56 protein-coding genes and 1 riboswitch (1 of these 57 running past the window's edge) are annotated in these 57671 nt (G+C 47.6%); of the genes, 53 read left to right on the forward strand and 3 right to left on the reverse strand.

Features of this window, described 5'->3' with window-relative positions:
• Positions 1 to 340: 340 nt before the first annotated feature.
• On the forward strand, positions 341 to 778 hold the full coding sequence (locus ACFVQB_RS32675; RefSeq protein WP_379449277.1) for a hypothetical protein: 438 nt from the start codon (positions 341 to 343) through the stop codon (positions 776 to 778).
• 634 nt (positions 779 to 1412) lie between these two features.
• On the opposite strand, the gene ACFVQB_RS32680 is transcribed toward ACFVQB_RS32675, so the two are convergent.
• The gene (locus ACFVQB_RS32680; RefSeq protein ID WP_379449279.1) at positions 1413 to 1937 is read right to left on the reverse strand and encodes a hypothetical protein; all 525 of its coding nucleotides are present in this window, start codon (positions 1935 to 1937) and stop codon (positions 1413 to 1415) included.
• 595 nt (positions 1938 to 2532) lie between these two features.
• Here ACFVQB_RS32680 and ACFVQB_RS32685 point away from each other — a divergent pair.
• The 12 genes from ACFVQB_RS32685 to rsmI all read left to right on the forward strand — a co-directional run bounded on the left by ACFVQB_RS32685 (position 2533) and on the right by rsmI (position 12130).
• Positions 2533 to 2718, forward strand: a complete 186-nt coding sequence (locus tag ACFVQB_RS32685) for a sigma factor G inhibitor Gin (RefSeq protein WP_024633689.1) — start codon at positions 2533 to 2535, stop codon at positions 2716 to 2718.
• Between the two features lie 345 nt (positions 2719 to 3063).
• Positions 3064 to 4923, forward strand: a complete 1860-nt coding sequence (locus tag ACFVQB_RS32690; RefSeq protein WP_379449283.1) for an aminotransferase class I/II-fold pyridoxal phosphate-dependent enzyme — start codon at positions 3064 to 3066, stop codon at positions 4921 to 4923.
• A 95-nt stretch (positions 4924 to 5018) separates the two neighbouring features.
• The gene (locus tag ACFVQB_RS32695; RefSeq protein ID WP_379449285.1) at positions 5019 to 5447 is read left to right on the forward strand and encodes a CidA/LrgA family protein; all 429 of its coding nucleotides are present in this window, start codon (positions 5019 to 5021) and stop codon (positions 5445 to 5447) included.
• Positions 5417 to 6097, forward strand: coding sequence for an LrgB family protein (locus ACFVQB_RS32700; protein ID WP_379449288.1), 681 nt, complete (start codon positions 5417 to 5419; stop codon positions 6095 to 6097). The genes ACFVQB_RS32695 and ACFVQB_RS32700 overlap by 31 nt, the downstream gene beginning before the upstream one ends.
• A gap of 242 nt (positions 6098 to 6339) precedes the next feature.
• On the forward strand, positions 6340 to 6987 hold the full coding sequence (gene tmk, locus ACFVQB_RS32705; protein ID WP_379449291.1) for a dTMP kinase: 648 nt from the start codon (positions 6340 to 6342) through the stop codon (positions 6985 to 6987).
• Between the two features lie 62 nt (positions 6988 to 7049).
• On the forward strand, positions 7050 to 7379 hold the full coding sequence (locus ACFVQB_RS32710) for a cyclic-di-AMP receptor (RefSeq protein ID WP_379449294.1): 330 nt from the start codon (positions 7050 to 7052) through the stop codon (positions 7377 to 7379).
• A 264-nt stretch (positions 7380 to 7643) separates the two neighbouring features.
• Positions 7644 to 8087 (forward strand): YaaR family protein, encoded by a 444-nt coding sequence (locus ACFVQB_RS32715; RefSeq protein ID WP_379449297.1) that lies wholly within the window; start codon positions 7644 to 7646, stop codon positions 8085 to 8087.
• Between the two features lie 9 nt (positions 8088 to 8096).
• Positions 8097 to 9068, forward strand: coding sequence for a DNA polymerase III subunit delta' (gene holB, locus ACFVQB_RS32720; protein WP_379449301.1), 972 nt, complete (start codon positions 8097 to 8099; stop codon positions 9066 to 9068).
• Positions 9069 to 9185: 117 nt separating this feature from the next.
• The gene (locus ACFVQB_RS32725) at positions 9186 to 9986 is read left to right on the forward strand and encodes a PSP1 domain-containing protein (RefSeq protein WP_024633696.1); all 801 of its coding nucleotides are present in this window, start codon (positions 9186 to 9188) and stop codon (positions 9984 to 9986) included.
• A gap of 28 nt (positions 9987 to 10014) precedes the next feature.
• Positions 10015 to 10383 (forward strand): DNA replication initiation control protein YabA, encoded by a 369-nt coding sequence (yabA, locus tag ACFVQB_RS32730; RefSeq protein WP_024633697.1) that lies wholly within the window; start codon positions 10015 to 10017, stop codon positions 10381 to 10383.
• A gap of 85 nt (positions 10384 to 10468) precedes the next feature.
• Entirely contained in the window at positions 10469 to 11248 is a 780-nt protein-coding gene (locus ACFVQB_RS32735; protein ID WP_379449307.1) for a tRNA1(Val) (adenine(37)-N6)-methyltransferase, read from the forward strand.
• Complete coding sequence (rsmI, locus tag ACFVQB_RS32740) at positions 11249 to 12130, forward strand: 16S rRNA (cytidine(1402)-2'-O)-methyltransferase (protein ID WP_379449310.1); 882 nt, start codon at positions 11249 to 11251, stop codon at positions 12128 to 12130.
• A gap of 293 nt (positions 12131 to 12423) precedes the next feature.
• Here the strand turns inward: rsmI and ACFVQB_RS32745 are convergent, their stop codons facing one another.
• On the reverse strand, positions 12424 to 12678 hold the full coding sequence (locus ACFVQB_RS32745) for an AbrB/MazE/SpoVT family DNA-binding domain-containing protein (RefSeq protein ID WP_024633700.1): 255 nt from the start codon (positions 12676 to 12678) through the stop codon (positions 12424 to 12426).
• 318 nt (positions 12679 to 12996) lie between these two features.
• On the opposite strand from ACFVQB_RS32745, the gene ACFVQB_RS32750 reads away from it, so the two are divergent.
• The 13 genes from ACFVQB_RS32750 (at position 12997) to ACFVQB_RS32810 (ending at position 25982) form a co-directional block, all read left to right on the forward strand.
• Complete coding sequence (locus ACFVQB_RS32750; RefSeq protein ID WP_379449311.1) at positions 12997 to 14277, forward strand: HD domain-containing protein; 1281 nt, start codon at positions 12997 to 12999, stop codon at positions 14275 to 14277.
• Between the two features lie 332 nt (positions 14278 to 14609).
• Complete coding sequence (locus tag ACFVQB_RS32755; RefSeq protein WP_379449313.1) at positions 14610 to 15380, forward strand: TatD family hydrolase; 771 nt, start codon at positions 14610 to 14612, stop codon at positions 15378 to 15380.
• A gap of 241 nt (positions 15381 to 15621) precedes the next feature.
• Positions 15622 to 15875, forward strand: a riboswitch (cyclic di-AMP (ydaO/yuaA leader).
• A gap of 273 nt (positions 15876 to 16148) precedes the next feature.
• Positions 16149 to 17333 carry a resuscitation-promoting factor gene (locus tag ACFVQB_RS32760; RefSeq protein ID WP_379449316.1) on the forward strand — a complete coding sequence of 395 codons (1185 nt, stop codon included), beginning with the start codon at positions 16149 to 16151 and terminating at the stop codon, positions 17331 to 17333.
• 155 nt (positions 17334 to 17488) lie between these two features.
• Complete coding sequence (gene rnmV / locus ACFVQB_RS32765) at positions 17489 to 18034, forward strand: ribonuclease M5 (protein ID WP_379449319.1); 546 nt, start codon at positions 17489 to 17491, stop codon at positions 18032 to 18034.
• 4 nt (positions 18035 to 18038) lie between these two features.
• A complete protein-coding gene (rsmA, locus tag ACFVQB_RS32770; RefSeq protein ID WP_379449323.1) occupies positions 18039 to 18941 on the forward strand; it encodes a 16S rRNA (adenine(1518)-N(6)/adenine(1519)-N(6))-dimethyltransferase RsmA in 903 nt (300 codons plus the stop codon).
• A gap of 59 nt (positions 18942 to 19000) precedes the next feature.
• Positions 19001 to 19897, forward strand: a complete 897-nt coding sequence (yabG, locus tag ACFVQB_RS32775; RefSeq protein ID WP_379449325.1) for a sporulation peptidase YabG — start codon at positions 19001 to 19003, stop codon at positions 19895 to 19897.
• A 153-nt stretch (positions 19898 to 20050) separates the two neighbouring features.
• Positions 20051 to 20326: a biofilm formation stimulator Veg gene (veg, locus tag ACFVQB_RS32780; protein ID WP_053778931.1), complete on the forward strand. Its 276-nt coding sequence runs from the start codon at positions 20051 to 20053 to the stop codon at positions 20324 to 20326.
• A 236-nt stretch (positions 20327 to 20562) separates the two neighbouring features.
• Positions 20563 to 20739, forward strand: coding sequence for a small, acid-soluble spore protein, alpha/beta type (locus ACFVQB_RS32785; protein WP_053778930.1), 177 nt, complete (start codon positions 20563 to 20565; stop codon positions 20737 to 20739).
• 149 nt (positions 20740 to 20888) lie between these two features.
• Positions 20889 to 21743, forward strand: coding sequence for a 4-(cytidine 5'-diphospho)-2-C-methyl-D-erythritol kinase (gene ispE, locus ACFVQB_RS32790; RefSeq protein ID WP_379449330.1), 855 nt, complete (start codon positions 20889 to 20891; stop codon positions 21741 to 21743).
• Between the two features lie 98 nt (positions 21744 to 21841).
• Positions 21842 to 22669 carry a pur operon repressor gene (gene purR, locus ACFVQB_RS32795; RefSeq protein WP_053778929.1) on the forward strand — a complete coding sequence of 276 codons (828 nt, stop codon included), beginning with the start codon at positions 21842 to 21844 and terminating at the stop codon, positions 22667 to 22669.
• 188 nt (positions 22670 to 22857) lie between these two features.
• Complete coding sequence (spoVG, locus tag ACFVQB_RS32800) at positions 22858 to 23142, forward strand: septation regulator SpoVG (protein WP_017691372.1); 285 nt, start codon at positions 22858 to 22860, stop codon at positions 23140 to 23142.
• A 393-nt stretch (positions 23143 to 23535) separates the two neighbouring features.
• Positions 23536 to 24927: a bifunctional UDP-N-acetylglucosamine diphosphorylase/glucosamine-1-phosphate N-acetyltransferase GlmU gene (gene glmU, locus ACFVQB_RS32805; protein ID WP_379449404.1), complete on the forward strand. Its 1392-nt coding sequence runs from the start codon at positions 23536 to 23538 to the stop codon at positions 24925 to 24927.
• 101 nt (positions 24928 to 25028) lie between these two features.
• Positions 25029 to 25982, forward strand: a complete 954-nt coding sequence (locus ACFVQB_RS32810) for a ribose-phosphate diphosphokinase (protein WP_017691370.1) — start codon at positions 25029 to 25031, stop codon at positions 25980 to 25982.
• Between the two features lie 336 nt (positions 25983 to 26318).
• On the opposite strand, the gene ACFVQB_RS32815 is transcribed toward ACFVQB_RS32810, so the two are convergent.
• Positions 26319 to 26519, reverse strand: a complete 201-nt coding sequence (locus ACFVQB_RS32815) for a hypothetical protein (RefSeq protein WP_024633712.1) — start codon at positions 26517 to 26519, stop codon at positions 26319 to 26321.
• Positions 26520 to 26846: 327 nt separating this feature from the next.
• On the opposite strand from ACFVQB_RS32815, the gene pth reads away from it, so the two are divergent.
• From pth to ACFVQB_RS32950, 27 genes are all read left to right on the forward strand, one after another.
• Positions 26847 to 27407, forward strand: a complete 561-nt coding sequence (gene pth / locus ACFVQB_RS32820) for an aminoacyl-tRNA hydrolase (protein WP_063567548.1) — start codon at positions 26847 to 26849, stop codon at positions 27405 to 27407.
• Between the two features lie 98 nt (positions 27408 to 27505).
• Positions 27506 to 27736: an anti-sigma-F factor Fin gene (gene fin, locus ACFVQB_RS32825; RefSeq protein WP_024633714.1), complete on the forward strand. Its 231-nt coding sequence runs from the start codon at positions 27506 to 27508 to the stop codon at positions 27734 to 27736.
• A gap of 283 nt (positions 27737 to 28019) precedes the next feature.
• Complete coding sequence (gene mfd / locus ACFVQB_RS32830) at positions 28020 to 31547, forward strand: transcription-repair coupling factor (RefSeq protein WP_379449336.1); 3528 nt, start codon at positions 28020 to 28022, stop codon at positions 31545 to 31547.
• A complete protein-coding gene (locus tag ACFVQB_RS32835; protein WP_379449338.1) occupies positions 31531 to 32676 on the forward strand; it encodes a peptidylprolyl isomerase in 1146 nt (381 codons plus the stop codon). Before mfd ends, ACFVQB_RS32835 begins: the two co-directional genes overlap by 17 nt.
• 317 nt (positions 32677 to 32993) lie before the next feature.
• On the forward strand, positions 32994 to 33536 hold the full coding sequence (spoVT, locus tag ACFVQB_RS32840) for a stage V sporulation protein T (protein ID WP_024633717.1): 543 nt from the start codon (positions 32994 to 32996) through the stop codon (positions 33534 to 33536).
• 191 nt (positions 33537 to 33727) lie between these two features.
• Entirely contained in the window at positions 33728 to 35428 is a 1701-nt protein-coding gene (locus ACFVQB_RS32845; RefSeq protein WP_379449342.1) for a putative polysaccharide biosynthesis protein, read from the forward strand.
• 253 nt (positions 35429 to 35681) lie between these two features.
• Positions 35682 to 37175 carry a bifunctional methyltransferase/pyrophosphohydrolase YabN gene (yabN, locus tag ACFVQB_RS32850; RefSeq protein ID WP_379449344.1) on the forward strand — a complete coding sequence of 498 codons (1494 nt, stop codon included), beginning with the start codon at positions 35682 to 35684 and terminating at the stop codon, positions 37173 to 37175.
• A 303-nt stretch (positions 37176 to 37478) separates the two neighbouring features.
• Positions 37479 to 37751, forward strand: a complete 273-nt coding sequence (locus ACFVQB_RS32855) for an HU family DNA-binding protein (RefSeq protein ID WP_017691362.1) — start codon at positions 37479 to 37481, stop codon at positions 37749 to 37751.
• Entirely contained in the window at positions 37751 to 38029 is a 279-nt protein-coding gene (locus ACFVQB_RS32860) for an RNA-binding S4 domain-containing protein (RefSeq protein ID WP_024633720.1), read from the forward strand. Before ACFVQB_RS32855 ends, ACFVQB_RS32860 begins: the two co-directional genes overlap by 1 nt.
• Positions 38030 to 38209: 180 nt before the next feature.
• A complete protein-coding gene (gene yabP / locus ACFVQB_RS32865; protein WP_379449347.1) occupies positions 38210 to 38494 on the forward strand; it encodes a sporulation protein YabP in 285 nt (94 codons plus the stop codon).
• Positions 38491 to 39060, forward strand: a complete 570-nt coding sequence (gene yabQ, locus ACFVQB_RS32870; RefSeq protein WP_379449349.1) for a spore cortex biosynthesis protein YabQ — start codon at positions 38491 to 38493, stop codon at positions 39058 to 39060. The genes yabP and yabQ overlap by 4 nt, the downstream gene beginning before the upstream one ends.
• A gap of 12 nt (positions 39061 to 39072) precedes the next feature.
• Positions 39073 to 39408, forward strand: a complete 336-nt coding sequence (locus ACFVQB_RS32875) for an FtsB family cell division protein (RefSeq protein WP_379449351.1) — start codon at positions 39073 to 39075, stop codon at positions 39406 to 39408.
• A gap of 198 nt (positions 39409 to 39606) precedes the next feature.
• A complete protein-coding gene (locus tag ACFVQB_RS32880; protein ID WP_024633724.1) occupies positions 39607 to 40134 on the forward strand; it encodes a S1 domain-containing RNA-binding protein in 528 nt (175 codons plus the stop codon).
• A 502-nt stretch (positions 40135 to 40636) separates the two neighbouring features.
• Positions 40637 to 43144 (forward strand): stage II sporulation protein E, encoded by a 2508-nt coding sequence (gene spoIIE / locus ACFVQB_RS32885; protein ID WP_379449353.1) that lies wholly within the window; start codon positions 40637 to 40639, stop codon positions 43142 to 43144.
• Between the two features lie 85 nt (positions 43145 to 43229).
• The gene (locus tag ACFVQB_RS32890) at positions 43230 to 43982 is read left to right on the forward strand and encodes a vWA domain-containing protein (RefSeq protein WP_379449355.1); all 753 of its coding nucleotides are present in this window, start codon (positions 43230 to 43232) and stop codon (positions 43980 to 43982) included.
• Entirely contained in the window at positions 43966 to 44913 is a 948-nt protein-coding gene (locus tag ACFVQB_RS32895) for a serine/threonine protein kinase (protein ID WP_379449357.1), read from the forward strand. Before ACFVQB_RS32890 ends, ACFVQB_RS32895 begins: the two co-directional genes overlap by 17 nt.
• Before the next feature lie 44 nt (positions 44914 to 44957).
• Positions 44958 to 46397 carry a tRNA lysidine(34) synthetase TilS gene (gene tilS / locus ACFVQB_RS32900; RefSeq protein ID WP_379449359.1) on the forward strand — a complete coding sequence of 480 codons (1440 nt, stop codon included), beginning with the start codon at positions 44958 to 44960 and terminating at the stop codon, positions 46395 to 46397.
• A 53-nt stretch (positions 46398 to 46450) separates the two neighbouring features.
• The gene (hpt, locus tag ACFVQB_RS32905) at positions 46451 to 46990 is read left to right on the forward strand and encodes a hypoxanthine phosphoribosyltransferase (protein WP_024633729.1); all 540 of its coding nucleotides are present in this window, start codon (positions 46451 to 46453) and stop codon (positions 46988 to 46990) included.
• A gap of 101 nt (positions 46991 to 47091) precedes the next feature.
• Positions 47092 to 49137 (forward strand): ATP-dependent zinc metalloprotease FtsH, encoded by a 2046-nt coding sequence (ftsH, locus tag ACFVQB_RS32910; RefSeq protein ID WP_379449362.1) that lies wholly within the window; start codon positions 47092 to 47094, stop codon positions 49135 to 49137.
• A gap of 295 nt (positions 49138 to 49432) precedes the next feature.
• The gene (gene nadA, locus ACFVQB_RS32915) at positions 49433 to 50371 is read left to right on the forward strand and encodes a quinolinate synthase NadA (protein WP_024633731.1); all 939 of its coding nucleotides are present in this window, start codon (positions 49433 to 49435) and stop codon (positions 50369 to 50371) included.
• A gap of 36 nt (positions 50372 to 50407) precedes the next feature.
• Entirely contained in the window at positions 50408 to 52027 is a 1620-nt protein-coding gene (nadB, locus tag ACFVQB_RS32920; protein WP_379449365.1) for an L-aspartate oxidase, read from the forward strand.
• Positions 52024 to 52890: a carboxylating nicotinate-nucleotide diphosphorylase gene (nadC, locus tag ACFVQB_RS32925; protein WP_379449367.1), complete on the forward strand. Its 867-nt coding sequence runs from the start codon at positions 52024 to 52026 to the stop codon at positions 52888 to 52890. The genes nadB and nadC overlap by 4 nt, the downstream gene beginning before the upstream one ends.
• A 6-nt stretch (positions 52891 to 52896) precedes the next feature.
• The gene (locus ACFVQB_RS32930) at positions 52897 to 53667 is read left to right on the forward strand and encodes a type III pantothenate kinase (protein ID WP_024633734.1); all 771 of its coding nucleotides are present in this window, start codon (positions 52897 to 52899) and stop codon (positions 53665 to 53667) included.
• Between the two features lie 95 nt (positions 53668 to 53762).
• Positions 53763 to 54653: an Hsp33 family molecular chaperone HslO gene (gene hslO / locus ACFVQB_RS32935; protein ID WP_379449369.1), complete on the forward strand. Its 891-nt coding sequence runs from the start codon at positions 53763 to 53765 to the stop codon at positions 54651 to 54653.
• Positions 54654 to 54677: 24 nt separating this feature from the next.
• Positions 54678 to 55628: a peptidyl-prolyl cis-trans isomerase gene (locus ACFVQB_RS32940; protein WP_379449371.1), complete on the forward strand. Its 951-nt coding sequence runs from the start codon at positions 54678 to 54680 to the stop codon at positions 55626 to 55628.
• Between the two features lie 338 nt (positions 55629 to 55966).
• On the forward strand, positions 55967 to 56905 hold the full coding sequence (cysK, locus tag ACFVQB_RS32945) for a cysteine synthase A (RefSeq protein WP_062329357.1): 939 nt from the start codon (positions 55967 to 55969) through the stop codon (positions 56903 to 56905).
• A 141-nt stretch (positions 56906 to 57046) separates the two neighbouring features.
• Positions 57047 to 57671: the 5' portion of an anthranilate synthase component I family protein gene (locus ACFVQB_RS32950; protein WP_379449406.1), read on the forward strand. It continues 947 nt past the right edge of the window; only the first 625 of its 1572 coding nucleotides appear in the window; its start codon is at positions 57047 to 57049; its stop codon lies off the right edge, out of view.

The raw sequence follows: 57671 nt of genomic DNA on the forward strand, positions 1-57671 counted from the left end.
CGATGGTACTTGGACCGCAGGGTCCTGGGAGAGTAGGACGCCGCCAAGCAAAGAACCACTGCCGATGTTATTCGGTGGTGGTTTTTATTTGTTTATAAGCAAAAATGCAGGAATAGCTAGTTGAAGATGGATTGAATTCTGGCTTTGGAAGCTGATATAAATAGAAGGTGAATTGGCTTTCAAAAGAGGGCAAATGAATACCTTAAAAAAGCCTTGAAATGAAGGTAACATTTTTGTTACGGAAAACGCATTCGAAATCAGTATAATAGGACTATGTTAAATATGCTAAAAGTACCTGACCACAGAGCTGGAATGTGCAGCTGTGAAAAGGAGGGTGTGTGTGATAAGTTGGCGAAGACTAGTTCTTCATTCGTTTCTCTTGCTCGGCCTGTTAGGCGTGCTTGTAGGATGCGGTGAAGCAGGATCTGCATGGACTTCTTATGAAGGAGCGGTAAACGAGAAGGGTTTCCCGGTTCCTAAAGTGGCGAATAAATCTGACCAGTCTGAAAACAATTCGGATATGGATTATGTTCGATATACGCTATCTGGTATTAGTGAGAGTACGAGTATACCTGAGGTGTATCTAGACGAGATTAAAAGCTGGGGCTGGACAGAAAAGCAAGCCAAGAGTACATCCAATGATTCAAGTTCCCTACGTGTATTTGCTAAAGAAGGGCATACTGTACATCTAGCTGTACATGATGGGTTCTTCACGGTAATGGTTCCGAAAAGTGAAGCTGCCCAGACGACAGTAAAATCACTTGATGATGATGACTGAATGAGTTGTGCTTTGGTTACTGATATGACAATTAACGGTGTAATGGTCCGTATGATAGTAAAGCTCCCGACAGTGATTGGGGGCTTTTTTGTGTTTATTTTGTTGTCATGATCCATAGTAGATGAGTAATGGAGCGTTTGGCGATCTCTTTTGGTGGTGGCTTGATCAGGAGCTATAGAGAGGCAGGCTTATATCACTCACACAGGAGACATGAGGCAAGGATAGTATGGTGCTGTAGAGGCTGGTTTCATTCGTCTATAGAGCATCTAAACATACAAGAGGGGAGAAGACACCGAAAGGAGTTCGATTATGAGCCTAATACATACTCAATATCAGAAACGGTATTCAACAAGCTAGGACGTGGCTGAACGGAAATGGATGTACTGCGTTGGGGATAACCATTTTAACTATACCCATGCTGTGGATAAGGGAGAAAGGGAGGGGAAATAAATAAAGGTTATCCACTGTGGATAACCTTTAAGGTTTGGAAGCATGACGCAGTAATTATGGAAGAATGCCAAAGGAGTGTTTGCGTCAGTTTGGCTAGAAGGTATGGATGAGCTTTAGTGATTATGTATTACTGGGTTCAACTATACTTTGCGTTAGGCAATGTTATAGATGAAGGATAGAACAATTATTGCAGGTAGTAGGAGACATCTTGTTCATTTAATTTGATAAGCCCGTCCTTACGTTCGCGTGAAAGAACCAAAACAACATATAGACGCGGCACAAGCAGCCACAGATGCCAGAAAATCAACGATAGGGTGAAGGGCAAGGGTGACCAGATTAAACAGACGGTAATAATACATAGCCCAATCCAGCTCATATTGAGATGGACCCGGACGAACATACGGTAGCTGAAATGTTGGTCTGGAATATAACCAAACCAAGGCATTTTGAGATTCCATCGCCAACGACGTGCATAGGAGGTACGGACCAGCAGTAATATGGTTCTGGCGATGACATAATGAATCCAAAGTGTGATCGGGCCTGCCAGGATAAAGTAGAAGAGGCCGGTCCAGGAGAATGCCAATAGATTAAACAAAAGCATAATTACGGGCAAAGACAGATAGCTGAAGATTACGCTGCGGGCAATGGCCTTTTTTTTCAGAAGCCGGTATTGATAAAAGGTTGCTTTATTCTCCGGTTCGGCGATCATACGATTACAAATCCTCCTTCTGGGATCACGTTCATTTGTAAAAGGTATTCGTTTTCATTCATAAGCAAATGGATGATACAAAGTTGCATATATGAACCTTGTATGGACTCCAGATTGATGTACAAGATATGGAAGTAGATTAATCATATACAAGTATACCTTTGAACGACCTGGCTGTCAGGCTCTGAATGGTGATGTATTATATATCGGCTGAAAATCCAAGTTTTTTTAAGATTATAGAATATAAGTTTTTCATAGCTGTAGGAGGAGGAGATAATCACATAAGAAATACAATGACGTGCGGGGATGTTTCTTGTAATGGCTGTCCATTCATGCTTTTCATATAATAGAATAAATTTCAGGTCTGCGAGGTTTTAGATACGTTATAAGGTAAGGAGAATAGCTAACAAATGCAGGCTGTCTCGCTGAAGTATAGAACGAATGGCATTTTTCTTATGTTTGTTTTCGGTACAGACACCCATAGAGGGGCAGGCGAATATATATATTTTATAGAAAGAAAGCACTATGAAAAGGTTTAAAATAATAGAAACTGTGCAATACTGATAGTAATACGTAAAACAAGGTGGGATGGTTGATGGAAGGACACGCCGAACACACATGCATTATCTGCGAACAGACAAAAAGAGAAGGCATTTTTATTGTATCTGAATTTATATGTGACGCTTGCGAAGCAGAAATGGTTCATACGGATGCACAGGATGCCAAGTACAATTATTTTATACATCAAATGAAGCAGATTTGGGTGCAAAAGAACGCATAAAGAGCGTTAAATCATATTAATGAAACATCACATTGATTTGTATTGATGTGCATAGAGGCCCTAGAGGCCTTTTTCTGTTTCAGTCAGGAAATAAGAAGGGGAATGTGGCACGATGAGCACCCATATGGTGACTGGATATATTATGATGCATCGGTGGAAACTGCTGATTTGCACGGGGGCTGGACAATTCCTGATATAATGAAAGGAGAAGTGCTTCACTTACACGTTTTGAATGCAGCAGATCGTAGGAGAGAAACATGAGTGGAAAGGTCTCTGTTGTTATAACAAGAGCGTTGGTAAAGTACGGACCTTATTAAAATTATGAATGTACAGGATGATTATTCAATGGAGTATAAATCAAATACCGCACCTTTATATGAGGCGTTGCTTGCGTATCGTGATTCAGGGCAGCGTTCTTTTCATGTACCTGGGCACAAGAATGGACAAGTCTATCGAAGTTTACTGGAGCAAGCGGACCAGAAGCAGTCAGATGTAAAAGTCGGTAACAATCACCGGAATGAGGGTGAGGCAGAGGCAGAGGCAGAGGCAGAGGCAGAGGCAGAGGTAAAACGAAGTTTGGGACGGTCAGTACCTGATGGCGAAGAGAGCTTCAGACAAGCTGAGGGACGAGGGCATAGTAATGAAATTCGCGGGCTGACGGTTCATGATGGGAATGGCACTGACGGATCTGCAGCAGATGTTGTACCGGTGAGTGCGTTTCTGGAGATGATGCGGCTGGATGTAACGGAAATTTCGGGTACGGACGACTTGCATCATCCAGAAGGGGTTATATTGGAGGCGCAGCAGCTGGCAGCGGATTGTTTTGGAGCAGAGGAGAGCTTCTTCCTTGTCGGAGGTAGTACGGCTGGTAATTTGTCTTTGCTGCTGACCGTATGTAATGAACCTGATAGTCTTGTACTGGTACAGCGTAATGTGCACAAGTCTGTCATTCACGGGTTGATGCTGGCAGGCGCAAGGGCTGTATTCCTGGAGCCATGGGTTGACCCTGCGAGTAGACTTGCGGTGATGCCGTCGCTTGAGACGGTGCAGGCCGCTGTCCAGGCATATCCTGAGGCAAAGGCAGTACTTGTGACTTTGCCCAATTATTACGGTATGGGCGCTGATCTGAAGCCCATTGCTGAGGTGTGCCATGAGGCAGGCATGCCGCTGCTCGTGGATGAAGCGCATGGCGCGCATTATGGGCAGCATCCGGAGCTGCCAGCCTCAGCACTGTCCTGCGGAGCAGACGGTGTGGTGCAGTCGACCCACAAGATGCTGTCTGCTTTCACCATGGGAGCCATGCTGCACGTTCAGGGACCACGGTTAAACCGGTCCCTGCTGCGTCAGCGTCTGGCCATGGTGCAGAGCTCAAGCCCATCGTACCCGGTGATGGCTTCGCTTGATCTGGCGCGCCGCCTGCTGCATGTGCAGGGCGCGAATGCCTTCACGGCGGGACTTGCCGCCGTGGACGCCTTTAAGCGTGGCCTCACGGAGCTGCCGCGCTTTCGGTTGCTGCAGCCGGAGCAGCTGCTGCAGCAAGAGCCGCCAGCCGGGGCGAGGCCGGCAGCTGGCGGTAAGTCCGAGGCCGCCGTTGCACCGGGGCGGCCTGAAGCAGTGCCCGCGGCGGCGTTGGCTTCAGCCGCGGGGTACACCGCTCAGGACCCGTTCAAGGCCGTCATCTATGACGGCACAGGGGTGCTGAGCGGTTATGGGCTGCAACAGCAGCTGGAAGCGCGCGGCTGCGTGCCCGAAATGAGCGACGAACGATACGTCGTCCTGCTCTTCACCTTGGGCTCGACGCTGCGCGATGCCGAGCACCTGTTGCAGGCTTTACAGCAAATCAGTCTTGAACAGGAGCAGAGTCAATCTCTTGGTGAGCTATCACAGCGTTTTACAAAAGAGGCTGCAAATTATATTTCCACGTGGAACAATTTTCAAGAAGGAACTCCTTTTTCGGAGCCTATTCCGTTCTCACTGCAGCCGATTATAGAGGAGGATACAACAGAGGTTTCCATCGAAAACTGTATTGGTCTTCGCTCTGCGGAGATGGTCATTCCATATCCCCCCGGTATACCTCTTGTGTACGCTGGTGAGCGAATAAGCGCGTCTGTGGCAGCACGAATTAAGCTGCTGAGAGATGAAGGAGCAAGGTTCCATGGCGTATCGGATACTTCGCTGCAATCGTTGAGAATCATTAGGGAATAATTGAGTTTAGAAGACACGCTTTGGATTTATGCAAAATGCTCAAACAAGTTAGGACATCATTGTTGTCTGGACATAAAGAAAGAAGGGAACAAACCTTGGATATTCCGCTAAAAAAATATACGGGAATAGTCCTGCAAGTCATACTGATGTACGGTTTTTATTGGATAGGAAACCTGATTCAGGCTGTATTGCATCTGCCGTTAACAGGAAGTATTGTTGGGATGCTGCTTCTATTCATCGTCATTCAACTGGGATGGATCAGAATAAGGTGGGGCGAAGAAGGATCATCCTGGCTTCAATCGAACTTGCAATTATTATTTATCCCTCCCACGGTGGGCATTATCAATCATTTTGATTTTTTTAGAGCCAATACGATGCTGCTTGTTCTGGGGTTGATCGTTAGTACATTGGTTACCTGTCTGTTGTCTGCGAAAATCAGTGAATGGCTCATGGCGTGGAGATCGACGCATCAAGGCAAGAAGGAGGCGATCTCATGCTCGCATTCATCCTCGGAATCGGAATGATTGCCTTGACCGTGGCTATATATATTCCGGCGACTCATTTATATAGAAGGTTGAAGTGGCCGATTCTTATGCCCGTATTGACGGCAACGACTGTAATCGTACTGATTCTGCTCATTTCCGGTATTAAGCTCGATACGTATATGCTTGGTGGCAAATGGATACAGGAGTTATTGGGGCCGGCTGTAGTTTCCCTGGCATTCCCTTTGGCGAAACACCTTGATGTACTGAAACGGAATATTATCCCGATCTTGGGTGGGAGCATCGTTGGCATGTCCACAGGAGCAGCCATATCACTGCTGCTGGGTTATCCGCAAGATATCGTTACCGCTTTATTGCCCAAATCTATTACGACACCCGTTGCCATTCAACTGGCTGATCAGGTGGGAGGAAATTCATCCTTCACTTCGTTATTTGTGATGATAGCCGGATTTTCGGGGATATTATTGGGACCCATGATTTTGAAGTGGGCCAGAGTAAGCAGCAAAAATGCGTATGGGATCGGACTTGGCTCCGCTTCGCATGCACTGGGTATGGCAAGATCCTTTGAGTATGGAGAAAATGCGGTAGCGCTGAGTTCCGTATCCATGATTGTCAGTGCTATTGCCGGCTCTGTTATGCTCCCTCTATGGGTATGGATGATATACGGCTGAGTAGGACAGGCCCGCCGTATCGGAAATATTGGAGAATAGCTGACCGTTAACGCGGGATCATGTATAGTATTATAGTAAGAAGCTTGTACCAAACTCGAACCACTCTCGAACCAATCTATGGAGTAGTCATGAACATACACCTCTGGGCGGGTTCATTCATAGTCTGGAGTATGAGAGGATCGAGGTTGTAGTTATCACAGCACAATTAGGAGCAATTATCGATATAGAAAGCAGGGAAGCATATGCAGGGCAGAGGTAAATTCATTACGTTGGAAGGGGGAGAAGGGTCCGGCAAAACAACGATGATCAGTAAGCTAGGTTCTTACTTTGAAGAACAGGGTATACCATATGTAGTTACTCGGGAACCTGGCGGGATTGAAATTGCGGAGAAAATACGTGCTATCATCCTCAATCCTCTTCATACGGCAATGGATGCACGAACCGAAGCGCTGCTCTATGCAGCTGCACGCAGCCAGCATTTGGTGGAGAAGGTGGAGCCTGCATTGAAGGCAGGGAAAACAGTTATCTGTGACCGATTTGTCGACAGCAGCCTGGCCTATCAAGGATATGCTCGTGATCTTGGCGTGGACAATGTATGGGCCATCAATCGGTTTGCAATAGGTGAACTGATGCCTGATGTCACACTCTATCTGGATATCGAGCCGGAAGCAGGCCTCGCCCGCATTGATGCCCACGATGGACGTGAAGTTAACCGTCTGGATCTCGAAAGTCTGGAGTTCCACCGCAAAGTACGTGAAGGCTATTTTTTGCTGAAGGAACAGTTTCCGGACAGGATCAAGGTCATCGATGCTTCTCAAAAGCAAGAAGAGGTCTTGGCAGCAATGATTTTGTCGCTTGAGACAGGGATTTTGAAGGATTTTGACGAGTAATTGTCTAATATATAGACAGGGCATTTCACAAGGTGCTTATTATCTGAAGGAGGTTATGCAGGATGAAACTGATTGTTGCGATTATACAGGATAAAGACAGCAACCGATTATCCAGCGCATTGGTCAAAGCAAATTTTCGGGCTACGAAATTGGCCAGTACCGGTGGATTTTTGAAGGCAGGCAACACGACGTTTATAATCGGTGTCGATGATGGTCAGGTCGAGTCCGTAATGAACGTCATTCGCAGCAGCTGTAAGGTTCGTGAACAGCTCGTGACTCCAGTCACTCCGATGAGCGGGACAACCGACTCTTACCTGCCGCTACCTGTCGAAGTTCAAGTAGGCGGAGCTACCGTGTTTGTTCTTCCGGTAGATCGTTTTGAACACTTCTAATGATACATTTTGATAAATTCAATTGAGCGTCCTTCTTGTAATCAAGAATCGCGTTCTCTGTCCGGAAAAAACTTTTCTATCAGGGGAAAGACCTTATTTCGGACAGAGGTTGACTAACAACGAATAGCTCCATGTGGTGATATTTAACTACTATTGTATATAGAGTATGATGAAGCACATATATAAGGTCTCCTCCACGCACAGGCGCAGCGCGCACTGTGCTGATGGGCGATTGGCCTACTAAGATAGAAAGCAGGCGTTTCCATGAAAATCAACCCTGGATTCCGACCGATTCAGAGTGGACTCAGTTCTTCCGATTCCGGCTCCAAACCGGTTCAATCCAAAAATTTCTCTGATATGATGAATCACCAGGGTGAACGGGCATCACAGGCTGAACTTACCCGCCGATTAAGTGAGATCCAGATGCAGGGTGACCGTTTGTCTCGTTCCATGACCATTCGTGAATTGAAAGCATACAAGCAGCTTGTAAAAAGATTTCTGGAGGAAACAGTCCGTCGCGGAGTTTCTATGAAAGAGACTCGGGGATGGGATCGTCGTGGAAGAGGGAAGCGCTACAAGTTGATTGATGAGATTGACTCTGCCTTGTTATCTATGGCTGACGAGCTTTTGGAAACAGAGGAAGGCAAGATTACGTTATTACAGCAAGTAGGAGAAATTCGGGGAATGCTTATTAACTTAAGCTTCTGAGGAGGAAGTATGTCCTTTCAACAAATTATGGGTCAGCAGGCAGCCAAGCAGATGTTACAGAACAGTTTGAGGCGTCAGGCCATAAGTCATGCCTATTTATTTAGCGGACCATCCGGCAGTGGACAATTGCAGACGGCGATTACATTTGCGAAAGCGATATTCTGTACAGAGCTTGAGGATGATGCCTGCGGACATTGTCTTGAATGTCGCAAGGTGGAACATGGAAATCATCCGGATCTAACCATGCTTGCACCGGATGGGAATAACATTAAAATTGATCAAATTCGGGATCTGCAGCGCATCTTTTCATATCGTTCAGAGGCGGGACATCCCAAAGTATACATTATCGAACAGGCCGAGAAAATGACTGTCCAAGCGGCCAACAGCTTGCTGAAATTTCTGGAAGAACCACAGGTGCCCGCGGTAGGCATTTTAATTACGGATAATGGACAGGCGATGCTGCCCACCATTCGATCACGCTCTCAATTGGTTCCTTTCAGTGCACTGAATCCGGAAGAGATGCTGCAATCGCTGATTGCGGAAGGGCACCCTGCCAATCTGGCTCGCTCTGCCGTCCATTTAGCGTCTGGACTGGAAGCATGTAGAGAAATTCTCCAGCAGAATTGGTTTGCAGAAATTAGAAACGTAATGTTACAATTGGGGAAGGAGTCCCTGGGTAGAGGAAGTACATCATTAATCTCTGCACAGCAGAAGCTTTTTAAAACCGGACTCTCAGAACACCTGGATACGATGCTTAGCCTGTTCCATTTATGGTTCAGGGATATGCTGTATGTCCAGTATGGTAGGCATGAACATATCGTTTTTATAGATCAGTTGGACATGCTGTCTCAGTTGGCCCATACCCGCAGCACCGAGCAGTGGGTTTCCTATATGGATATGGCCGCAGCATGCAGAAAAAAATTGCGTTTCAATGTCAATGGCCAGCTTTGTCTGGAGCAATTTTTGATCGGTTTGGCATAAGACTGGGAGAGGACAGATTTTGTTCCAATCATATGCAAACGGTTATAACTTCGGCGGGTTCCCTAAGAAGACAGGGCTTCAGACGAAGTGGGATTGGCTTACGAGGGGGTTAATTTTTTGTACAGTGTAGTGGGTGTCCGTTTCAAAAAAGCGGGCAAAATTTATTACTTCGATCCCCTGGACCTTCCCATTGAAAAAGAAAACTGCGTTATCGTGGAGACAGCGCGGGGGGTAGAGTACGGTAAGGTTGTCGTTGGCAAGAAAGAAGTAGGCGAGTCTGATGTGGTGTTGCCGCTCAAAAAGGTCATCCGGGTGGCGGGCGAGACAGATGCCCGTGTCGTAGATGAGAACAAGCGTGCAGCAAAAGAAGCATTCGGTACTTGTTTAAATAAAATCAAAGACCACGGCCTCAAAATGAAGCTGGTCGATGTGGAATTTACGTTTGATCGCAATAAAATTATTTTTTATTTTACAGCTGAAGGAAGAGTGGATTTCCGGGAGCTGGTCAAGGATCTGGCAAGCATTTTCCGGACACGGATCGAACTGAGACAGATCGGTGTACGTGATGAAGCAAAGATGCTTGGAGGAATCGGACCTTGCGGCCGAGTATTATGTTGTTCTTCCTGGCTGGGAGACTTTGAGCCGGTATCAATCAAGATGGCTAAAGATCAGAGCCTGTCACTGAATCCGACGAAAATTTCCGGGTTGTGCGGAAGACTCATGTGTTGTCTGAAATTTGAGCATGATAACTATGAAAGTGTGAGAGAAGAATTGCCGGCTGTAGGCAAGTTGGTCGTCACCTCTTTGGGTGAAGGAAAAGTTGTCGGCATCAATGCCGGTAATCGCACAGTCCATGTTCAACTGTTCGACATCAGTAAAGTCAAAGAACTTCCGCTGGATGACGTCGTTATCAAGTAAACCATAAAGGTTGCTTCGGGGTGGAAACTTGGAAAAGAAAAATCTGTTTACGCACATTCATGAAATGGAAACCCAATTGGGTCAGTTGCACAGTGATTTAGGAGAGTTAAAAATGATTGTTAAAGAGCTGCTTGAAGATAATCAGCGGCTTACCATCGAGAATGAGCAGTTACGCAAACTGCTGAAGCGTGAGGCACCGGCAGATTTGCCCATCGCATCGGCACTCGCTCCGGTAGCAAGGCCTGCGGGTCCGGCTACTGGTGAAGATGTTGTAGGTGAAGGGTATGATAATCTGGCTCGGTTGTATCACGAAGGATTCCATATCTGCAATGTCTATTATGGACATTTGCGGACGGAAGGCGATTGTCTGTTCTGCCTGTCTTTTTTGAATAAATGAAGTGGCCGTAGGGATCCCCTACGGTTTTTTTTCAAGGTTAAGAACCTTGTCTGAGATATAGAGTACCGGAGGATGAGTGCATCATATGACAGAAATATCAGTAAAATTGCAAGATTCGGAGAGAATCGACGATTTGCTCTCTCATGATTTGAAGATTATTCAAAGTGATGAAGTGTTTAGTTTTTCGATGGATGCTGTATTGTTGGCCCGATTTGCTTCGGTACCGAAACGTGGTCGTGTGCTTGATTTGTGTACAGGCAATGGGGTTGTTCCCATTCTGTTAACCACACGAACGCAGGCGAGTCTGGAGGGCATTGAAATTCAGCCACGATTGGCGGATATGGCGCGTCGCAGCGTACAGCTGAATGCATTGGAGGAATCCATTACGATTCATGAAGGTGATTTGCGTGAACTTGTGAAAGAAACGGGCCATGCTGTATACGATGCTATAACGGTTAATCCTCCGTATATGCCCTTGAATGGAAGTGATCTCAAGATGAACACTCATCAGGCAATGGCACGCCATGAAATCGGTTGTACGCTGGAGGAAGTCATTCAGGCCTGCAATCGACTGGTGCGCAATGGCGGTAAAGTATCCATGGTTCATCGCCCGCAGCGTTTAGGAGAGATCATCTCTCTGATGCGTGAGTACAAACTTGAACCGAAGCGGATTCGGATGGTACATCCCCGTGCTCATTTGGAAGCCAATATGGTGTTGATTGAAGCACTCAAGGATGGTAAACCGGAGGTACGCATGCTTCCACCACTGATTGTCTACAATGAAGAGGGGAAATACTGCGATGAAATCATGGACATATATTACGGTGCACAGCATGTACAACGTACAACGGAAGGAGGGTTATAGATGACATTGCATATTCAGAAGAGCTACGCAGAGCAGTCAGGTGATGCTGGCAAACTATATTTGGTCGGAACACCAATCGGTAATTTGGACGATATGACATTTCGAGCAATCAAGACATTGCAGAGCTGTGACATCATTGCAGCGGAAGACACACGTCAGACCCGAAAGCTGCTCACCCATTTTGAAATCACACCATCGATGTTGTTCAGTTACCATGAGCATAATAAGGGAGCCAGTGGGCCTGAATTAATACGCTATATAATAGAAGGAAAAAATTTGGCACTCGTCAGTGATGCCGGTCTGCCGGCCATTTCGGACCCTGGTTCCGATCTTGTAAAACTTGCGCTTGAAGCTGGAATTACGGTCATTCCCATCCCTGGAGCCAATGCAGCGTTATCAGCTCTGATCGTATCCGGTTTACCGACGGAACGTTTCACATTCGGCGGTTTTTTGCCGCGGGAGAAAAAAGACATGCGAAAAGTGATGGAAGCTTTTAATGAGTCCAACGGTACTTTGCTATTTTACGAGTCGCCTCACCGTATTCGTAAAACTTTGGCCTACCTGGAAGAGATTCTGGGTGATCGGTCGATCGTACTGGCGCGTGAGCTGACAAAACGTCATGAGGAGTTCGCAAGAGGGAGTATCCAAGAGTGCATAGACTGGCTAGAGGAACATCCGCCACTTGGGGAATATTGTCTGCTTGTAGAAGGGATCAGGGAAGAGGAGCGTAAGGCGGAACGGGAGGCCTGGTGGCAACTGCTGTCTTTGGAGGATCATGTGAGCCATTATGAGAATGAAGGACTTAGTCGGAAAGATGCGATGAAGAAAACGGCAACAGATCGGGGTTTGACGAAGCGAGATGTGTATAACGCTTTAATCTAATAACGAATCAACAAATATATGCTGGAATAGGGAACATAACCTTAAAGGAACCTTAGATCCAACCTTAATGGAATATGAAAACGAGAAGAGCGGAGAAAAAAAATATAATTACGAACGTCACCGCTCTTCCTTTTGGAGTTGCACAGGCTCGTAGCTCGATCTTTTGGGTAATGAAAACCAATAATAAAGCAAAAAAATACCTTCCAACGGTGGGGTTCACACCGGGAAGGCGATCAAGGAATATAAAAAGGTTAGAAATAACAATTTAATAAGACCATTATACCTGATATTTCTTATTTTGTCACAGGTGCAGGGATTTCGGAAATACATTCGTTACAAACAATTTTACCTTTGAAATAAGTAACGTTCTCTGCATTGCCACAGAAGATACAAGCTGGTTCGTATTTTTTCAACATGATGCGCTCGCCGTCAACATAGATCTCAAGAGCATCTTTTTCACCAATACCGAGCGTACGGCGCAATTCAATTGGAATAACTACCCGTCCCAGTTCATCCACTTTTCTTACAATACCTGTTGATTTCATCATTATAATCAGTGCTCCTCTCAGCTAACGATCATTGTCATTATTCGACATTATTTTATGTTTTATGATACTCATCATACCAACGATTCCCAAAACAGTCAACCTTAAAATTAGCTTAAAATAAAGGCTGTTTTTGATAAGATTACGAGTGGTAAGGGATTGGAAGCCATTTTTCGTATTTAAACATCAATGTCAGCTTTGTCGATTTGGAAAACGACAAAACCACCTTATTCGACAAGATTCGTCAAAGCGTGTCGAATCCTTGGTGGTATTATACTGAAAAGCGACAAATACAAACGATATTTAAAGGAGTGAATAGACATGGAACAGCGTTTAACGGAAGAAAAGGTGTTTAAAGATCCGGTACATAATTATATCCATGTGCAAGATCCGATTATATGGCAGTTGATCAACACGCCCGAGTTTCAACGTTTACGCCGAATCCGTCAATTGGGAACATCATTTCTTACTTTCCATGGTGCAGAGCACAGTCGCTTCTCACATTCCTTGGGCGTCTACGAAATTACGCGTAAGATTATTTCCCAATTCGAAAGAAGTCACTATTCAGATTGGCCAAAGGAGGAGAAAACGGTAGCCCTTTGCGCAGCATTGCTCCATGATCTTGGACATGGGCCATTCTCTCACTCTATAGAAGAAGCTTTCGATATGAATCATGAGGATTGGACTTGTCGGATCATTACAGGTGATACCGAAGTAGGGGCGATCTTAAGACGGTATGCTCCCGACTTTCCAGAGAAAGTGGCTTCTGTTATTCAAAAAACGTATGAGCAGCCTATTGTCGTTAATTTGGTTACCAGTCCGCTCGATGCGGACCGCATGGATTACTTGCTTCGGGATGCCTATTTTACAGGTGTAAACTATGGGACGATCGACCTTGACCGTATCCTGCGTATGCTGCGTCCATATCACGGACGAATCGTGGTCAAGGAGTCGGGCATGCACGCCGTGGAGGATTACTTGATGTCCAGGTACCAGATGTACTGGCAAATTTACTTTCATCCGGTTACCCGAAGTTCGGAAATTGTATTGCGGCAAATATTTAAGCGGGCAAAAAGTCTCATACAGCAAGGTTTTCAATTCCGCTTCATGATCGATCCACTGCCCCAGTTATTCGATGGAGATCTATCAGTGGATGAATACTTGCAACTGGACGAAGCTTTGATTCAGACGGCGTTTATGCAGTGGCGCAAAGAGGACGATGCTGTTCTAAGTGAGTTATGCGAACGTTTTATAGATCGCAAATTATATAAGTATGTAGAGATTGAACAGATCGACGTAAACATGATTGAAGAGATTCGGGAAGCCTTCACTGTAGCAGGTCTTAATCCCGAGTATGATCTGGAAATTGATTTTCCAACGGATAATCCGTATGATGTGTTTCGTCCGGATGAATCGACGGACAAGCAGATTCTGCTGCTTGATCGGCAAGACAAGTTACATGAGTTGTCAGAAGTGTCCGACATTGTCCGTTCAATCAGTGGTCTTCATCGCGGAAAGCATCACTTGTATTATCCCGAAAATAAGGTGGATGCGATTGTTCATGAATTACCGTCCCATATACGCCCCTATTTCTCACATTAAAATGATGCGCAATGCTGCTCATGAGTCATGATGCAAAAAGCTTTCTAAAAGAGTTATTTTTCATGATACAGTAATCTGCTTTAATGGAGAGTACATGTAGATCGACATAATTTTGTAATCAGAGCAATTAGAATACAACCCGGATGCCTAAAAACAAGCAACATATAGATATGAAAGAACTTGTTCGCTCTACATGTTGTGCTGAATGAACTATTGGAATGAAATATAGATAAAAGCATGATCTAATTAGTAATATTAATGTTCTGGTTAAGATCCGCAGGATGGATTAAAAAGAGATCGTCGTTTATTCGACATGAAGGGAGAAATACAGCATGATGTTGTTCGACACACATACACACCTGGATGCACCACAATTCGACGAGGACCGCGAGGAAATGATTCAGCGTGCTGTGGATGCAGGCGTTGGTCGCATGATTAACGTGGGCTTTAACCGGGAGACCATTCCATCCACGATGAAGCTGGCTGAAACCTATGATTTTATATATGCTGCGGTAGGTTGGCACCCAGTGGATGCAATCACGATGCAGGAGGGTGATCTGGAATGGATTGCATCTTTATGCAAGCATGAAAAAGTGGTAGCCATTGGTGAAATTGGTCTAGACTATTATTGGGACACTTCACCGAAAGAGGTTCAACATCGCGTATTACGACAACAAATTGGTCTGGCCCGTGAGTTGAATATGCCGATTGTCATTCACAACCGGGATGCGCATGAGGATATTGTAAAGATCCTGCGTGAAGAGAAAGCTGGAGAAGTAGGCGGTGTCATGCATTCCTTCTCTGGCAGCTGGGAAACGGCGAAAATGTGCCTGGATTTGGGTTTTCATCTATCCTTCGGAGGGCCCATCACGTTCAAAAATGCGAAGCAGCCCAAAGAGGTACTTGAGAAGGTTCCTATGGACCGATTTTTCATCGAGACAGACTCGCCTTATTTGACACCTCACCCTTATCGTGGAAAACGAAATGAGACAGCGCATGTACGTCTGGTTGCAGAAGCAGCTGCGGAAATTAAAGGCATTTCGGTAGAGGAAATTGCAGCAATAACGACCAAAAATGCCATGGAACGATTTGGGATTCGTTAAAATATCGAGCAAAACGGGTGAAAAAGTGAGTTAAGCGGAGTTAATTTGCTTTTTGATCCAAATAAATCAAGAATATTACAATATTTTAACCAAATATTTAGAAAAACGTACTTGAACAACGCTTTACAACATGCATAGAAACAGGATATCATCTTTTCAGTGAATTGTTGTGCGGAAAATTGGATAGATGTTCGGGGGATGAACAAAGGGACACTTTCCGATGAAACAACATTACTTTCATGAATCAGTCTCGCTGAGTCTCCGTTAACGGAGAGCGGGGGAACCAATAGGGCTTAAACATCGGTGATTGCAGCCGATGCGCAACATGCGCTGACCCAAAAGCAGCGTATGAATCTGCGAAGCCGTATTTGATTTCTTCTTTGGGTCTCGGGGTGAATTCAAGGGCGTCCGCCATGAGCGGATGACCGGAGATAGGGCGGCTCTCTTTCGCCCGAACCCGACAGCTAACCTCGCAAGCGGAAAAAGAGAGGCAACCTCGTGCATGAATTTCCGATATTCAGAATCATTCGGAAGCCACGAAAGAGTTCCTCTTAAACTCTTTCTTTGGCTTTTTTGTTTTTGAATAAAAGAAATACTGTCATCATACGGTAAGTATTCAGGAGGATGACATCATGTTGCGAAGATTGATTCATGGTGCAGAACCGGATTATGTTGGTCCGATCTGTGTTCTGTAGAAAATTTGGTATAGTCGCGTCAAAGACATCATGCATTACTTTAGACGGCGAGGCTATGAAGGAGGACGGAGAAGTGGGCACATTCCAACCAGAAGAGACCCATGAGTCACGATCATCCAGTAAGTCTTTCGCGTTGCGGTGGAAGCATGAGAACTTGCGTCAAATGGCATTGATCGCGATTTTCTCAATTGCGCTTACAATCATGATCTTGTTAGTCGTTTACGGTCAGGCCGGGAAACAAATTTCACTGGTTATTGATGGCAAAGCTCAAGCGGTAGAGACTCGTACAGGAATGCTTCAGGAAATGCTGGAGGAGCAGTCAATCACAGTCAGCCCTCACGATCAGGTATCCATGCCCTTGAATGGGGCCATCACAGATGGAGACCGCATCGTTATTGAGCGGGCCGTTCCAGTTAATATTACGGCAGACGGGGACACCAAGACTCTGTATACAACCGATTCATCGGTAAAAGATGCGATTAAAAAATCAGGTATTCAGATTGCGAGTGAAGACAAAGTATATCCTGCGCTTGGAACCACCATTGAAGCGGATATGAAAATTCGTGTAGTGCGGGTAACAAAGCGTACGGTGGAAGTGGAACAGCCGATCGCTTATAAAGTGATCAAAACGGCTGACCCTAGCTTGTACAAAGGCGACAATCGTGTCGTTGTGAACGGTAAAGAAGGCACACTTGTACAGCATATTGAAAAGGTGTTCCAGGATGGAGAATTGGTCTCCAAAAAAATGGTGGGTAAATCGGTCGCAACGAATCGCGTCGACAAAGTGATCGCCGTTGGTACCAAAGTCAAACCTGTTGTGAAAGAGCCAGTGATTCAGACGGTATCGGCGCAGACTTCCACGACAAAAACAGCAACAACCACGAACTCGAAGGAAACCGCTGCCTCGGGCAGCAAAGTGATTACCGTCTCAGGCAGTTCTTTTAAATATTCAAAAGTTTTGAAAAATGTATCCATGACGGCATACTCTTCTGAAGAGCCCGGTATCGGCACAAAAACAGCATCAGGTACTCGGGTAACCGAGGGACGTACCATTGCAGTTGATCCCAAAGTCATTCCAATTGGCTGGTGGGTGTATATCGAGGGCCTTGGCTTCCGTCGTGCGGAAGACACAGGTGGTGCCATTAAAGGCAACAAAATTGATGTGTATTATGATAGTGTGAAGCATGCCCTGAACTTCGGACGGAAGAAAGGCAAGACGGTATATGTAATTGGTCCGGTGAAGCCGGAAGCGAACTAAAATCGTTTTACTTTGAATTGGGAATGCTATAAAATAGTTGCATGAATGATTCATGCGGAATATGCGGCGGAGGGGTCTGAATTCAGTCTCCCCCGCCTTTTGGCAGAGAAGAGGATATTCCTCTTCTTTTTGCGTTAGAAAGGAAGAAATGGAACATGATAAAAGAAGTGATTGTGGTGGAAGGCCGTGACGACACCGTAGCCGTTCGACGTGCGGTTCAGGCAGATACGATCGAAACTGGTGGATCGGCCATCAACCAGCGCATTCTAAAGCGGATTGCACTTGCTCAAGAGAGACGTGGTGTTATCGTACTGACAGACCCGGATCATGCTGGTGAACGTATTCGTAAAATCATCGCCAATAAAGTGCCTGGTTGCAAGCATGCTTTTATTCCGGAGGCCGATGCTACTCGTAAAGGTGACATCGGAGTGGAGAACGCCTCACCGGAGGCCATTCGTCATGCACTGGCACGCGTGCACACGTCATATGAAGGCGCACCCAGTCTGATCGATTGGGAGGATCTGATTGCGGCGGGACTGATTGTGCACCCACAAGCTGCTGCACGTCGTATGGAGATGGGCAATTTGCTGGGCATTGGTTATTGCAACGGCAAGCAGTTCCACAAGCGGTTGAGTGTATTCCAGATTACCCGGGAAGAGTTCTCCGAAGCATTATCGCAAATTGAACGTGAAGGATTGTGAGCGTATGAAAGGCATGGAAGAAACCGTAGAGATTGCAACACCCAAACGAACCAAAGAAATTATTCAAAGACACGGATTTTCATTCAAGAAGAGCCTGGGTCAGAACTTTCTGATCGATCAAAATATATTGAACAAAATTGTAAATGCAGCTGATCTGGACGAGTCCAAGGGCGCACTTGAGATCGGACCAGGTATTGGCGCACTCACAGAACGTCTGGCTCGGGTAGCCGGTCCTGTAACGGCTGTAGAGATTGATCAGAGATTGATCCCGATTCTGGGTGAAGTGATGCAGCCTTATCCGAACGTTCGTGTGCATCACGGGGATGTGCTGAAGCTGGATCTGGCTGATTTGTTCCGCACGGATTTTGGAACGGTAGATAAAGTGAGTGTTGTTGCCAATCTGCCTTATTATGTAACGACGCCAATCATGATGAAGCTGCTCGAAGAGAAGCTGCCTGTAGACAGCATTGTAGTCATGATTCAGAAGGAAGTGGCTGAACGCATGGCTGCTTCACCAGGATCAAAGGACTATGGCAGTCTCAGCATTGCGGTTCAGTACTACAGTATGCCGGAATTGGTCTGTATTGTGCCACCGACGGTCTTTATTCCCCAGCCTAATGTAGAGTCGGCTGTAATCAAGTTGAAGGTGCGTGAGCAACCGCCGGTTGAAATTCCTAACGAGGCACATTTCTTCGAAGTGGTACAGGCTTCCTTTGCGCAGCGTAGAAAAACAATCTCCAATAATCTGAAAGCTCGTTTCTTCACGAAAGAGAACAGAGAACAGGCTGATCAGCTGTTGGAGCAGGCCGGCATTCAACCTTCAAGACGAGGAGAAACTTTGAGCCTGCAGGAGTATGCGACACTCAGTACCGTAATGTGGGAAGCCGGGGTACGCGCAGCTCTGTAAAATTCGGATGAACCAATCCGGGTTTCTGCCCATACGATGGGGTAGAGGTGATTATGTTGATGAATATCGGAGACTTGGTCGTTCGAAAGTCATACGGTGGAGATGTGACTTTTCGGGTGGAAGGCCTTCAGTCGGACGGTGCCATCATTAAAGGGACCGAGTTCCGGCTGTTAGCCGATTCCCCTGTGGACGATTTGATACAGGTTCCTTATGAACCGCAGAGTGCCAAAACAAGGCAGGCCCATGTGAAGGCACATCAGACGCTCTCACGCCTGCAGCAGAATCGAATGGAACAGGCCGAGCGCAATCGTGAAGGTATAGTTCAGGAATGGTCTGTTCAACAAGAACCCGCTTATTTCGAGATGCCTGGCAAAGTGCTGCACTTGGATGGCGATCCTAATTATCTAAAAAAAAGCATGAACCTTTATGAGCAGCTTCGTGTTCCCGCGGAGGGGCAATATGTACATGAGTCTGCCATGGCGGACACTTTATATCGTCTGTTGCCCAAAGTGCGTCCAGATATCGTTGTCATTACTGGTCATGACGGGGTACTCAAGACTCGTCAGCCCTATGACTTATATAGTCTGGGAAGCTACAAGAATTCGCAGAACTTCGTATCAGCTATTCAGGTGGCTAGGCAATATGAACGTCATCTCGATGCGCTAACGATTGTAGCTGGTGCGTGTCAGTCCCACTTTGAGGCCTTGCTGCGGGCTGGAGCGAACTTTGCCAGTTCACCAGGCAGAATTCTCATTCACGCCCTTGACCCGGTCTATGTGGCAGCCAAGGCAGCCTTCACGTCGGTGCGGGAAACGGTGAACATGAATGACGTTCTGCATAACACGATTAGTGGTAGCCAGGGTGTGGGCGGCGTAGAGACACGGGGAAGTTATCGGGTAGGTCTGCCCGGATTGAACGATTTATCCACGTTAAAAGTAAATCCATCAGCCGTCTAAAGATGGCAGAAGAAAGTCCCATTTAGGGGCTTTTTTTGTTTGCAAAAAAATTCATTGACAACAACTTTTTGATACTGATATAATAATTAGTTTTGATTTGACAATGACTGTAAAATCCGGTATAATGGACAAGAAAAGAGGTGGTCGTCGACAATGGCTAAAAATACGCTATTGGATATCAAACGCAATCTCGATGCACATATCGGTCAGAAAATTATGCTGCGGGCTAATGGTGGCCGCCGTAAGACCATTGAGCGTACGGGTGTATTGGAAGAAACGTACCCTTCTGTTTTTATTGTCAAGCTTGATGAGGAGCAAGAAACTTTCAAGCGAGTATCCTACAGTTATGCTGATATACTTACGGAATCGGTGGAAGTCATGGTATTTGATCCAGGCAGCCAGACGCATAGCTCCTACATGGAGACGTAAGTATCGATTTACGGCGATTCTGCCCCCTTGGGCAGGTCGCTTTTTTTATTTTGGAAAATCGCGCTCGATTCATCGGGGAGCCATATATGGTCAGGAATGAGTCTGGCGAAGAAGCGGCATACTATTTGGACAGGTTCAAGGCATATTTCTTAAGTAGATCAAAGGAAATGAACCTGACTTGGGGGCAAATAGTCCCGTATTCGAATGGACTTATCATATTTGGAGGAGGATGATCTATGAGCCGGAGAAGAAGAAGTGTAATGTCAGATGAACTCAAGAATGAACTGGCAAAAGACCTGGGGTTCTATGATACCGTCCAGCAGGAAGGTTGGGGCGGGATCAAAGCGAAGGATGCAGGCAATATGGTGAAACGGGCCATTCAACTTGCGGAAGAAGCGGCACGTAAATCGTAATCCGGTTCAATCGGTTTGGAGAGCGGGGCAATCCGGCAGGAATGACCTCGCTTTTTCCCCATGGATGCGGAATAGAAATGACTTGACAGCCCCATTTTGATATAATATGTTAAGTTGTCTTAGGGAAAAGGTGAGGACGGGTGAACGCCTTGAAAATTTACGAAAAAGCGCCTGCTAAAATCAATTTGATGCTAGACGTTTTACATAAAAGAAGAGATGGATTTCACGAAGTTGAGATGATCATGACGATGGTGGATCTTGCCGATCGACTCGAAATGTCTGAGTTGCCTCGTGACACGATCTTTATCTCCAGTCAGGCGGGATATATCCCGCTGGATGAGAAGAACTTGGCTTTTCAGGCAGCTAGGCTCATCAAAGAGCGTTATGACGTGAGAACCGGAGTTCATATTCATCTGGACAAGAAAATCCCGGTGGCCGCCGGACTTGCTGGTGGCAGCAGTGATGCAGCAGCAACGCTGCGTGGATTGAATCGCCTCTGGCGTCTCAACATCCCGGATCAAGAGCTACAGGAACTTGGAGCTGAACTGGGCTCGGATGTGCCTTTCTGCATTACAGGCGGAACAGCACTCGCCACAGGCCGTGGGGAGAAGCTGACACCGATGCCAAATCCCCCGCAATGTTGGGTGATCTTGGCCAAGCCACCGATTAATGTGTCCACAGCCGACGTGTATGGACGTTTCCGCAGTGACAAGATTGTTCGTCATCCGAGTGCTGCCCAAATGGAGCAGGCTATTCGCAACCAATCCTTTGCCGAAGTGTGCGGGCAGATGGGGAATGTGCTTGAGGACGTAACGTTGAAGCTGTATCCGGAAGTTCAGCATTTGAAAGATGCCATGATTCGGCTCGGAGCAGACGGAGTATTAATGTCAGGTAGTGGTCCAACCGTGTTTGGACTGGTCTCCAAGGAGTCCAAGGTTGCCCGGATCTACAATGGACTGCGAGGCTTCTGTAAAGAAGTGTATGCCGTACGTATGCTAACTTAAAATTCGCTTTTATAATGTACAAACACGTATAAAGGTGGTATATTTTTAAATAATTATTCGGATTTGGATGTTTTCCGTGATCGTGAGGATGGATCTCTGTGAAGAAATTAAAACGAAGCGCAAGGCTGGTTGAAATGACGCAGTACTTATTGTCTAGACCGCATACGGTTATTCCGTTGACCACATTTGCCGAACGCTATGGAGCTGCGAAGTCGTCGATCAGTGAAGATTTGGCGATTATCAAGGAAGTGTTCGAAGAAGGTGGTTCGGGAGAACTGCATACACTGGCTGGAGCGGCTGGGGGAGTAAAGTGGATTCCAAAGGTGTCCAGAGAACTGGCACTGGCTTTTGCAGAACGACTTTCTACCCAGCTCGCGCAGCCCGATCGGATACTCCCTGGTGAGTACCTGTACATGTCCGACCTGCTTGGACAGCCCGCATTGATGAATGAAGCCGGCAAGATTTTTGCAACGGCCTTTGGCAATATGGATATTGATGTGGTGATGACGGTCGAGACTAAAGGGATTCCGCTTGCTTATGCGACCGGAGCCCAGCTTAACCTGCCTGTAGTGCTCGTGCGCAGGGACCATCAGGCTACGGAAGGATCGGCCGTAAGTATCAATTATGTATCCGGGTCCCATAAAAGCCTACATACCATGTCCCTATCTCGCAGGGCAATGCGTGAGCACTCCAGAGTGCTCATTGTAGATGATTTTATGAAAGCCGGGGGGACCGTGCAAGGGATGATCGACCTATTGGCCGAGTTTAATGCCACGGTAGCCGGGGTAGGCGTATTAGTAGAATCTGGATCGGTCGATTCGGAAGAACGACTGCTGACGGATTACATATCTCTGGCGAAGCTGACGGCGGTTGATGCGAAGAGCAGACACATTTCCGTCAAGCCTGGCAACTATTTTGACCTGTAGAATCATGACGAATTACATGTCGGGAAAGGTTCTTTTCCATCGACCTGGCACTAACATTGTCGAATTGTGTATTAAATAAAAAAATTCCTGAAATTAGGACATTTTTGTGGTTATAAAAAGAAGGAGTTCGTATAGGCTGTGTGGAATTATACACCAAGTTCTGATGGAAAAAGGTGGTGAACACACACATGCAAATTACGGATGTCAGACTCCGCCGTGTTAACTCTGAGGGGAGAATGAAGGCTATCGCATCCATTACCATCGATAACGAATTCGTCGTTCATGACATTCGTGTCATCGATGGCAATAACGGAATGTTTGTTGCTATGCCGAGCAAGCGGACTCCTGACGGAGAATTCCGTGATATCGCCCACCCGATTTCTTCCGGTACTCGCGAGAAGATTCAAGCAGCTGTTTTGACTGAGTATGATCGCGCAGCAACTGAGGAAGAAGTCATTGAAGAAGGTGCCTGAGAACATTATTGGGGTTCGAAGGAAAAGAGAGCCATGTCTTATGGCTCTCTTTTCTTTTTGACCGGAATAAGATATATTCAGTATTGAGTTTATTCACAGAAGAGCATTTTCGCAGCTTAAATGTTGCAAAATGTTGAAAGAACAAAAAGCGCAGCGTGCGCTTGGTAACAGGGCGGCATCTTAGGAATCATGGGAATCGGTTAAGCTCGCAGGTACACGGCGTATACATATAGGTCACGATTTGTTGGTGTCCGCGTTGTTACGCGTGATTACAGAGACAGCAGGCGATGAACAAGACCGGCGCAAGGCCGGCTGAACGTTACTCATCGGATATATACAGGTAAGGTCAAACGATGGGTTTTTCAGAACAGGAGGTCGTAAATTTTGAGAAGAATGGCAATCGTTCTTGCGGCAGGGCAAGGCAAACGGATGAAATCGAAATTGTACAAAGTACTGCATCCCGTATGCGGTAAACCAATGGTGGGTCACGTGTTGGATGCAGCTCTTCGCGCAGGCGTTGAACGCAGCGTTGTCGTGGTCGGTCACGGTGCCGAAGCGGTGCAGTCATTTTTGGGTTCCAGAGCAGAGTACGTGCTTCAGGCTGAACAATTGGGAACAGGACATGCGGTGAAGCAGGTTAAATCTCTGCTCGGCAGTGAAGCAGGGTCAACCATTGTTGTCTGTGGAGATACACCACTTGTGACCAGCGAGACGCTGGAAGGACTGATGAAGCTCCATGAGAGTCGCGGAGCGGCAGCAACGGTACTTACAGCTGAACTGGACAATCCCAAAGGGTACGGCCGCGTCATTCGCGGAGAAGATGGTTCTGTACAGCGCATTGTGGAACAGAAGGATTGCACGGAGCAGGAAGATGCTGTGAACGAAATCAACACAGGTACGTATTGCTTCGATAATGCCAAGTTGTTTGCTGCTCTGGAGAAAGTGACAAACCAGAATGCTCAGGGAGAGTATTATCTCACTGACGTGGTTGGCATTTTCCGTAATGATGGAGAAGTGGTGGAAGCCTACATGTCAGATGATATCGCGGAATCCATCGGAGTTAATGATCGACTTGCCCTTTCACAAGCAGAAGCGTTCATGCGTGAACGTTTGGCGGTAAAACATATGTTGAACGGTGTTACGATCATCGATCCGGCATCGACATATATCGGGGCGGATGTTACCATTGGATCAGATACGGTATTGTATCCGGGTACCATACTCAAAGGTATGACTACCATTGGTGAAGCATGCCATATTGGTCCTCAGGCAGATGTGGAAGACAGTAATATTCAGGATGGAGTTACAATCAAGCATTCTGTACTGTCACAGGCCGAGGTTGGATCAGAAGCAACCGTAGGTCCATTTGCTTATTTGCGTCCAGGTACCAAACTGGGCCGCAACGTAAAAATTGGTGACTTTGTTGAAGTGAAAAATGCTACAATTGATGAAGGCTCCAAAGTATCTCATCTCAGTTATATAGGGGATGCTAAAGTAGGGAAAAACGTAAATGTTGGATGCGGGGCAATAACGGTGAATTATGATGGATATAATAAAGCTGTAACGACGATAGAAGACGATGCGTTCGTAGGCAGCAATGTCAATCTGATTGCACCTGTCACGGTAGGAAAAGGCGCATATGTTGTTGCGGGCTCTACCGTTACCCATTCCGTTCCCGACAACGATCTCGCAATTGCCCGCCCACGCCAGGAGAACAAACCTGGATATGCGGAGAAAATTCGCGGTCGTGCCAAAGCCAAGAAACAAAATGCCAAACCCGAATAAGGGGTATTGATATTAAGAATTGCCTCCCGAACATCGGGGGGTGCCGACATGTCGCAGACGCTTATAGATTCCAATGAACCAGCACGGAGGGTTTTTATTTTATGACTTATTTTGATTCGAAATTAAAAATATTTACTTGCAATTCTAACCCCAAGCTTGCCCATCAAATTGCTGATTATATCGGAATTCCTATGGGTGAATCTCACACAACCAGCTTCAGTGATGGTGAGATCCAAGTGAAACTCTCTGAGAGTGTTCGGGGCTGTCACGTCTATATCGTACAGTCTACTTGCTTGCCGGTTAATGACAACCTGATGGAAATGCTCGTTATGATTGATGCACTTAAACGGGCATCTGCCAAGACGATTAACGTCGTTATTCCGTACTATGGCTATGCTAGACAGGACCGCAAGGCCCGTTCGCGTGACCCGATTACAGCCAAATTGGTTGCCAATCTGATCGAAAAAGCGGGTGCAACCCGTGTAATCGCGATGGACTTGCATGCAATGCAGATTCAGGGATTCTTCGATATTCCAGTCGATCATCTGCTCGGCGTGCCGATTTTGGCTCAATATTTCCGCTCGAAACAGATCGAAAATCCGGTTGTTGTATCGCCTGACCACGGCGGCGTAGTACGCGCTCGGAAACTGGCGGACTTCCTGAATGCACCTCTCGCAATTATCGACAAACGTCGTCCAGAGCCGAATGTCAGCGAAGTGATGAACATTATCGGTAACATCGAAGGTAAAACAGCCATTCTGATCGATGACATCATTGATACGGCGGGAACGATTGTACTGGGAGCTAATGCTCTGATGGAAGGCGGCGTGAAGGAAGTATACGCTTGCTGTACTCACCCGGTATTGTCCGGACCGGCGATGGAACGCTTGGAGAATGCACCACTGAAGGAAGTTATCGTAACAGATACCATTCCAATTACGCATGCTAACCCGACAAGCAAACTTAAAGTGTTGTCTGTAGCACCTTTGCTCGGGGAAGCCATTATCCGGGTTCATGAGGAATTGTCAATCAGCAAGCTGTTTGAAATTGAATAAGGATGTCTGCATAAAGTAGTAGAGGGGTTACGTTTTCCGGATCAACGGAAAATGTAACCCCTGTCGGCGTGCCGTTTTATTAAAAGTGAAACAGACGCTGGTCAGTCCATATAAGCTGAACTACTAATTTACACAATAACGGAGAGGGCAGAAAAAATCTGAAGAAGCGAAGTGTTCGCCTGAAAGCTTTCTGCAAGAAAGCTACTTCGGAAGCATAAGCTATCCCCGGATTTTCCCTATGAAAAGGGAATCAAAAAATCTGGGGATAACAGCGACCGGAAGATGTTTCTGCACGCGCAGTGATTCAGTGTAAAATTGTTTATTCAACTTATATAGTTAATACCCGGGGCGGGAGATAAAACGGAACCGGCGCCGATGAAAAAGAGTGTCGGCAATTTCGACAAATTGATTATCGAAACGTGTGATTAGTCCGATCTCAATATGGGTGTCGCGGTCATATACCTGTACAGGTACGTGATATTCCAGATGATAGATAAAATCGCTATGTTGAGTCAGTTGTCCGTTGTCTTCGCGCAAAACCCGCTCACCTTCCTGGGTTGATGAAATATAAATGTAAACACTATATAAGATTAACTAAACATTTACACGATAACGGAGAGGACAGAAATAACTTGAAGAAGCGAAGCGTTCGCCTTTATCCCCGGATTTTCCCTTTTCATATAGAAATCAAAAAAATCTGGGGATAACAGCGATCGGAAAGTTGTTCTGTCATCGGAGTGCCAGTGTAAATACTCTTTAGTTCAAATTATATAACCAATTCGAATCTCACTTTGTTGATATTATATGAAATATAACATTCGAAGTCTATGCTTCACCTTAGGCTGATCCGAAGGAGGGAACAAGATGAAGTGGATTGTCGGCCTCGGAAATCCAGGCCCGAACTACGCTAAAACCCGTCATAATATCGGCTTTATGGCACTTGATCGTCTTGCAGAGCGTCATAATATCTCTATAACGCAGAGCAAATGTAAGGCGCTGATTGGAGAAGGTGTAATCGGTGGCGTCAAAACGGTGCTGATTAAACCAATGACGTTTATGAACCTGTCCGGTGAGTCGGTAAGGGCTTATATGGATTTTTATAAAGTTAGTCTGGAAGACCTGATTGTCGTCTATGACGACATGGACACAGAAACAGGCAAAGTCAGATTGCGTTACCAAGGTAGTGCGGGTGGTCACAATGGAATCAAATCGATTATCCAGCATACCGGTACTCAGCAGTTTAACCGGGTACGGATGGGAATATCCCGACCAGAACCGGGACATGCCATTGTAGATTACGTACTGTCGAAGTTTATGAAGAACGAGAAGGAAGCGCTCGATCAAACGATCGAACAGACCTGTGATGCATTGGAGTATAGTCTGGATCATACGTTTGAGCAGACGATGGCCAAGTTCAACGGGTGAACCGCTGCAAGTGACACTGGAAAAATGATCAAGATCCGGGTTCGATTCCATCTTAATGGGCATACTGGACGTATAAACCATGTTCAGGAGGCATAAAAATGTCAGTGAATTATGTGTGCAGGCATTGCCGTACATTTATTGGACGAATCGATTCTGCCCGGATAACGGAAGCGCAATTGGGCTTTCATTTCTTGACCCCCGACGAGCGGAGGGATATAATAGCGTATAATTCCGGTGGCGATATAACCGTTAGGATTACATGTGATTATTGCAAAGAAGCTTTGGAGTTTAATCCTGAGCTGAGCCTGCTTGCGAGCCCGCTTCAATAGTTATCTCGCCCGCAGCAAGAACAAGAACTTATGACAGATGATGGCGGATGCGGAATACCGCTCCACCTTTATAGCCTTGGCAGCCTGCTGAGGCTTCTTTTCAGTTGGGATGAAACCAGACTCTATTCAAATTCACCCTCAGCCACATCAAACGGATGTGGCAAAGAAGCGATTAATCCTTTATGATGAAACAGGACAAAAAGGAATTTGTATCCAATTTTAAAATGGTGAACCTGCGCGCAGGCGTGAGATACTCAAGTAAGTTATAAGAGAGGTGCCCCTTTTGTTACAAGCACTTATACAGGCTTTTTCCAAAGATCCGGACTTCGGGTCCATTACGGCCGGGATTACATCCGGCATGAAAGAGCAATTGGTTTCGGGTTTATCCGGATCGGCGCGTCAGATTATGCTGGCTGCCTTACATCAGGAAATGAACCGACCGCTGCTCGTTGTGACACACAATATGTTTTCCGCTCAAAAAATCGCAGAAGATTTACAGGAAGCGCTTTCACCGGATCAGGTGCTGCTCTATCCTGCCAACGAACTTGTTGCCGCTGAAGCTGCTGTTTCCAGTCCGGAAACATTGGGTCAGCGTATTGATGTGTTGGTCCGTTGCGCCCAGGGATTCAGGGGCGTTGTTGTTATCCCATTTTCCGGGGTACGGCGCTATGTTCCACTTCCAGAAGTGATGGCTAATGCTCAGATTACAATTAAACAAGGCAGTACGCTGGAGCTCGATTCCTTCCTGCTGGAGATGGTGAAGCTCGGATATGAACGCGTGGAGCGTGTAGAATCACGCGGCGAGATGAGCGTCCGTGGAGGAATTATTGATTTCTATCCAGTTACATCGTCCATTGCGTATCGTGTGGAATTATTCGACGATGAGATCGATTCCATTCGGACATTTGATCCTGCAGACCAGCGTTCCATTGAACGAATTGACGAAGTGACGGTACTGCCGTGCAAAGAGTTAATTGCAGATCGCGAACGTATGGAGAAGGCTGCGGAGGCAGCCGTTATTTTGCTTGACCAACAGTTGGAGAAAATGACGGACCGGCAGGCGAAGCTGCGTCTGCGAGAAGAAATTCATCGCGAGATCGAACTTCTGCGGGAGCATGTGTATTTCTCCGAAATGTATAAATATATTTCACCGCTCTATCCGGAAAACAAGACGATCTACGACTACATGCCTGAAGATACGTTGCTTGTACTTGACGAGCCAGCAAGGCTCGCGGAGACGTCGAAACAGCTTGACCGGGATGAGTCGGAGTGGAATCTGCACTTGATGCAAAACGGGAAGACCCTTCCAGACCTGCATTTGTCAGCCGATGGGGATGATCTGATCTATGAACGTCCATTCCAGACGCTGTTTATGTCCATCTTTTTACGTCAGGTTCCTCATACCCAGCCGCAGAATATCCTCAACTTTATCAGCCGTGGGATGCAGGACTTCCATGGTCAGATGAACGTGCTCAAAGCAGAGATGGAGCGCTGGCAGAAAGCTGGAGTTCAGGTGCTCATGCTGGCTAACGGTGAGGAAAGACTTGATCGCATGCGCCGGGTACTCATGGACTATGATATCCCTGAGCCGGAAATGCTTATTGGTAATCTGCAAACCGGATTTGAGATGCCATCCATTCATCTGGCTGTCGTTACCGAAGGCGAGATGTTCTCACAGAAGCAGCGCAAAGTGCGCAAACCGATTCGCAATGTGGATAATGCTGAACGAATTAAATCCTATAGTGAGCTGAAAGTGGGCGATTATGTCGTTCACCAGAATCACGGGATTGGTAAATATCTCGGGATCGGCACACTTGAGGTTGGCGGTATTCACAAGGACTACATGCATATTCTCTATGCAGGTGGAGACAAACTGTCTGTACCGATTGAGCAGATTGATCTGATTCAGAAATATGTCGGTTCGGAAGAGAAAGAGCCGAAAATATATAAGCTGGGCGGCAATGAGTGGACACGGGTTAAAAATAAAGTCCGCACATCTGTACAGGATATTGCTGATGATCTAATCAAGCTTTATGCGGAACGCCAGACGTCAAAAGGTTTCGGCTTCGACAAAGACTCTGCGGAACAGCAGGAGTTCGAGGACATGTTCCCTTATGATGAGACACGTGATCAGGTCCGTGCAATTGAAGAAATCAAGAAGGATATGGAACAAAATCGCCCGATGGACCGTTTATTGTGTGGAGATGTCGGTTACGGCAAAACCGAGGTTGCGATCCGTGCTGCATTTAAGGCTGCCATTGAGGGGAAACAGGTTGCTGTATTAGTTCCTACAACCATTTTGGCGCAGCAGCATTATGAAACGTTCCGTGAGCGTTTCTCGGGTTATCCATTCAACATTCATGTACTTAGCCGATTCCGTTCACGTAAAGAACAGAATGAGACGGCCAAAGGCATTAAGGCAGGCACCGTTGATATCGTCATCGGTACCCATCGATTATTGTCACAGGATCTTGTCTTCAAGGATCTTGGCCTGTTAATTGTAGATGAAGAGCAGCGCTTCGGTGTAACGCACAAAGAGAAACTGAAAAAGCTGAAAACAAACGTGGACGTGCTGACACTGACAGCGACGCCGATTCCGCGTACCCTTCACATGTCCATGCTGGGCGTTCGGGATCTGTCGGTTATCGAGACACCGCCGGAAAACCGTTTTCCGGTACAGACGTATGTCGTTGAACACAGTCAGGCGCTTGTTCGTGAAGCCATTGAACGTGAATTGGCTCGTGGCGGTCAGGTCTACTACTTGTATAACCGTGTGCAGGGAATTCAGGAGATGGCTGCGGAAATTTCCGAATTGGTGCCTGAAGCCAAGGTTGGTGTGGGGCATGGCCAGATGTCGGAAACGGAGCTGGAGAAGACCATTCTGGACTTCCTGGATGGTGAATACGACGTACTCGTCAGCACAAGCATCATAGAGACCGGGGTGGATATTCCTAACGTAAATACCCTGATCGTGCATGACGCGGACAAAATGGGACTCTCCCAGCTGTATCAGCTGCGTGGACGGGTAGGTCGTTCCAACCGGATTGCGTATGCCTATTTTACGTACCAACGGGACAAAGTGCTGACTGAAGTTGCTGAGAAACGTCTGCAATCGATCAAGGAATTCACCGAACTGGGTTCGGGATTCAAGATCGCGATGCGCGATTTGTCGATCCGTGGCGCGGGCAATCTGCTCGGAGCTGAACAGCACGGCTTCATTGCGTCTGTCGGATTCGATCTGTATTCTCAGATGCTGGCAGAGGAAATCAACAAACGTAAAGTTACAATGCTCGGCGAAGAGCCGGTGCCATCTGATCAGTGGAATACAACGCTGGATCTCAGTATCGATGCGTACTTGCCGTCTGATTATATTTATGACAGTATTCAGAAGATTGAAATTTATAAAAAAGTGGCGGTTATTGCCTCCTTCGACGATGCAATGGAACTGGAAGACGAATTGGTTGACCGATTCGGTGACCTTCCGGAAGCCGTAATCAATCTGCTGGCGGTAGCCAGACTGAAGGTCTATGGCAAGATCTACGGCATTGAGTCGATTTCCCAACGCGGTGACGATCTTATAGTGAAGTTCTACGAAGGCCGTGAACATGCCTTTGAGCTCTCAAAAATCGCACACATTGGAAATCAGTTCGAAAGACGTGTACAATTTGAACAAGGACCCCATATGCTTATTCATGTCAAAGGCAAAGGGCTTGGGGACAAGCAACTGATGGAGCTGGTAGAGAAATTTCTGGAGTCCATGAAAAGTGCTTTTAAATCAAAGGGGGAACTAAAGGATGTTAGCAAAGTATAAAAAAGCAGGGAAAGTACTGTCTGTGAGTATGGTAGCAGTACTGTCCTTATCACTGCTTGCTGCATGTGGCAAGAAGGAAGAAGCAAAAGCACCAGAAACGAAGGATACAAGTGCTGTAGTCGCTACGTATGAAGGCGGTACAATTACAGCCAATGAATTTGACATGGAGCAACGGGTCATGAAATTCCTCTATCCGGAATATGCACAAATGATGGATATGGATGATTTCAAGGAGTACCTGGTAAAACAGGAAGTTGCTTATGAATATTTGAGTGGCAAAGCAAGTGATGCAGCCAAAACCGAGGGTGCCAAAACAGCGACAGAGCAATTCGACAAAATGAAAGCTTCTGTTCAAGCTGATCAATGGACTGAGATGCTGAAAGCTCAGAATCTTACAGACCAGAACATTAAGGATTACATGACTCGCATCATGACGGTAATCAAGGACAAAGAAACTGGCGTTACTGAAGATGCGATTAAAGCTGAATTTGAGAAAAATAAAGATCAGTTCACAACGGCGTCTGTTCGCCACGTACTGATCAACTTTACTGATCCAAAAACGCAAAAAGAGCGTAAAAAGGAAGATGCTCTGAAACTTGCGAAAGAAGTGAAAGCCAAATTGGACGGCGGAGCAGACTTTGCTGAAATTGCGAAGAAATACTCCGAAGACACAGGTTCTGCAGAAAAAGGTGGCTTGTATGAAGATACACCTGTAGCCAGCTGGGTAGATGCGTTCAAGGAAGCTGCCAAAACGCTGCCATTGAACAAAATCAGTGATCCTGTAGAAACTGAATATGGTTATCACATCATGAAAGTAGAAAAACGTACAGAAGCGGACTACACGAAATTGACTGCTGAACAAAAGGAAACACTCAAAAGCCAATTGGCCGCTGCTGAGATCGACACATTCATGACCAGCGAACTGGACAAAATCGTAAAAGAAGTAAAACTGCCAAAAACAGACAAGGCTGAAGAAGGCACGACTAAAGGCACAACCGGTACAGGAACGGAAACAGGTACTGAGGGTGAAAAAACCGATGCGGGTACGGATACCAAAACGGATCAAGGAACAACTGGAACCGACAAAGATACAAAAACAGGTGAAGGTACAGATACAAGCGGTAAGTAAGAAAACAAGTGCATACATTCAGCAAATACGTTTGTCTGGGTGATACACTGAACGGTTCAAATATGGACAACCATACAGAAAAGCAAGGGGGGACTTAAGGCCCCCTCTTGCTTTTCCTTGTATCTATGGAGCGAAGTGGGTACATGGTCGCCTTCTGTGGAAGTTTACACAACTATATTCTCCAAAGTATGTATAAGGAAATGGGAACAGATGAATACTATGGTCAAGATATCACACTAAACGTTCTGGGACTTTCCTCTACCCATTAAGGAACAGTAGTTGAAAAATCTTCTCGAGAAAGTGGGGCAACATGTGAAATGAAAGCTACTGGTATTGTCCGCCGTATTGATGACCTCGGTCGAGTGGTCATTCCGAAAGAAATCCGCCGTACGTTACGTATCCGTGAAGGCGATCCACTTGAGATTTTTGTGGACCGCGATGGAGAGGTTATTCTTAAAAAATACTCGCCGATTGGCGAACTTGGTGATTTTGCCAAAGAATATGCAGAATCGCTGTATGAAAGCACAGGCCATGTAACAATGATCTCTGACCGTGATACCATTATCACGGTGGCAGGTGGCTCCAAGAAAGAGTATCTGGACAAGCAGGTAGGGCCACTGCTGGAGAGTTGTATGGAAAACCGGAAGACGATTTTGGAGACCAACAATGGTTCTTATGAGCTGAGCAAAGATCATGACGAGACGTTATCATCTTTTGTTATCGCCCCAATCATTTCGGGTGGCGACCCCATCGGAACGGTTATCCTTTTCAACAAGGATGAATCGGTGAAGATGTCTCAGATGGAAATTAAAATGTCTGAGACGGCTGCCGGGTTCCTTGGCAAACAGATGGAGCAATAAAAATATGCAGATCAACTCCTGGTGCCCTAAGGGCAACCAGGAGTTTTTGCATTTTAGGGGAACTGTAGACAGTGTGGATGATGTCCTGAAGGGCAGGACGCCTTGAAGGGTTAGTCTGTGCGCCTTTGGACAGGTATAATAGCTAGGTATACGTTGAGGAATGAATGCACGGACATACTCAGGAGGGACATATGAAACAGTCGTCTACAGGCTCAAGATTGCTTCAGGGCGCATTTGTGCTTGGGCTTGCCGCCATAATATCCAAAATCATTGGTGCTTTTCAGAAGATTCCGCTGCAGAATCTGGGGGGAGACGGTGTTTTTGGCATCTACAATACGGTGTACCCGTTCTATATGCTCATTATTACCGTTGCGGCTGCCGGGCTGCCTGTCGCTGTATCCAAATTCGTAGCCGAGCAGAATGCTCTTGGTCGACCGGAGGAGGGCAGACGGGTTATACGCTTATCCTCGATGCTGCTCGGTGGAATTGGACTGGCGCTGGCCTTGTTGATGTATATAGGTGCACCACTTATTGGAGGTCTGATTGGTAATGGAAGTGTCGTATCGTCCATTCGGGCAGCTTCAATGGCATTGTTGTTTGTACCGGTGATGACAGGATTGCGAGGATATTTCCAGGGGTTGCAGCAAATGGTGCCTACAGCGGTATCCCAGGTGGTAGAGCAGACTGTACGGGTCACGGTGATGATTGTTCTGTTGTTATGGCTCATGGGGCGGGACGCTTCATTGGAGACCATTGCAGCTGGAGCCATGATTGGTTCAGTGGCAGGAGGGTTTGCCGGGTTAGTTACAATGCTTGGATATGTGTACCATCATCGACGGAAAAATGGGGAAAGGCTCGCTGTTATGAAAGATGCTGAGACAGCTGGGCAAATGGAGAAAACCAAAGAACACCGCAGCGGGGGGAGCAGCCTTCTGTCCGAAGAGCGGCGATCCAACGGTGAGTGGATTCGGACACTGCTGATCTATGCCATTCCGGTTTGTCTCGGATCACTGGCCGTGCCATTGATGAATCTGGTGGATACCTTTACGGTACCCCGGTTGTTAAGACGAGAAGGGCTGGATGAGCTTCAATCCATGGTGTCCTTCGGAATTTACAACCGGGGCTTGCCACTGGTTCAGTTGGTGACGATGCTGGCCACGTCACTGTCTGTGCTCTTTATTCCGGCGATGGCCGAAGCCCGGCTTAAGGGCGGGCCGGAAGCCGTGAGGCAGCAAGCAGGCCTCGCGCTGCGCTGGTTCTGGTTGATCGGCCTGGCGGCATCCGCAGGTCTAGCGGTGCTGGCAGAGCCGATTAACCGCATGCTGTACGGGGATGCCGCAGGCACCGAAGCCTTGCGGTACATGGCGCTGACGGCTGCGGGCAGCACCGTCAGCATTATTGCGGCGGCGCTGCTGCAAGGCCTCGGCGCCGTGCGCGCACCCGCGTTCAGCATGCTGGCCGCCGCAGGCGTCAAGGCGCTGCTGAACGTCATGCTTGTGCCCGCGCTGGGCATCAGCGGCGCGGCCCTGGCAGGCGCAGTCGCCTACATGCTGGCGGCTGGCCTGAATGTGGCGCTGCTGGCGCGACTTGTCGCCCTGCGCCCGGCCCCCGGCGCCGTCATGGCGAAGCCGGCGCTGGTGATCGCCGCCATGAGCCTGGCGGCGGCAGGCACGGCCTGGGCAGCCGAAGCAGTGCTCGGCGGCATCGGTATCGCGGCCGACCGCCGGCTGGCCGCGATGGGCGTGAGCCTGCTTGGCATAGCCGCAGGCTCGGCCGTGTTCTTGCTGGCCGCGGCCCGAACGGGGCTGCTGACCGCCGCGGAGCTGGCGGCCGTGCCCAAGCTGGGGCCACTGCTGGCCAAGCTACTGCGCAGACTGCGTGTGCTGCGCTAACCCCCGTGTTGCGCTGCTACACTTAGCGCTACGCCAGCCATTCAACCCGGCTCTCACATTCTAAAGCGGAGCAGCAGAGGTTGAATGTGTCACACCGTGTCATATGCAAATGCAATTATAGGATAACGTCTAATTCTGGTATAATACGTGTAATTATAGAGCCCTGTTCTGTACTATGTACGGCCCGTCTACGATTGGTTTTGATCAAGGACGGAAAGTTGGAACAGGATAGTTCGGATGGAGGCTTATAAAGATGAGTGCAGCTTTGACAGTAGTTGGTCTTGGATCTGGAGATGCAGATCAGCTGACGGTAGGGATCATCAAAAAAATGAAACATGCAGCGACGCTGTATGTGCGCACACTGGATCATCCCGTATTGAATGATCTCAAGCAGGAAGGGTTGGAGATGACATCCTTCGATGCCATTTATGAGGCGAAGGATTCTTTTCCGGAAGTGTACGACGAAATTGCAGATCGGCTGATTGAGGCCGCACAAAAGGGCGAGCCAGGTACCGAGATTGTTTATGCCGTGCCAGGGCATCCCATGGTCGCTGAAGCGAGTGTACGCCTGTTGAAGGAGCGCTGCCCACAAATGGGCATTTCGCTGCGTGTCATGGGCGGGGAGAGCTTTCTGGATGAGGCATTTATTCGTCTTGGATTCGATCCGATTGAAGGTTTTCAGCTTCTTGATGCCAGCAGTCTGAACACGGAGCTGGTGCAGCCACAGCTACATACCTTGATTGGACAAGTATATGATGTGTTTACCGCTTCCGACGTAAAACTGTGCCTGATGGACGTTTACCCTGACGATTATCCGGTATTTGTCGGACATGCCTTGGGTGTACAGGGACAGGAGATCATTCACAAGGTACCGCTGCATGATCTGGACCGGATTGAAGGGTATGGTAATCTCTCATTGATATATGTGCCGAAAAATACGGATGACGCGCTTCGTCGACGCTCCTTCGCGCGACTGCATGAAATCGTAAATATCCTTCGCAGTCCAGGCGGCTGCCCATGGGATCAGGAGCAGACCCACCAGTCAATTCGTAAAAACCTGATTGAAGAAACCTATGAAGTCATCGAAACGATTGATGAAGATGACCCTGATCACATGAAGGAAGAGCTGGGTGATCTCCTGTTGCAGATTTTGCTGCACTCCCAGATGGAAGAAGAGGTTGGCACGTTTAACGTGTACGACGTTATTGAAGGATTGAACGACAAGCTGATTTTCCGTCATCCGCACGTATTCGGCGAACAACAGGCAGAGAATGCGAATGAAGCGCTGCAAAACTGGGAACAGATGAAGGCAGAGGAGAAAAAGCGCAAGGGACAGGATCTGCAGCAGACTTCCGTGCTGGACGGTATTCCCCGTGACTTGCCTGCCTTGATGAAAGGGTACAAATTACAGAAAAAAGCGGCCAAAGTTGGCTTCGATTGGGATGATGTAGAAGGTGTCTTTGCCAAGATTGAGGAAGAACTGGCAGAGCTAAAAGAAGCAGTACAGCATAACCAGTCTGCGGAAGAACGGAAGCTGGAACTGGGTGATTTATTGTTTGCGGCTGCCAATGTGGCGAGATTTATTGATACCGATCCGGAGGAGGCGCTTGCCGCCACCAATCGGAAATTCATTCAGCGTTTCCAGTATATCGAGGAGCGTCTGCGTGAACAGGGGAGAACTCCGTCAGACAGCAATGTCGATGAAATGGAGCAATACTGGCAGGCAGCGAAGAAGGCTGGACTGTAAAGGGTTCTGGCATTTTGGGCGCTGATCCGATATCATTAGTTGCATCATGCGTATCGTGTCGTCGAAGCATCTCGGGCGGGTTGCACGAGAAAGCGTGTGATTAACGGAGAGGTGTTTCGGGTACTGGACTTAGACTGTTCTTGGGCAGGACCGACAAAAAGTGAAAAAAAGTCGAAGACCGAGGCAGGATTTCAGATGCCAAGCCAGAATACATGTGTAGTAACCTTGCGCGGAGCCAGCAGCAGCAAATCTGTTGTCACGGATTCGCAGATACTTTTTTTTCAATTTGGGAGGCTTTTAAAAATGAACAAAACAGATCTGATTAACAACATTTCCACCAAAAGCGGTTTGACTAAAAAAGACGTTGAGTCCGTATTGAACGGCTTTTTGGGAGAAATTACAGATGCACTTGCCAGCGGAGACAAAGTACAACTGATCGGCTTTGGCACTTTTGAGACCCGCAAACGTTCCGGTCGTACCGGACGTAACCCGCAAACAGGGAATGAAATCGTGATTCCTGAGTCCACCGTTCCTGCGTTCAAAGCAGGCAACAAACTTAAAGAAGCCGTAAAATAATGCGTCTTGATAAATTCCTGAAGGTCTCCCGGCTGATTAAACGCCGCACCGTAGCCAAGGACGTTTCCGAACAGGGACGTGTGCTGGTGAACGGACGTGAAGCGAAGCCAAGCGCCGCAGTCAAAGTGGGCGATGAGCTTACGGTTCAGTTCGGTCAAAAGCTGGTCACCGTGAAGGTGGAGCGTCTTGCCGAGAGTACCAAGAAGGATGAGGCGAGCAGCCTCTACACCTTGGTTAAGGAAGAGCCGATCGCCAAGGATAACGGTCTGAACTGGTAACAGGGATGCCTGATATACTTTTGTACACATTCATTGCAAAATGAAGAGAAACGCCTTTCCCGTACAGGGAAGGGCGTTTTTGTGTTTCTCGATTATCCGGACATTTGCTTTCATCCAACCTTGGTTCTATTCTGCACTTCTGATCCATAAGCTAGGGTTAAAGAAGGAGGGGTACATGCCATGGTTGAGCAAAGTAAGACGAAACAGCATCATCTGAGCATGCAAAATCGGAAACTGCTGGATCTGACGGGTGTCTCCAATGTGGAGAGCTTCGACAGTGAGGAATTTTTGCTGCAAACTGAACTTGGGCATCTGACCATCCGGGGGCACAATTTACATATCAAAAACCTGAGCCTGGAGGACGGTTTGTTATCCATCGAGGGCACTGTTAGTTCTCTTGAATATCTGGACCCCGGTTCCCAGTCCAAAAACGGTAAAGGCCTGTTCGGCAAGATGTTCCGATGAGTCCGGATACTCAATGGATCACATTGATGTGGATGCTGATGTCGGGAGCCGTGATGGGGATGGCCTACGACAGTTACCGGGTACTGTCCGGTCAGCTGCGGTTCCCGAGATGGAGCGTCCACACGCTGGATCTGTTGTATTGGGTCGCTTCCGCGCTGTTCGTCTTCCGGATGCTGTATGCCGGGAACCACGGACAGCTGCGGTTTTATGTCTTTTTGGGGCTGATTATAGGGGTTTGCTTCTATTTTTGGCTTTTAAGTGTTACAACCCAGCGTTTTGTGGTAATGTTAATTAAACTCGCAAGAACGCTGATTCATTGGTGTGGACATATCCTTAACATCCTGATCGTTATGCCCGCTAAAGGACTTTACAAGCTAGTGCGCGTATTATTTGGTGTCGTACTCGCCATACTGTTATTCCTGGGTAAGCTGGTGCTGCAATGTTTGGTACCTTTCGGCAAGTTGTTCCGCTGGATGTTTAGGCCAATCCTGAAACATTGGGTTACGCCGCGTTGGATAATCCGTGCGGGTTCAAGTATCGCAGCGATGTGGAAACGCTGGTTTTAAGGAGGTCCGATAATGGGTAAAACACCTATGAGCAAATCAAAAGCTCCAGCAGGCCAAGGAAAATCTGCAGGTGCCAAAAGGCGTCTCATGCTCTGGATGACCTTTATGGTTGTGTTTATGATTTGGGCAGGATATACGTTCCTTGTGCAGACTGCGCAAATTTCGGACAAGAGTTCTCATCTGGCTGCCCAGCAATCTTCAAAGGAAGAGACATTGAAGAAGCTGGATCAATTGAAGTACGAAGTCAGTCGGTTGAAGGATCCCGAATACATAGGACAGCTGGCTCGAAAAAAAGGATACTATCTGCCTGAGGAAACACCAATTCAGGTTGAAGATTCAGGGAACTGATGTAATTTGGCTCATTATCGAGCAAGGATTGTTATCTATATGTCTGAAGCCGTTATACCGGAAAAAATAGGCTACCTTAAGGGGTAGTGCTCAGTTGACCTTGGTTTGCGGCATAAGGTATAATTAAATTAGCACAGCATTGATTTTGGCATTCAAAAAATCGGGTTGTATATTTTTAAGGGAGGATCATTTTATTCTATGGCAATTGAAGTGGGCACCAAGTTAGAGGGCAAGGTGACAGGCATCACGCATTTTGGAGCATTTGTGGATCTGTCAGGAGGTGTCACGGGTCTCGTTCACATCTCGGAAATCGCCGACAATTATGTCAAAGATGTCAACGACCACCTGAAGCTTAATGACCTCGTTACCGTTAAGGTCATCAACGTTGACAAGGATGGCAAGATTGGGCTTTCCATTAAGCAAGCTGTTGACAAACCGGTTGAGCAACAAACACAGTCCAGACCCCCAAGAGCTCCTAGACCGGAACGCAGTGGAGGAGATCGCGAACGATTCAGCGGTGGAGGCCCAAGTGGTGGCCAAGGCCGTGGCGGCGGTGGTGGTGGATTTAACCGTGACCGCGGAGGCCGTTCTTTCAAGCCCGCAGCAGGCAAACCTTCATTTGAGGATAAAATGTCACGCTTCCTGAAAGATAGCGAAGAACGGATCTCTTCGTTGAAGAAGAACACAGAAGGCAAACGTGGTGGCCGTGGAGCCAAACGCGTGTAATCTGGTTCAACCTGATTTAAAATATAAGAAAAACCGTTAGCCTTGGGGCTGGCGGTTTTTTTGCGTTTGTTTTTAATTTTGGAGTTTAACCGTTCAGATATAGACAATTAACTGGATCCATAGCCATTTTTGTAAAGTGAAGCTCCATATCCCCAGTTTTTCTGCACAGGAAAAAAAGTACATAAGAACATTTGTCGTCTACCATTTTTTACCGACAGGTTTCCGTGGCATTCCACAGGTATCCTGCTCAAATCGTGGCGATGACGAAGCGCGTCCGGTTCAAAATCAGACAAGTGCCTTGTCGGCAAGGTATGTGGCAAATGGATGAAACCACAATAAGGCCGGGGGTTCCGCACCACCGCGCCGTGGCTGTTTCTTTTGTCGTAAAGTTTTTGGACCCTGCCCACCAATTGTGACAAACTATGTCTTCTATTCTATCTATAATCAGAACCATCGAGAACGAAACACGAAAATTAAATTAATCGAATGGGGTGCCTTGAGGATGATGGAAAAGTGGAATGTCATTCAATTTCCGGGAATGAAAGCTGGTAAAGGAGGTACAGAAGCTCGGGAGGAGCTGTCGGTACGTCTCAAGCAGTGGATGAGCTCCCGCAAGGCCGTCCAAATCGTTGCTGCACGTAAATGGGTGCTGCTTCTCACCTTTATGGGATTTTTGCTGGGCAAGGCCATGATTCTGAATGAATTATCGCCCTTTGCGATTGCTTACTTTGCGGTCATCGCTTTTATGCGCAGGGATTACATTATTCCGGTAGGAGCCGCGTTGCTGGCAGGAAGTCTCTTCGCCCCGTTTCCGGTACCGCTGATTGTTGCTTCGGAGATCGCGATCTTCTATCTGTTGTTCAGAGGACTGGAGTCTTATGACCGCGCTGAATTATCTTATGCGCCAACGATGGTGTTTACGACTACTTTTATGGTCAAGTTATTCGCCGTTGTCATTGGGCCGTCTTTCAGCTGGTACGCTATGCTAATGCTCACGATGGATTCCGTACTCAGCTTTGTGCTTACCCTGGTTTTCATACAGGCCATACCGATCTTCACGTATCGCAAAAAAAAATTCAACCTAAAGAACGAGGAGATCCTCTGTCTGATCATCTTGTTGGCCTCCGTAATGACGGGGGCGGTGGGCTGGACCATCCAGTCCCTGTCCGTAGAGCATATGCTCTCCCGGTATCTCATTCTGATCTTCGCGCTGGTGGGCGGAGCCCCCCTCGGAGCCTCGGTTGGGGTCATTACTGGTCTCATTCTGAGTTTGGCCGACATGTCGGCGGTGTATCAGATGAGTCTGCTTGCTTTTGCAGGCATGCTGGCGGGTATGCTCCGAGAGGGAAAACGTGCAGCGGTCGCGTTAGGTATGTTACTGGGTTCCTCCATTCTATCCATATATCTGGGTGGTCCGGGGGATGTCATGAATTCCTTATGGGAAACGTGTGCAGCCATCGTTCTGTTTATGTTGACGCCAAAAAGCATGCTGACAGCCATTTCTAAATATGTTCCTGGTACGCAGGATCACACGAAATCGCAGCATGAATATGCGAAGCGGATCAGGGATGTCACCGCAGAACGGGTCACTCGCTTCTCGCAGGTATTCCGTCAGCTGTCACGCAGCTTCGATCAGATGTCCGGTGCGGGGGAGCCGGTGAAAAACGAAGGCGGGATGGAGCATTTCATGAATGCCGTAGCTGAAGGGACATGTTCGGGTTGCTTTAAGAAGGCCCAATGCTGGGATGCGAAGTTTATTCAAACCTATAAATATATGACGGACGTGATGAGTTCCATTGAAGCCAACCCGGAGCTGTCAGGCAAGCAGATTCCGGTGGAATGGAACAGGGTATGTGCGAAACCGGAGGAGGTACTTGAAGTGATGCGCGCCCAGTATGGTCTGCATCAACATAACATGCAATGGAAACGTCAGATTATAGATAGTCGACAGCTGGTTGCAGAGCAATTATCAGGGGTATCCCAGGTGATGGAGGACCTGGCGAAAGAAATTCAACGGGAAAGTGAGGAGATGGTACAACAGGAGGAGCAGATTCGGGATGCGCTTGAATCGTTAGGTCTGTCCATACATTCTATTGAAATCATTAATCTGGAAGCGGGGAATGTGGAAATTGAGATTGTTCATGCTTATACACGTGGATTTGACGAGTGCCGGAAAATGATCGCTCCGCTGATCTCGGATGTACTGGACGAGCATATTGCCGTCTTGAATGAGACAACGCTTGATCCTCGCCAGGGGCTGGCGACAGTCACCTTTGGCTCTGCCAAAACTTTTGAGATAACAACGGGTGTTGCTGCTGCCGCCAAAGGGGGAGATGTGATGTCCGGGGACAGTTTCAGTACGGTTGAACTGGGAAATGGCACATTTGCGGTTGCGCTTAGCGATGGCATGGGCAATGGGGAACGAGCACGTATGGAGAGCAGTGCTGCTCTAAATATACTGGAGCAGTTGTTGCAATCGGGCATGGATGAGAAGCTGGCGATCAAATCGGTGAATTCCGTTCTGATGCTGCGTTCTCCTGAAGAAATGTATGCAACGGTCGATATGGCTCTGATCGATGAATATACGGCAGAGACCACGTTTATGAAAATCGGATCGACTCCAAGTTTTATTAAACGAGGGCAGGAAGTTATTCAGGTTTCGGCAAGCAATCTGCCGATTGGTATTATCAAAGATATTGAGGTGGATCTGGTAACCGTACAGCTTCAGCCAGGGGATGTTTTGATTATGATGACAGATGGCATCTACGATGCACCGGGGTATGCCGTCAATAAAGAACTATGGATGAAGCGCCTCATTCAGGAAATTGATAGTGATGATCCTCAGGAAGTAGCAGACTGCCTGCTTGAAAGTGTTATTCGTTATCAGCAACATGAGATCTATGATGATATGACTGTAATTGTAGGTAAAATAGAACATTATCGCCCAGAGTGGGCCACATTGAGAGTACCCGGAATAAGCCGGATGGAACGTCCGCGCACCGTTAGTTAATTGCATATTCCTCTGTTTGAAGTCTCTTCATTCTGGCAATGCTAGTCATAGAGTTGGAGAGTAACCCAAAACGGAGGGATATCGGATGAAACAAATCTTGTTGATCACCGACGGTTGTTCCAATGTAGGCACAAGCCCAGTGCTGGCTGCGGCGGAAGCCCGGGAAGAGGGAATTACGGTCAACGTGGTCGGTGTTATTGATTATGGAACCATTGGTGAGTTGGGCAGCCGGGAGATCGAGGATATTGCCAAAGCCGGAGGTGGAATCAGTCAGATCGTAGGCACAAGGCAGCTTGCCCATACGATGCAGATGATGACAAGAAAAACGGTGGTTCAGACCATTCAACAGGCGGTTAATAGAGAGTTAACACAAATTCTGGGAGAGCATGAGCCCAAAACGGTAACAGACCTTGAACCGTCAAAACGCGCGCAGGTCGTTGAAGTGATGGATGATATGGCCGAGACAACGCCGCTTCAGGTCGTGCTTCTCATTGACGTAAGTGCCAGTATGAAGCCAAAGCTTGCTGCTGTGGAGGAAGGGATTCGGGATTTAATGCTTAGCCTGCAGGCGCGTATTGGTCAGAGCCATCTTTCCGTCTTTCATTTTCCTGGACGACATAGCGGAGAAGAAGCTGTCATGGACATCGACTGGACAGTTGACCCGAGCCGTGTTCGTTCGCTATTTGGACGTTTGCAAATGAAGGGAGCGACGCCGACAGGTCCTGCGATTCAAAGGGTGATTGATTTTTACCGTTATGGTACACTGGAGGAACAGCAGGAAATAGAAGGGAACTATCGCATTGAAAGAGAAGGGATGCTCGGTGACAACGTTGTCTGACGCCTCTTTCCCGCCAGGAACAGTCATCACAGGGAAATGGAATCGCAGCCGTTATACGATTCGGAAGCTGCTGGGCAAAGGAGCCAACGGCATCGTTTTTCTTGTCCAGCGGGGTGAGAATGGCAAACATTATGCGCTTAAAATGGGATTTGACCCTGTAGATCTGCAATCGGAAATTAATGTGCTCAAATCTTTTCAATTACAGCGTAATCATGAGGCCCTTCGGCAGAGTGGCATTCCTTCTTATCTGAAAGATGTGGATGATTACGCCATTCGTGGTCTTGATATTCCTTTTTATGTGATGCGTTACGTTCGGGGGGAGTCTCTGCACCACTTCATTCGGCGTCAGGGAACAGACTGGACACTTCTGGTTGGACTCAGACTATTGCAGAAGCTGGCTCAATTGCATCAGGCTGGATGGGTGTTTGGCGATCTCAAACCTCAAAATGTACTGGTATCGGATTATGGGCAGGTAGAACTTATCGACTATGGCGGAGTGACTTCTATCGGCCGGAGCGTCAAGCAGTTTACTGAATGGTATGATCGAGGATTCTGGAATGCGGGCAGCCGAACAGCAGATGGTACCTATGATGTGTTTGCTTTTGCGTTATTACTGATTCATGTACTTGAAGCTGATGCACTCAAAACGCTGGCTGCAGAAGGATTACCTCAACTGCGAAGTGTGAATCAGCTTACAGCTCTCGTGGAGCGCAGCGAACGTCTCCGTCCTTTTCGAAACTGGACTATTCAGGCATTACGAGGTCAATTTCAGGATGCCGGACACGCGGCTAAGGTCTGGAAAGAGATGATGGCACGCCCTTCTCCTCTTCGTCGCCGTTCCAAAAGTACAACACCGCGTTGGCTCAAAAATGCATTTGCCGTATCCGTTATATTACTTATTGGGGTACTCATCTATGCACTGCGATTCTGACCTGTGAGAGTGCATATACATAACGTAAGGAATGAGGAACAGGTATGGAGGCTTTACGCTGGAACAAGCTGGTGAATAACGTGCTGGATGCAGCGGAAGAGCATCAGTTATGGGTTCCCGGGGATCGGATTGTCGTCGCAGTATCGGGCGGACCGGACTCGGTAGCTTTTTTGCATATCATGCATGAGATCAGTACCAGGCATGTCCCGCTGGAATTGATTTGCGCCCATGTACATCATGGATTTCGGATTGAATCCGATCATGAAGCCGAGATGATGAAGGAACTTGCGCACAGTCTTGGTATAGCATTTGAATGGGTGAAGGCCGATGTACCTTCTTATATGAAGCTTACCGGTCAAGGTCCTCAGGAGGCCGCGCGCAACAAACGATATGAGTTTTTGCATGAAGTGGCTGCCAAATACGATGCGGCGAGCATTGCACTGGCCCATCATGCCGACGATCAGGCAGAGACGGTTATGCTCCATTTGCTGCGTGGTAGTGGGCTTTCCGGACTCGCGGGAATGAAGTTTAAACGGCGAGAAAAAAATGTGGAACTTATCCGTCCATGCCTTCGTATAAACAAGACAGACCTTGTAGAAGCTTGTAATACCCAGGGTTTTCTGTATTTTAATGATGAAAGCAATTCCCTGCGTAAATATCGGCGTAATGCCATTCGCTTGGATGTGCTCCCTTTTTTGGGGCAGTATAATGGACAGTTGACGCCGTCTTTGAATCGACTTGCCGAAATTGTAGGTGATGAAGACGATTTCATGGAACAAGGTGCATATGACGCATACAGGTGTCTAGTGCAGGCGAACGGCGGAAGGCAAACCTTTGAGGTGCCTTCCTTTTTGAAGTTACATGTCGCTTTACAACGAAGGTTGATTAAACTAATATTGAATTATCTGCCTTTGGACAGTGATTTTGTCGACTTTACCCGTATTGAGACCATTCGCCGCAAGGTTATTCAGCCTGACGCGACGACCTGGAGCCTGGATATAGGACAGACACTCGCCTGCACCCGGGAGTATGATCTGATCTCTTTCGGCATACGGACTGACGTACAGGATCAATCTTACGAATATCGTCTTGCTCAATGGAGCGGAACTTATGAGCTTTCTCTCACGGAAATCGACCGGCATGTTCGGCTCGTTCCGATGAGTCCCGAGGACTATCATGTACCGGAATCGGCGGATCATGCCGCATTTGATGCGGATCAACTGCTTATGCCGCTGGTTGTGCGTTCAAGGTTACCTGGAGATACCATGAAAGTGATGGGATTAAACGGAAGCAAAAAGGTGAAAAATATTTTCATCGATGAGAAAATTCCCCCTTCTGTCCGTTCACGGGTTCCCGTGGTATGTGATGGAGCAGGCAATATCATCTGGTTACCGGGTGTTCGCCGGTCTAGTGTAGCTCCTGTAAGGGAGGATACTTCCGCAATCCTGTACATGACTGTAGGCGATTCAGCGATTCAGGGGTAGTGGTTATGGTTCAGGTAAGGCTTTCATATGTATAACTTAGGGGGTTCGCACAGTTGCAGAACGACATTCAGGAAGTATTGATCAGTGAAGAAGAAATTCAGAGTAAAATCAAGGAATTAGGCGCAACAATAAGTGCCGAATATGCAAATCGCAATCCTTTGGTCATTTGTGTGCTCAAGGGTGCGTTTATATTTATGGCTGATTTGGTTAAGAACATTACGGTACCTGTTGAGATGGATTTCATGGCAGTATCGAGTTATGGCGCTTCCACCAAATCATCTGGCGTGGTTAAAATCATTAAGGATCTGGATGAATCCGTTGAGGGACGCGAGGTTCTGATTGTAGAGGACATTATTGATAGTGGACTCACGCTCAGTTATCTGATCGAACTCTTGCAGAACCGCGGTGCTGAATCCGTCCGTGTGGTTACGCTATTTGACAAGCCTTCAGGTCGCAAAGTCGAACTTGAAGCTCATTACACCGGCTTTGACATTCCGGACGCATTCATCGTTGGCTATGGCCTGGATTATGCCGAGAAGTACCGGAACCTCCCTTACATCGGGATTCTGAAACCGGAAGTTTACAGCAACTAATGCTTAAGCTAGTTCCAAGCCCATATCTGTTGGTGGCTTCTGTTGAGAAGCCATGTCGGGCTATGTTAAAATAATTAAAGTGTCTCGAGAGGAGGTAGGGGATGAATCGGTTCATCCGGAATTCTGGTTTTTATTTGATTCTTTTTTTAGTTGTGGTGGGGATAGTCCAGTTCGTCAGCAATGGCGGCGAAGCCACCGATAATCCTAGATATGATCAGTTGCGCGCGGCGATCAAGGCCAATAACGTCTCTGAATTGACGGTTCAATTCAACGGTCAGACGTACCTCGTGACCGGTCAATACAGGGAGACGCCTGATGGAGCCAAATCAGAAAATTTCTCAACGTATATTCCTCCTACGGATGAGGCAATTAGTGAGCTTGTAACTGCAAGCGAAACGAACAAATTCCAATATCATCAGGAACCTATGAAAGGTGACAGCATCTGGTTGACGTTGCTGACTTCCTTTATTCCTTTGATCATTATGTTCCTGCTGTTCTTCTTCCTGTTTAATCAGGCTCAAGGCGGCGGCGGTAAAGTAATGAACTTTGGTAAAAGCCGTGCTCGTCTCTATAACGAAGAGAAGAAGCGGGTTACGTTTGAAGATGTTGCGGGTGCTGACGAAGAGAAGCAGGAACTTGTTGAAGTCGTGGACTTCCTCAAGGACCCTCGTAAATTCGCAGCAGTAGGTGCACGGATTCCTAAAGGAGTATTGCTTGTAGGTCCTCCGGGTACAGGTAAAACCTTGCTTGCTCGTGCTGTTGCCGGCGAAGCGGGTGTGCCATTCTTCAGTATTTCCGGTTCTGACTTCGTTGAAATGTTCGTCGGTGTCGGTGCATCTCGTGTACGTGATTTGTTTGAAAATGCGAAGAAAAACGCCCCATGTATCATCTTTATCGATGAGATCGATGCTGTAGGACGTCAGCGTGGTGCTGGTCTTGGTGGTGGTCACGACGAACGTGAACAAACTCTCAACCAGTTGCTCGTTGAAATGGACGGATTCGGAGCCAATGAAGGTATTATCATCGTTGCTGCAACGAACCGTGCTGATATTCTGGACCCTGCCTTGCTGCGTCCAGGACGTTTTGACCGTCAAATCACGGTTGATCGCCCTGACGTGAGAGGTCGTGAAGCGGTTCTGAAAGTACACTCACGCAACAAACCACTCACCAAAGATGTGAAGCTGGACATTATTGCGAAGCGTACTACCGGATTCTCTGGTGCAGATTTGGAAAATCTCCTGAATGAAGCGGCATTGCTTGCGGCACGTCGTAATCGTAGAGATATTTCCATGAAAGAAGTTGACGAGGCGATTGACCGTGTCATCGTTGGTACGGAGAAGAAAAGCCGTGTTATCAGTGACCGCGAGAAACGTATTGTTGCTTATCACGAAGCAGGTCATACCATTGTAGGTTACTTCCTGGAACATGCCGATATGGTACATAAAGTTACCATTATTCCGCGCGGACGTGCGGGTGGATATGTAATCATGTTGCCAAAAGAAGATCGTATGCTTGTAACCAAGCAAGAATTGCTGGACAAAATTACTGGACTCCTTGGCGGCCGTGTTTCCGAAGAACTGTTTATCGGTGAAATCGGTACGGGTGCATACAGTGACTTCCAACAAGCGACGGGTATCGTCCGTAGCATGGTTATGGAGTACGGTATGAGTGAGAAGCTGGGACCTATGCAGTTCGGTAGTTCGCAGGGACAGGTATTCCTGGGTCGTGATATCGGTCACGAACAGAATTACTCAGATTCCATTGCATACGAGATTGATCAGGAAATGCAACGCTTCATTAACGAATGCTATGAGAAGTGTAAAGACTTACTCGTTAAACATTCCAAAGAAGTGCATCTGATCGCTCAAACGTTGCTGGAAGTGGAGACATTGGAAATGGATCAGATCAAGCAATTGATCGAGACAGGTTCCCTGACTCCAAAAGATGAAAATAGCAACGATGGAGAAGGTACGCCTAGCGAAGGCGGAGAAGCGATCATCGACAACATCGGTGATGTACGCGTCCGTATCCAAGGCAAAGATGAAACGCCTGAGCCACCAGCCGGAGATATTCCTAACGAAGCTCCGAATCTGGACAAAGGAAACAGCAATGACCCGGATGATGGTGGAACGAAGCCAACGTCTTAATTTATAACAGCATCTGTCTATAGTTGCAGATGATAAAGAGGGCCCTCGGGCTCTCTTTTTTATGTATTCCTTCAAATTGTATAGATAATGATAACCGGGAGCTTTAGGGCGAACTACGTAGGAAATGGGCGGTTATGCCCTTGTTCTGGGGCGTTTTCATTTATTGACAGAGTCGTGAACGTTGTGTACATTAGGTGTTAAACCGCTTGTGATTCGTTTCTCAAGCGAAAATAACGACTTGGATTTGCCATATGAAACAGCGTATGAGGCTGTCCCGATAAGGAGAGGATCACAGGTGGAAGCTCTGGCTTTAGAGCGCAAGGCTGAGATGAACCGGGAGCTGCGTGAGCGGCTGATGGAGTTGAAGAAGGAACGTAATGCCATTATTCTTGCCCATTATTATCAACGTGACGAGGTGCAGGAGGTCGCTGATTTCCGGGGAGATTCGTTTCTGCTGGCTCAGAAGGCAGCACAAACGGATGCGGATGTTATCGTTTTCTGCGGGGTTCATTTTATGGGTGAAAGTGCTAAAATTCTTGCCCCTAACAAAACGGTTATCATCCCCGACGAGCGTGCAGGCTGCCCAATGGCAGACATGGTGAACGTTGAAGGCTTACGTAAATTGAAAGCACAGCATCCGAATGCCAAAGTTGTAACGTACATCAATTCTTCAGCTGAGATCAAGGCAGAGACCGACATCTGTTGTACATCGGCCAATGCTGTCAGAGTCATTCAATCTGTTGATTCCGATGAAATCATCTGGGTGCCGGATAAAAATCTGGGACATTATGTGCAACAACATACAGACAAGAAAATGATTATCTGGGAAGGTTACTGCAATACCCATGATATGCTGACGGTCAAAGACGTGGTTGAGATGAGAGCGAAGCATCCAAATGCCGAGTTCGTTGTTCACCCGGAATGTCGTCCTGAGGTTGTAGAGATGGGTGATTTCGTAGGTAGCACAACCGCTATTCTAGAATATTGTAAAAATTCTTCCGCCAAGGAATTTATCGTAGGTACCGAGGACGGTACAGGATATCAACTGCGTCTCGATAGCCCGGATAAACAATTCCACTTTGCTACTAAGTTCCTCGTATGTCCGAATATGAAGGTCAACAACTTGAAAAAGCTGGTTAAATGTCTGGAAACGATGAAACCGCAAATTTACGTGCCGCCAGCCGTTGCCGACAAAGCCAGAGAATCACTAGAGCGCATGTTACTGGTGAAGTAGCATGCGCTACTCTTGCTCCAAGACAGGTGAAATAACATGATACCGCAATATTTAGTGGATTTTGATCTGTCCGCGCTGCCGATGGTGGAGACGGATGTGCTGGTTATTGGTTCGGGCATTGCTGGTTTGTTTACTGCGATCAAGGCGAGTGAACAACGCAGTGTGTTGATGATCACGAAGAAGTCGTTACTGGAAAGTAACACCCGGTATGCGCAGGGAGGAATCGCTGCGGTTATTGCTGAGGATGATTCACCTGCCTACCATTTGCAGGATACACTTGTTGCAGGAGCGGGATTATGCCGCTCCGAAGCAGTAGAAGCATTGGTGAACGAGGGCCCGGACGGAGTGAAAGAACTGATTCGACTGGGTACTTTGTTTGATCTGGAGAACGGCGAGTTGGCGTTGACGCAGGAAGGTGCGCACAGCCACCGCCGTATTTTGCATGCCAATGGGGATGCAACGGGATATGAGATTGTGCGTGCGCTGGCTGCACAGGCGAATGAACATCCGGGGATTGAAGTGTGGGATGAGCATTTTGTCATTGATCTGATTACAGAGCAGGGAGAATGTGTAGGTGCGCTGGTTCAGAAGGCTGACGGTTCGCAAGTATTTGTGAAGGCAGAGGCAACCGTACTATGCTCTGGCGGGGCTGGACAGTTGTATCGATATACGACTAATCCGGAAGTGGCTACAGCAGATGGGGTGGCGATGGCCTATCGTGCCGGAGCAGTTGTCCGGGACATGGAGTTTATCCAATTCCACCCGACCTCCCTTTGTTATCCGGGAGCACCACGTTTCCTGGTGTCCGAGGCGGTACGTGGCGAAGGAGCTTATTTGCGCAATGTGAAAGGCGAGCGCTTCATGGAACGTTATCATGCACAGCTTGAACTGGCACCACGTGATATTGTCGCGCGGGCAATTGTCAGTGAGATGGAATCGACAAACAGTACCTTTGTATATTTGGATATCACTCATGAACCGGCGGAGATGATTAAGCATCGGTTTCCTACCATCTATGAGACCTGTATGCGATACGGATTGGATATGACCACAGACTGGATTCCGGTCGCTCCTGCTGCACATTACATGATGGGCGGAGTGAAGACGGATCTCAGCGGGGAGAGCAGCATTGGCCGGTTATTTGCCTGCGGTGAGGTATCTTCTACTGGAGTACATGGAGCCAATCGCCTGGCGAGCAACTCTCTGTCTGAAGCAATCGTATTTGGCCGGAGAATCGTGGATCGTATTCAATCGCTTCCTCCGCTTGCTCCACTACAGACAAAGGTTCCCACATTAACAAGTATTCGCAGGATCATAAAGGAAGAGCAGAAACCGGTGTCCGAAAGACGCTTGCGTCTGCAAAAAATGATGGTGCGTCAAGTGGGGCTGCGCCGAAATGGCGCTAACTTGCAAGGAGCAATGGAGAAACTGCAACAAGAACTGCAATTTTTTGATCAGAAGTTTACTCACAAAGAAGAGATGGAATATGCCAACCTTTTGACCTGTGCTTGGTTGGTTACCACTGGAGCATTACACCGCGAGGAAAGTCGGGGAGCCCACTACCGTGAGGATTTCCCGCAGCGTGACGATGCCGTATGGCAGAAGCATAGTCTGCAGCAGCGAGAACAAGCGATTGTGGAGGAATTGATGTCATGATACTGAACGGATATAATGAAGGACTCATCGAATCAATCAAAAACTGGCTTCGTGAGGATGTCGGTGCAGGGGATGTCACAACAAGTGTGACAATTCCCGCTGGCAGTCAGTCCAAGGCTGTTATACATGCCAAAGACAATGGAATCATTGCAGGAATTACGGTCGCAGAACTTGTGTTTCAGGTAGTAGATCCTGGCCTTGTGTTCACACCGTTGGTAAAAGACGGTGATGCAGTTACGCATGGTACGATTCTGGCTGAGGTAGAAGGAAGCACACATAGCTTGTTGACAGGAGAGCGTCTGGCTCTTAACCTGCTTCAGCGCATGTCTGGTATTGCTACCCGTACACGTACTTATGTTGATGCGTTGGAAGGCCTTTCTACACGACTGGTCGATACTCGTAAAACAACACCGGGACACCGCTTGCTTGAAAAATATGCAGTGCGGGTTGGTGGCGGAGCAAATCACCGGTTCGGCCTCTATGATGCCGTTATGATTAAGGATAACCACATCAAGGGCGCAGGCGGGATCACTGAAGCGGTACAGCGTGCGCGGGCCGTCATTCCGCATACCATGACCATTGAAGTCGAGACCGAAAACCTAGAACAGGTCAGAGAAGCCTTGCAGGCTGGGGCAGATATCATTATGCTGGATAACATGCACCCAGATCGGATGCGTGAGGCCGTCGCTCTTATTCGTGAGCAGGCTCCGCATGTGAAGGTTGAGGCATCGGGCAACGTCTCGCTAAATACCATTCGTGGTATTGCAGAGAGCGGAGTGGATGTAATTTCAGTTGGCAGGTTAACCTACTCTTTTGAGAGCCTGGATATCAGCCTGGATTTAAACGAAAAGAAAGAGGGGTGAACCTCTTTGATTCTTGTGGTAGACGTGGGCAACAGCAATATCGTACTCGGCGTGTATCAAGGCCGGGAGTTGCTCCACCATTTTCGCCTGAGTACATCCCGGCAGTCGACAGTGGATGAATACGGCGTATTGATTTATAATTTATTTCATATGTCGGGGATTTCAACACGCGACATTGAAGGTGTGATCATCTCATCCGTGGTTCCGCCGCTGGTGAATGTGATTGAAGCCATGTGTGAAAAATACGTAGGCAAAAAGCCGTTACTCGTTGGGCCGGGTATCCGAACCGGCCTGAACCTGCGGTATGAGAATCCTCGTGAAGTTGGCGCGGATCGCATTGTTAATGCAGTAGCAGCCGTTGAGAAGTATGGCGGTCCTCTCGTAGTGGTCGATTTCGGTACAGCGACCACATTTGACTGTATTGACGAGAAAGGAAATTATCTGGGCGGGGCTATCGTACCCGGCATCCACATTGCAACCGAAGCGCTCTATGAAAGGGCGTCCAAGCTACCTCGCATTGAATTGGAGAAGCCCAAGAAAGTCATTGGTCGCAACACCATTCATGCGATGCAGGCCGGCATTATTTATGGTTATGCAGGACAGGTGGACGGCATTGTGGAACGTATTCGCGAGGAAATGGGAGCCAAACCCAGAGTCATTGCAACCGGTGGCCTTGCCAAGCTGATTGCAGAAGAAACACGCAGCATCGATGAAGTGGATCCGCTGCTTACGCTTGAAGGGCTGCGTATCGTTTATGAGCGGAACCGGGAAAGGTAAGAACAGAGACGGCAAACAGCGGGCTGAGATTACAGTCTTATATGTTATGCCGTTTTTTCTATAACTGGCGATTACGCCAAAGGAGGCTGAATGACTTGGAAAACAACAACAAACAAGACCGGTTAATTCGCGGTACAGCAATGAACGGACGGGTTAGAGCCTTTGCTGTCCAGACGACGGGACTGGTTGAGGAACTGCGCAGAAGACATGATACGTTTCCCACGGCTACAGCAGCTATGGGGCGTACGGTTACAGCAGCATCCATTATGGGCGCTATGCTTAAGGGAGAAGAGAAGTTGACTATTCAAGTCAAAGGCGACGGTCCCATTGGACAGATTGTTGCCGATGCTAATGCGAAGGGTGAAGTTCGTGGCTATGTAAGCAATCCGCATGTACATCTGCCGAGCAACAGTATGGGCAAACTGGACGTTGCTGGCGCAGTCGGAACAGAAGGATTCGTGAACGTAACCAAGGATCTGGGGCTGAAAGAACCTTATCGCGGCAGTGTACCGATTATTTCGGGAGAACTTGGCGAAGACTTTACGTACTATTTTGCCAAATCGGAGCAGACGCCTTCTGCTGTAGGCGTTGGTGTACTGGTGGATACCGACAATTCGGTTATTGTAGCTGGTGGATTCATTGTACAGTTGCTGCCAGGTTTGACGGATGATGAGATTACGGTGATTGAAAATGCCATTGGTACAATGCCGCCAGTGACGTCTCTGCTGGATGAGGGGCTTGAACTGGAAGAGCTGCTTCGTCGCGTACTGCCTGATGTACAGGTCATGGACGAAATGGATATTCATTTCCACTGTGAGTGTTCACGTGAGCGGGTAGAGAAAACGTTGATCAGTCTGGGTCAGTCCGAAATGGAACAATTGATTGAGGAAGAAGGCCAGGCTGAAGTGGTCTGCCAATTTTGCAATGAGGCTTACGATTTCAACAAGGAACAACTTGAGACCATCCTAGAGCAAGCCAAGAACTGATTTTATGCGGGGACGGGACGCGGAATGACAAGACAGGAAAAAGGGTTATGGACGGCTGTAATTGTCTTGACGCTTGGAATGCTGGTGATGGGTTCGGTTATGGTTGTGCAAGGCTTACGAAATGGACGTGAAGGAGCAGATTCGCCTCAGGATGCCAATCAGGAAGAGGGAAGTGCGGTAGCAACGATCAATGGGGAGGTCATCACCAACAAGGAATGGACCGAGGCATTGAAACGGCGCTATGGCAGTGAATTGCTGCTCCAGATGCTCAATCGCAAAGCCGTATATGCGGAAGCGCTCGATCGTAATCTGACGGTGACTCCCAAAGAAATTGCGAAGGAACTTGCCGCGGCCATGGATGGGTATGATTCGGAGAAGGCTTATTTTGACGAAATGCAGTCCCAGCTCGGTTTATCCAGGCAGGACCTTGAGTTGGAGGCAGGATACCGTCTCCTGCTTGAGAAAATCGCGACGAGCAGTATTCAGATCAAGGATGCTGATATCGAGCATTACTGGAACGAACATCATGAAGACTATGTTTCCCCAGAGAAATATGATCTGTCTATCATTGTATTGAAGGAAGAGGAACAGGCTGAATCAGTTCTGGATGCGCTCAACAAGGGAGCAGACTTTGAAGAAACCGCACGTCATGAATCGACGGACAGTTACTCCCGTGATTCGGGCGGTCGTCTGGGATGGATCGAGCAGAATGATCCGTTTCAGTCCGAAGCAATCCTCAAACTTGCAGCTCAACTGGACGTTGGCGATATTGCAGGGCCGGTGAAGGTGGAAGAAGGCTACGCCATCATTAAAATGAACGACAAACAAGAGCGTCAGGTGCAACCCGCAGAAGAGGTCCGCGAAGAGATTCGGATGCAGCTGGCTCTCAGCCAGGCTGATCCCCTGCCCCAGGTGGAGGAAAGGCTACGCAACAAGTATGAAGCTGTCATCATCGCTGAAATTCCGGCATCCTGATTATCCTGCAAACGAATGTCCTGCTGCATCTTGATAAAAATACTCTGTCTACGGCCTTAGGGCCCAGGGCGGAGTATTTTTTTGAGTACTCATATTGACAATAGGGTGTAACGTTGATAAGATAAAAATAATCAAAAACCTACTCATTTACTCGGAATAAAACCATTTATATGAACAAAGAAATCTTCGGAAACCCAGGCTCTGTCCGGTTTATTGCAGATGGAATGGACTCAGACGGATTTCCGTAGTTCTTTTATAACATCTAGAGGCTGCTCGGCCGCACATGTATATGGCAACAGGACTTAAGTAGTATTCATCCCACTAAGGAGGGCATTCATATGGCTAAAGTAGTTAATAACGTAACAGAACTCATCGGAGGTACTCCGCTTGTTCGTCTGAACCGTATTGTACCTGAAGGCAGTGCTGAAGTGTTCGTGAAACTGGAATACCAGAATCCAGGTTCAAGCGTCAAAGACCGTATCGCGATTAGCATCGTGGAAGAAGCGGAAAAAGAAGGCAAGCTGAAACCGGGTGATACCATCATCGAAGCAACAAGTGGTAACACAGGAATCGGACTGGCTATGGTGGCTGCAGCCAAAGGCTATAAGTCTGTTATTGTTATGCCGGAAACGATGAGCATGGAGCGTCGTAATTTGCTTCGCGCCTACGGAGCTGAGCTTGTGCTCACACCGGGAGCCGAAGGTATGAATGGTGCAGTTAAAAAAGCTGAGGAATTGCTTAAGGAAAATCCATCTTATTTCATGGCTGAGCAATTTAAAAATAAAGCCAACGTGAAGATCCACCGTGAAACGACTGGCCCTGAGATTGTTGAAGCCATTCAATCTGTAGGCGGTACGTTGGATGCTTTCGTGGCAGGAATCGGTACAGGCGGAACGATTACAGGTACAGGTGAAGTGTTGAAAGAATCCTTCCCTGGAATTAAAATCGTTGCCGTTGAACCAGCAGCTTCCCCAATCTTGGCAGGTGGCAAACCGGGTCCTCACAAAATTCAGGGGATCGGTGCTAACTTTATTCCTGAGATTCTGGATCAGGAAATCTATGACGAGATCATTCACATCGAGAATGACGATGCGTTCGAGACGGCTCGTCAGGTAGCGAAGGAAGAAGGTATTCTATCCGGTATTTCTTCCGGTGCAGCCATCCGCGCAGGTCTGCAAGTGGCTAAACAGTTGGGTGCAGGCAAACGCGTTGTAGTTATCGTGCCAAGTAACGGCGAACGTTACCTCAGTACGCCACTTTACAACTTCGAAGCTTAAGCTTAACAAGTGATGAAACAAATCCTCCTTGCCCGCATGCCGGGTGTGGAGGATTTTTTGCTGAATGCTTTTAAAAGCAGCGGCGCTTTAGTATACTATCAGACAATAGAACTAGCGACAGATGGAGGGCGGCAAACCGCAATGACACACCTGATGACAACATACGCCGACTGGACAGAGTGGGCCGGAAAAGGTTGGACCATGATGCCGTATATGATCAAGTCGGATAATGGACCGTATCATGGCGGTTTACCGTTAACGTGGGAAGCAGCCTGGCAGCAGGCGTCACCCTATGCAATAGTATTGGAAAATGGAAAAGGCGGAAGGTATACCTTTCTGGGATTAAACCCGGTATCCGTTATTTCCGGCAAGGGCAATGAAGCTGTTATTCATGATCTTATTCAAAGCGATACCCGGACAGACTGTGGTAAACCACTTGAAGTATTAAAAAGGTGGGCTGCGCCATACAGCGCACCAAAGGTGAGCGGGGCTCCAGACTTTGGTGGTGGCTGTGCAGGGTATCTAAGTTATGACGTAGCCAGATCCCTGGAAAAGCTGCCAACCTTGGCAGAAGACAACCCGGCTCTCCCGGATTATTGGTGGATGCGTTTTGAAGAAATATGGGCGTATGACCATGAACAGCAGGCGCTGTTCTGCATGGTTCATCTGGCTGTACAGCCAAATCAGGATGAAGCTCAGCTCCGCAGTCTGTATGCAGAAGCAGAAGAGCGAGCAGCAGCCATGCAGCAGCGATGGCTGCATATTC

It is taken from the genome of Paenibacillus sp. NPDC057886 (genome assembly GCF_042796655.1).
Taxonomy (GTDB): domain Bacteria; phylum Bacillota; class Bacilli; order Paenibacillales; family Paenibacillaceae; genus Paenibacillus.

Coding starts and splice junctions, on each gene's coding strand:
- ACFVQB_RS32755 (WP_379449313.1), top strand. CDS start 14,610: ATGATGTTGTTCGACACACATACACACCTGGATGCACCACAATTCGAC.
- ACFVQB_RS32835 (WP_379449338.1), top strand. CDS start 31,531: ATGTTAGCAAAGTATAAAAAAGCAGGGAAAGTACTGTCTGTGAGTATG.
- fin (WP_024633714.1), top strand. CDS start 27,506: ATGTCAGTGAATTATGTGTGCAGGCATTGCCGTACATTTATTGGACGA.
- yabG (WP_379449325.1), top strand. CDS start 19,001: ATGAATATCGGAGACTTGGTCGTTCGAAAGTCATACGGTGGAGATGTG.
- ACFVQB_RS32785 (WP_053778930.1), top strand. CDS start 20,563: ATGAGCCGGAGAAGAAGAAGTGTAATGTCAGATGAACTCAAGAATGAA.
- pth (WP_063567548.1), top strand. CDS start 26,847: ATGAAGTGGATTGTCGGCCTCGGAAATCCAGGCCCGAACTACGCTAAA.
- nadB (WP_379449365.1), top strand. CDS start 50,408: ATGATACCGCAATATTTAGTGGATTTTGATCTGTCCGCGCTGCCGATG.
- rsmA (WP_379449323.1), top strand. CDS start 18,039: ATGAAAGGCATGGAAGAAACCGTAGAGATTGCAACACCCAAACGAACC.
- ACFVQB_RS32810 (WP_017691370.1), top strand. CDS start 25,029: ATGACTTATTTTGATTCGAAATTAAAAATATTTACTTGCAATTCTAAC.
- ACFVQB_RS32715 (WP_379449297.1), top strand. CDS start 7,644: ATGAAAATCAACCCTGGATTCCGACCGATTCAGAGTGGACTCAGTTCT.
- rnmV (WP_379449319.1), top strand. CDS start 17,489: ATGATAAAAGAAGTGATTGTGGTGGAAGGCCGTGACGACACCGTAGCC.
- ACFVQB_RS32750 (WP_379449311.1), top strand. CDS start 12,997: ATGGAACAGCGTTTAACGGAAGAAAAGGTGTTTAAAGATCCGGTACAT.
- ACFVQB_RS32875 (WP_379449351.1), top strand. CDS start 39,073: ATGGGTAAAACACCTATGAGCAAATCAAAAGCTCCAGCAGGCCAAGGA.
- ACFVQB_RS32940 (WP_379449371.1), top strand. CDS start 54,678: ATGACAAGACAGGAAAAAGGGTTATGGACGGCTGTAATTGTCTTGACG.
- spoVG (WP_017691372.1), top strand. CDS start 22,858: ATGCAAATTACGGATGTCAGACTCCGCCGTGTTAACTCTGAGGGGAGA.
- rsmI (WP_379449310.1), top strand. CDS start 11,249: ATGACATTGCATATTCAGAAGAGCTACGCAGAGCAGTCAGGTGATGCT.
- ACFVQB_RS32890 (WP_379449355.1), top strand. CDS start 43,230: ATGAAACAAATCTTGTTGATCACCGACGGTTGTTCCAATGTAGGCACA.
- ACFVQB_RS32860 (WP_024633720.1), top strand. CDS start 37,751: ATGCGTCTTGATAAATTCCTGAAGGTCTCCCGGCTGATTAAACGCCGC.
- spoIIE (WP_379449353.1), top strand. CDS start 40,637: ATGATGGAAAAGTGGAATGTCATTCAATTTCCGGGAATGAAAGCTGGT.
- ACFVQB_RS32710 (WP_379449294.1), top strand. CDS start 7,050: ATGAAACTGATTGTTGCGATTATACAGGATAAAGACAGCAACCGATTA.
- ACFVQB_RS32700 (WP_379449288.1), top strand. CDS start 5,417: ATGCTCGCATTCATCCTCGGAATCGGAATGATTGCCTTGACCGTGGCT.
- tmk (WP_379449291.1), top strand. CDS start 6,340: ATGCAGGGCAGAGGTAAATTCATTACGTTGGAAGGGGGAGAAGGGTCC.
- tilS (WP_379449359.1), top strand. CDS start 44,958: ATGGAGGCTTTACGCTGGAACAAGCTGGTGAATAACGTGCTGGATGCA.
- ACFVQB_RS32685 (WP_024633689.1), top strand. CDS start 2,533: ATGGAAGGACACGCCGAACACACATGCATTATCTGCGAACAGACAAAA.
- glmU (WP_379449404.1), top strand. CDS start 23,536: ATGGCAATCGTTCTTGCGGCAGGGCAAGGCAAACGGATGAAATCGAAA.
- veg (WP_053778931.1), top strand. CDS start 20,051: ATGGCTAAAAATACGCTATTGGATATCAAACGCAATCTCGATGCACAT.
- ACFVQB_RS32680 (WP_379449279.1), bottom strand. CDS start 1,937: ATGATCGCCGAACCGGAGAATAAAGCAACCTTTTATCAATACCGGCTT.
- ACFVQB_RS32745 (WP_024633700.1), bottom strand. CDS start 12,678: ATGATGAAATCAACAGGTATTGTAAGAAAAGTGGATGAACTGGGACGG.
- ACFVQB_RS32880 (WP_024633724.1), top strand. CDS start 39,607: ATGGCAATTGAAGTGGGCACCAAGTTAGAGGGCAAGGTGACAGGCATC.
- ftsH (WP_379449362.1), top strand. CDS start 47,092: ATGAATCGGTTCATCCGGAATTCTGGTTTTTATTTGATTCTTTTTTTA.
- yabQ (WP_379449349.1), top strand. CDS start 38,491: ATGAGTCCGGATACTCAATGGATCACATTGATGTGGATGCTGATGTCG.
- nadC (WP_379449367.1), top strand. CDS start 52,024: ATGATACTGAACGGATATAATGAAGGACTCATCGAATCAATCAAAAAC.
- spoVT (WP_024633717.1), top strand. CDS start 32,994: ATGAAAGCTACTGGTATTGTCCGCCGTATTGATGACCTCGGTCGAGTG.
- yabN (WP_379449344.1), top strand. CDS start 35,682: ATGAGTGCAGCTTTGACAGTAGTTGGTCTTGGATCTGGAGATGCAGAT.
- ACFVQB_RS32855 (WP_017691362.1), top strand. CDS start 37,479: ATGAACAAAACAGATCTGATTAACAACATTTCCACCAAAAGCGGTTTG.
- yabP (WP_379449347.1), top strand. CDS start 38,210: ATGGTTGAGCAAAGTAAGACGAAACAGCATCATCTGAGCATGCAAAAT.
- ACFVQB_RS32735 (WP_379449307.1), top strand. CDS start 10,469: ATGACAGAAATATCAGTAAAATTGCAAGATTCGGAGAGAATCGACGAT.
- holB (WP_379449301.1), top strand. CDS start 8,097: ATGTCCTTTCAACAAATTATGGGTCAGCAGGCAGCCAAGCAGATGTTA.
- cysK (WP_062329357.1), top strand. CDS start 55,967: ATGGCTAAAGTAGTTAATAACGTAACAGAACTCATCGGAGGTACTCCG.
- ACFVQB_RS32845 (WP_379449342.1), top strand. CDS start 33,728: ATGAAACAGTCGTCTACAGGCTCAAGATTGCTTCAGGGCGCATTTGTG.
- ACFVQB_RS32690 (WP_379449283.1), top strand. CDS start 3,064: ATGGAGTATAAATCAAATACCGCACCTTTATATGAGGCGTTGCTTGCG.